Raw genomic sequence first — 57671 nt, 5'->3', positions numbered from 1 at the left:
CATGTGGAACGCTATTGTGAGTTAATTCGCAAGAGGTATGCGGAAATAGCCAGCGGAGACTTAGGGTATGTCCCGGACGCGCTGGGTTGCGTGTTGAACGTGCTGAATGAAGTGGCTGCGGATACAACCATTTCAGAGTCGGTCAAGGAAAAGGCGGCGTATGCTGCCGCGAACTTACTGGTGAGCGATTATGTCAATGAATGATACCTATCAACCCATCAACTGCGATGACTATGACAATCTCGAACTCGCCTGCCAGCATCATCTTCTGCTGACGCTGGAACTGAAAGACGGCGAAGTGCTTAAGGCTAAGGCCAGTGATTTACTGTCACGTAAAAACGTGGAGTACCTGGTGGTAGAAGCGCCCGACGGCGCGCGCGAACTCCGCCTTGATAAGATTGCGAGCTTTAGCCATCCTGAAATCGGCACCGTCGTGGTGAGCGAGTCCTGACAGATATACGGGCAGTTATCTCTTCTGCCCGTCCCTTTCCTGGCGTAGCGTCATTCCCGCCGAGTCCCCTGCCTGCCCTTCCCGCGTAACAAACTGCCCGACTGCGGCAATCAGCGTCTCGCCGTAAAACAGCATTGGCGTGGTATCGCGCAGCCAGGGCGCGACGCCCAGCTCCTGCCAGATTTTTTTCAGCTTGCGTCCGCCGTTGCGCCCGACAATATGCAGCATTCCCGGCGCCTTAAAACGAATCGACACCGCCTCATCGTCGCGGGGTGGCCGCAGTTCGCCACCGGGCGTCAGCCTGAGCTGACCCAGCCCGCCCGGCAAGACGAGCGGGGAAGCGATATCCTGCCAGTTCAGCACGGTTTCACTTTGCCCCGGAAGCGGATTAACCCACCACAGCTGCTGCTGATAGCGACGTACCTCCCACGTCCCCAGGCGCAGACAGGGCGTTGCGTCCTCGCGGGTCAGCGCCACCTCGTGCCAGAGTCGTTCCAGCATCTCCCGCGACGGCATCGCTGCGCCCAGGTTCGCCAGCCAGCGCCGCAACAGCGCAGCCCGGCGCGCGGCGCTTTTTTCCATCAGCGGTGCAATCGAAAGCGCTCCATGAGGAGAGATCAGCCCGGCCAGGTCTTCGGCCAGCAGCTCATCAAGCAGCTGTTCCTGCTCGGCGCAAAGCGACGCGCTGCGGGCAGCCGCCCGGGCGAAATGCGGCCAGCGCTGCAGCAGCAGCGGCAGCACCCGCAGACGCAGGAAATTACGATCGTAGCGATCGTCCTGATTGCTCTCGTCTTCGATCCAGTCAAGCGCATGCTGCTGTGCGTGTGCCAGCAGCTGCGCTCGCGGCGTATTCAGCAGAGGACGCAGCAGGCGCGTCCCGGCAAAGCGCGAGTCTTCCGCCATGGCCGACAGCCCTGCCGGACCGCTGCCGCGCTTTAACGCCAGCAGCAGGGTTTCACTTTGGTCGTCGAGATGCTGGGCGGTAACCAGCACTTCAGCGGGCCGCAACGCGTCGGTAAAAGCCTGATAGCGCGCCTGCCGGGCATGGGCTTCGATACCCAGTCCCTCGTCGCACAGAGTGACGTACTCCACCTGCAATGGTACCTGCCAGCGGGCACAGAGCTGCTGACAGTGAGTCACCCAGCTATCCGCATACGGGCTAAGCCCATGATGGATATGGATGGCCCGGACGCAAATGTCCGGCTGTTGCTCACGCCAGAGCACCAGCTGATGCAGCAGCACGGTCGAATCAAGACCGCCGCTGAAAGCCAGCAGAAAATGGCGGTGCGCGGTCAGAGTTTGAGCAAGGGATAGTGTTGTCATGGGGATGAAAGGTAACCGATCCTGCCCGGCACGTTACCGGGCATTCTCGGTGATGGCAAGCGTTACTGCTGGTAAAGCTCCAGCGGCAGGCCGTCAGGATCGGCAAAAAACGTGAAGCGCTTAGCGGTAAGGGGATCGACCCGGATATCTTCGCAGGCCACGCCCTGCTCCGTCAGATGCGCCACTGCCCGGTCAATATCGTCCACGCTGAAGGCCAGATGCCGCAGGCCGCAGGCTTCGGGATGGCTGGGACGCGCCGGCGGGAACGGAAATGAGAACAGCTCAATCACATACTGACCGTTAAGCGCGAGGTCGCCTTTCCACGAGTCACGCTCGGCGCGATACACTTCGGCCTGCAGCGTAAAACCGAGGGTATCGCAATAGAACGCCTTACTACGCGCATAGTCGGTGGCGATAATGGCGATATGGTGAACCTGTTTTAAACCCAGCATAGCCTCTCCTTTTCTGTTGTCTGCACGTTACCGGTGAAAACCCACAGTGTGCAAGGGGTCAGCCATCTTTTAGGACTCGTACCAGGTAAGCACCCTCTTCATTGCGCTTCGCACCGTGAATATCGGTGTCAAAGCCGGGATAATGACGACCGATCGAACAGAGCATCAGCAGGAAATCGAGTACGGCCCGACTTTCCTCGGTGATCATCTCTCCCGGCATCAACAACGGAACGCCCGGTGGATACGGCAGGATCATACTGGCCGAAACGCGGCCCACCAGCTGTTCGATCTCAATGGTTTCAACCTCACCTTTGATCTGCAGCTGCCAGGCCTGATGCGGCGTCATTTTCATTTCCGGCAGCACGTCGAAGGCCTGCAGCATCAGGCGCGGCAGCTGGTGCTGACGGATCAGGCGGTGGATCCCCTGCCCCAGATCCTGGATGCGCATATTACGGTAGAAATCGGGATCTTCGGCGTAGAGATCCGGCAGCATATTGCGCACCCGAAGATTAAGATCCCAGGCGCGCTTAAACTCCGTCAGGCCACGGAGCAGGCTCATCGCCCGGGTTTTATCAATACCGATACTGAAGAGGAACAGCAGGTTGTAAGGGCCGGTTTTCTCCACCACCACGCCGCGTTCATCCAGGAACTTAGCCACCAGCGCAGCGGGAATACCTTCATCGCTCATCACGCCCTGCTCATCCATGCCCGGCGTCAGGATGGTCACCTTGACCGGATCGAGGAACAGATGATCGGCATCCGCCTCCTGAAAACCGTGCCAGGCTTCACCCGGCGCTACCGGCCAGCACTCCGCCTCGTCGATATCTTCCGGCTGCCAGATATCGAAGAACCAGCCCTCAGACTCTTCCCGCAGGCGCTGGACCTCTTTGCGGAAATGCAGGGCGCGCTCGACCGAGCGATTAATCAGCCGCTTGCCCGGATTGCCGCGCAGCATCGCGGCGGCCGTCTCAATTGACGCCACCAGCGGATAGCTTGGAGAGGTGGTGGTGTGCATCATAAAGGCTTCATTAAAGGTCTCTTCGTCATACTCCCCTTTAATGTGGATCAGCGATGCCTGCGAAAATGCCGCCAGCATTTTGTGGGTCGACTGGGTTTCGAAGAAGACTTTGCCCGGCACCCGCTCGCCGCTCATGCCGCTTTTTCCCTGATAGATCGGGTGGAAATGGGTATAGGGCACCCAGGCGGAATCGAAATGGATCGACGGCACGTCGAGGGTGGCTTTGATCCAGTTAGTGTTATAGAGCAAACCATCGTAGGTGGAATTGGTGATCACCGCATGCACCGGCCAGCTGGCATCGGGCGTCTGCGCCACCTTCTGTTCGATGCTGATACGGGAAAATTCTCGCCGCGGGATCCCGCCGAGGATCCCAAGCGCGTTGCGTCCCGGCTTTAACCATAGCGGCACGACGTCACTCATCATCAGCAGGTGCGCCAGTGATTTATGGCAGTTACGATCGATAAGCAGCGTACTGCCGGCCGGCGCGGCATACATCCCGACGATCTTGTTCGATGTCGAGGTGCCGTTGGTCACCATATAGCTCTGCTCTGCACCAAAGGTGCGGGCGATATACTCCTCCGCCTCCAGATGCGGGCCGGTATGATCGAGGAGCGATCCCAGCTCGGTGACCGAGATCGACACGTCCGCCTTCAGCGTATTACCGCCGAAGAAATCATAGAACAGGCAGCCAACCGGGCTTTTCTGGTAGGCCGTACCCGCCATATGGCCCGGCGTACAGAAGGTATACTTCCCCTCTTTGACATAGGTAAAGAGCGCCCGCGTGAACGGCGGCATAATGTTGTCGATATACTCGGTCGTGTACTGACCAATCCGGGTGGCAATGTCCTGCGCCGCGCCCAGGGAGTATTCAAAGAACCACAGCGCCATACGCATGTCGTGCACACTGACGTCGAGGGTGGAGTGGGTATTGATAAAGGCGTAGAGCGGCAGGTACTCATTAAGCTGGTTGATATCGCTGCAGAGGTCAACGCTGTACTCATCCCAGTCGAAAATGACCCCGCAGATACGCGGATTGTGCTCGATAAACTTCAGCAGGTCGGCGCTGTTCTGCGGCCAGATGATTTTGAACCCCTGCTGTTCCAGCGCCGCTTCCAGCTCTTTGATGGGCTCGTCTTTGTAGTAGACCCCGTGCGGCCCCATGATGGCGATAATATTCACGCGTTCCTCCTGGAAAAAACCTTAGCTAATCATAGCCCAGGTAAACCGCAGCCATAAAAAAAGCCACACGGTCGTGTGGCTTTTTCAGAATGCGTGAGGCTATCAGGCGTAACCGTAGCTCATCAGACGCTGGTAACGACGGTTACGCAGGTCTTCTTTGCTCAGCACGTCGAGATCGGCCAGATCGGCTACCAGCTGCGCTTTCAGAGAAGCCGCAATGGCTTCCGGATTGCGATGCGCACCGCCCAGCGGTTCCGCGATCACGGTATCGATCAGCTTCAGCTCTTTCAGACGCGGAGCGATAATGCCCATTGCTTCTGCTGCCAGCGGAGCCTTGTCGGCGCTCTTCCACAGAATGGAGGCGCAGCCTTCCGGAGAGATAACGGAATAGGTGCTGTATTGCAGCATATTCACTTTATCGCCCACGCCAATGGCCAGCGCGCCGCCGGAGCCGCCTTCACCGATCACAGTACAGATTACCGGTACGTTGAGGCGCGACATTTCACGCAGGTTGCGGGCGATCGCTTCGGACTGACCGCGCTCTTCCGCACCCACACCCGGATAGGCACCAGGGGTATCGATAAAGGTGATAATCGGCATATTAAAGCGCTCGGCCATTTCCATCAGGCGCAGGGCCTTACGGTAACCTTCCGGCGCCGGCATACCGAAGTTGCGGCGGATTTTTTCTTTGGTTTCACGACCTTTCTGATGGCCAATCACCATCACAGGGCGACCATCAAGACGCGCAATACCACCCACGATAGCTTTGTCGTCAGCGTAAGCACGGTCACCGGCCAGTTCGTCAAATTCGTCGAACGCCAGGCGGAGATAATCCAGGGTGTAAGGACGCAGTGGATGGCGTGCCAGCTGGGCTATCTGCCATGCACCAAGATCGGCGAAGATTTTGCGCGTCAGCTCTACGCTTTTTTCGCGCAGACGATGCACTTCTTCGTCGATGTTAATATCCAGTTTTTCATCCTGACGGCTTACCGCTGTCAGAGAATCGATTTTCGCTTCCAGCTCAGCAATCGGCTGTTCGAAATCAAGGAAATTCAGACTCATAGTATTCCTGTATTAGTCAAACTCCAGTTCCACCTGCTCCGGGCCAATAAGGCCGCGCAGATCGTTGAGTAAACGATCGCTCGGAGAGACGCGCCAGCCTGCGCCAAAGCGCAACCGCGCGCGCGCATCCGTCCTCTGATAGTAGAGGTGTACTGGAATGGTTCCCGAACGGTGGGGTTCCAGAGACTGACGGAGTCGGTTTAAAAGCTGGTCATCAATTTGCCTGTCCGTCAGCGAGATAGCAAGCCCGCGAGCATATTTTTCGCGGGCTTCGTCAATGTCCATAACTTCACGGGCCATCATTTTAAGCCCACCGCTGAAGTCATCAAAGCTGACCTGTCCGCTGACGATAAGTATGCGGTCTTTTTCCAGCATATGCTGGTATTTATCCAGCGCGTCGGTGAATAACATCACCTCCAGACGCCCGGAACGGTCATCCAGCGTACAGATGCCGATTCGATTGCCGCGCTTGGTGACCATTACCCGCGCAGCAATAACGAGCCCCGCCGCCGTGGTCATTTTACCACGTTCGGTGGGATGCATGTCTTTCAGGCGATAGCCGCCGACATAACGCTCAATTTCTTTCAGGTACTGGGTGATCGGGTGCCCGGTCAGATAGAGACCCAGCGTTTCCCGTTCCCCATCCAGTACGATCTGTTCCGGCCACGGCTGACAGCTGGCGTAGGACTGCTCGACCACTTCCGGCTCATCGGCCAGGACGCCGAACATATCCGCCTGGCCAATGGCCTCGGCTTTCGCATGCTGATCCGCCGCTTTCAGCGCATCCGCCAGTGAGTTCATCAACGCGGCGCGGTGCGGCCCAAGACGGTCAAACGCCCCGGACATAATCAATTTTTCCAGCACCCGACGGTTCAGCTTTTTAGTATCGGTACGTGCGCACAGATCAAACAGTTCACGGAAATAGCCACCGCTGTTACGTGCTTCAAGAATCGCCTCAATCGGCCCTTCCCCGACGCCTTTAATGGCGCCAATACCGTAGACTATCTCGCCTTCGTCGTTGACGTGGAAATGGTACAGCCCGGAGTTAATGTCCGGCGGCAGGATTTTCAGCCCCATACGCCAGCACTCATCCACCAGGCCAACGACCTTCTCGGTGTTGTCCATATCCGCGGTCATTACCGCCGCCATAAACTCGGCCGGATAGTGCGCCTTCAGCCACAGCGTCTGGTATGACACCAAAGCATAGGCCGCGGAGTGGGATTTGTTAAATCCATACCCGGCGAACTTCTCCACCAGGTCAAAGATTTTCATCGCCAGTTCGCCATCGACGCCGTTTTGCTTCGCGCCTTCTTCGAAGGTGCCACGCTGCTTGGCCATCTCTTCCGGCTTTTTCTTACCCATCGCACGACGCAGCATATCCGCGCCGCCGAGGGTATAGCCGGAAAGCTCCTGGGCAATCTGCATAACCTGTTCCTGGTACAGGATAATGCCGTAGGTTGGCTCCAGCACCGGCTTGAGGCATTCATGCTGCCACTGAACGTCAGGATAGGAGATCTCTTCCCGACCGTGCTTACGGTCGATAAAGTTATCTACCATCCCCGACTGCAGCGGCCCCGGGCGGAACAGCGCCACCAGGGCGATCATATCTTCGAAGCAGTCGGGCTGCAGGCGCTTAATCAGATCTTTCATGCCGCGGGATTCAAGCTGGAAGACCGCGGTGGTCTCCGAGCGCTGCAGCATATCGAAACTTTTCTTATCGTCCAGCGGGATCGCCGCGATATCAATCGGCTCCAGGCCCTGTTTGGCCCGGCGCGGGTTGATCATCTTCAGCGCCCAGTCGATGATGGTGAGCGTACGCAGGCCCAGGAAGTCGAACTTCACCAGCCCGGCGTACTCAACGTCGTTCTTGTCAAACTGGGTGACCGGATGCTGCCCGGATTCATCGCAGTAGAGCGGCGCAAAGTCGGTAATTTTAGTCGGTGCGATCACCACCCCACCGGCGTGTTTCCCGGCGTTACGCGTGACGCCTTCGAGCTTACGCGCCATATCGATCAGCGCTTTAACTTCTTCGTCCGCCTCGTAAATTTCCGGTAGCTGCGGCTCGGCCTCAAAGGCTTTAGCCAGCGTCATCCCCGGATCGGGCGGCACCAGTTTTGAAATTCGGTCAACAAAGCCGTAGGGGTGGCCCAGGACACGGCCTACGTCGCGGATAACCGCCTTGGCCGCCATGGTACCGAAAGTAATGATCTGCGATACCGCATCGCGGCCGTACATCTCCGCCACGTGATCGATAACCTGGTCGCGTTTCTCCATACAGAAGTCAACGTCGAAGTCGGGCATCGACACACGTTCCGGGTTCAGGAAGCGTTCGAACAGCAGGTCGAATTCCAGCGGGTCAAGATCGGTAATTTTCAGCGCATAGGCCACAAGGGAGCCCGCACCGGAACCACGGCCCGGCCCTACCGGCACGCCGTTATCCTTCGACCACTGGATAAATTCCATCACGATAAGGAAGTAGCCAGGGAACCCCATCTGGTTGATAACCTTCAGCTCAATATCGAGGCGGTCATCATACGCCGGGCGCTGCTTCAACCGTTCTTCTTCATCCGGGAACAGGAACACCAGGCGCTCTTCCAGACCCTCTTTCGATTTGACGACCAGGAAATCTTCCGTCGACATCTCACCGGTCGGGAACTGGGGCAGGAAGTACTCACCCAGACGGACCGTAATATTGCAGCGTTTGGCGATCTCGACCGAGTTTTCCAGCGCTTCCGGGATATCGGAGAACAGCTCGCACATCTCCTCTTCGCTGCGCATGTACTGCTGCGGAGAGTAGTTTCGCGGCCGCTTGGGATCGTCGAGCGTAAAGCCGTCGTGGATGGCAACGCGGATTTCATGAGCGTCGAAATCGCCGGTTTCCAGGAAACGCACATCGTTGGTCGCCACTACTGGCAACCCTCGCGCTTCCGCCAGCTCGACGGCGGCATGCAAATAGCTCTCTTCATCCTGACGACCGGTACGGATCAGTTCGAGATAGAAGCGATCGGCAAAGTGCTGCTGATAAAAATCAACGCACTGATCCACCAGCGCGCTGTTGCCACGCATCAGGCTTTTACCCACGTCGCCCATGCGCGCACCGGAGAGCAGGATCAGCCCTTCGTTCAGCTCGACCAGCCACTCGCGGTCAATCCACGGCCCCTGCGGGCCATAGCCACGCTGATAGGCGCGGGAGATCAGTAACGTCAGGTTCTGATAGCCGGTATTATTGGCCGCCAGCACCGTCAGCTGGGTCATTTCGTCGCCGAACAGCTCGCTCTGGACGTGGAAATCCGCACCGACAATCGGCTTGATTCCTGCACCATGCGCCGCTCCGTAGAACTTCACCAGGCCGCAGAGATTGGTAAAATCGACGATCGCCAGCGCAGGCATGCCGAGGGCGGCCGCCTTTTTCACCAGCGGCCCGGTTTTTGCCAGCCCATCGATCATGGAGTAGTCGCTGTGCACCCGAAGGTGTACGAAACGTGGTTCAGCCATTTTCAGAATCCCGCGTTACTTAATATCGTCCGCTCAGGACACCAGACCCAGCGCACGTTTCACCGGACCGAAGCTGCGTCTGTGGTGTGCCGTCGCGCCGTGCTCGGCCAGTCTTTCAAGATGAAAGACGGTCGGATAGCCTTTGTGCTGTGCAAAGCCGTATTGGGGGAATGTGAGGTCCAGCGCAGCCATCTCCGCATCGCGGGTGACTTTAGCCAGAATCGACGCGGCGCTGATTTCAGCTACCCGGCTGTCGCCCTTAACCACCGCCATCGACGGCATCGGCAGGGCCGGACAGCGATTGCCGTCAATCAGCACGTATTCCGGGACGATGCGCAGCCCGGCAACCGCTCGCTGCATCGCCAGCATGGTGGCATGCAGAATATTGAGCTCGTCGATTTCATGCGGCTCTGCGCGGCCAAGGCTCCAGCAGAGGGCTTTTTCTGTGATCTCGTCGAATAGTGCCAGTCGGCGCTTTTCAGACAGTTTCTTGGAATCATTCAGGCCAACGATCGGCCGGGCAGGATCGAGGATCACCGCCGCGGTCACCACCGCGCCCACTAACGGCCCGCGGCCGACTTCATCGACGCCCGCAACCAGGTGGGTATGCGGATAAACAAATTCGATCATTGGGCTAACTCCAGTACGGCTTGTGCCGCCTGCTCGTCGGCATTGCAGCGGATCTGCTGATGCAGCTCGCGGAAAATGTCATGTACCGCATTGCTGGTGCTGCCGCGAGCGAGCAGCGGCTCTAACGCATCGGCAAGCGCCTGCGGCTGGCATTCGTCCTGCAGCAGCTCTTTGACCAGCTCGCGACCCGCCAGCAGATTCGGGAGTGAAACATAGTCGGTTTTCACCAGACGCTTCGCCAGCCAGAAGGTAAAAGGCTTCATGCGATAGCCGACGACCATCGGACATTTCGCCAGCATGCACTCCAGCGCCGCCGTGCCCGAGGCCAGCAGCGCCGCATCGCTGGCGATCATCGCCTCGCGGGCCATGCCGTCCAGCAGATGGACACGGAGATCCGGTGCCACCTCGGCTTTAATCTGCTCAAACTGTTCACGCCGTTTCGCGTTAACCAACGGCACCAGCACTTCCAGATCCGGATAGCGCTGGCGAAGGAGCATCGCGGTACGTAAGAAATCGGCGCTGAGCATTTCGACTTCCGCACCGCGGCTGCCCGGCAGCAGCGCCAGACAGTGGGCATTATGGTCGATTCCCAGCGTATCGCGCGCCGCGTTTTTATCGGGATCCAGCGGCATGGCATCGGCCATGGTGTGGCCGATAAAGCGGCAGGGTACGTTGAAACGATCGTAAAACGCTTTTTCGAAAGGCAGAAATGCGAGCACCAGGTCGGTGGCTCTGCCTATTTTGAAAACGCGTTTCTGTCGCCACGCCCAGACGGACGGACTGACATAGTGAATAGTACGAATGCCGCGTTTTTTCAGGTTCCCCTCAAGGGTAATATTGAAATCGGGGGCATCAATGCCGACGAAAACGTCCGGCTGGAGTTCGCTAAAGCGACGGGTCAAATCGGCGCGGATATGCAGCAGACGACGCAAACGGCCCAGCACCTCAACGATGCCCATAACCGCCAGCTCTTCCATCTCATACCAGGCTTCACAGCCTTCGGCCTGCATGCGCGGTCCGGCAACACCAACAAAACGGGCGTTGGGAACACGCTCCTTTAGCGCACGGATAAGACCGGCACCAAGAATATCGCCGGAGGTTTCTCCGGCGACCAGGGCTATCGTTAATGGACGTGAATCAACCATTAACGGATCAGACCACGCGTTGAGCGCCCAAAGAAGTCATAAAATGCCTGAACTTCAGGGTACTGCGCGGCCAGTTCGGCGATTTCCGGCTTCGCTTCTTCCAGCGTTTTGCCGCTACGGTACAGTTGCTTATACGCGTTGCGGATTGCCGTAATCGACTCGCGGCTAAAGCCACGACGTTTCAGCCCTTCGATGTTCACCCCAAACGGCGTCGCATGGTTACCCTGCGCAATCACGTAAGGAGGAACATCCTGCGCAACACCGGAGCAGCCGCCAACCATCACGTGTGCACCAATGATGCAGAACTGATGGACTGCGGTCATGCCGCCGATAATCACGAAGTCATCGAGAGAGACGTGCCCCGCCAGAGTTGCGTTATTGGCGAGGATACAGCGATTGCCGATCGTACAGTCATGCGCCACGTGCGCATTGATCATCAGCAGGTTATCGCTGCCCACCTTCGTTACCCCACCGCCCTGAGTCGTGCCACGGTGAATGGTGACGCTTTCGCGGATGCGATTGCGATCGCCAATCTCCACGCGAGTCGGTTCACCAGCATATTTCAGATCCTGGTTAACTTCCCCAATGGAGGCGAACTGATAGATCTCGTTATCACGACCAATTTTAGTATGGCCGTTTACGACAACGTGGGACTTCAGTACGGTACCTTCACCGATTTCAACGTCAGGTCCGACAATACAGAACGGGCCGATATGGACGTTAGCACCAATAATGGCGCCCTCTTCCACAATCGCGGCAGGATGAATAAAGGCGGTTTTATCAATCACGTATCAGGCCTCCCGGCTACGCGCACACATCATCGTAGCTTCACAAACAACTTTACCGTCAACCAGTGCCACGCCCTTAAAGCGGGTCAGGCCGCGGCGCGTTTTCTCAAAGGTGACTTCCATAATCATCTGATCGCCTGGCACCACCGGGCGCTTAAAGCGCGCTTCGTCGATACCTGCGAAATAGTAGAGTTCACCCGGCTCCAGTTTGCCGACGCTTTTAAACGCCAGAATACCGGTAGCCTGTGCCATCGCTTCCAGAATCAGTACGCCCGGGAAAATCGGTTTACCCGGGAAGTGCCCCTGGAAAAACGGCTCATTTACCGTAACGTTTTTTACTGCGCGCAGAAAACGACCTTCTTCAAAATCCAGCACGCGATCAACCAGTAAGAACGGAAAACGGTGCGGCAGAAGTTCAAGAATCTCTTCAATGTGCAGAGTATGAGTGTCAGTAGTCAAAATACTCTTCCTGTCAAAATATACTAAAAGACAATAATAACACGGCCCGCGGCAATCTCAGAGATGCCAGCAGGCCGGGGAATGCAAATGCAAGCGGGTAACTATTGGTCTTGTTGATTGATCTTGCGTTCTACTGCTTTGAGACGCTTGCTCATATCATCAATGTTCATTACCAGGGCTGCGGTTTTACGCCACGTCTTATTCGGCTGCAGCGGAATACCGGAGGAATAGACGCCAGGTTCTGTAATCGGACGCATCACCATGCCCATTCCGGTTACCGTCACCTTATCGCAAATTTCCATATGCCCGTTAATCACGCTGGCTCCGCCAATCATGCAGTAACGGCCAATTTTCAGGCTGCCTGCCATAATCACGCCGCCGGCGACTGCGGTATTGTCGCCAATCACAACGTTATGTGCAATCTGGCACTGGTTATCAATGATGACGCCACTACCGATAACGGTGTCATCCAGCGCACCGCGGTCAATGGTGGTACAGGCACCGATCTCGACACGATCGCCGACGATCACTCGTCCAAGCTGGGGTATTTTCACCCAGTTACCGCGATCGTTCGCATAGCCGAAGCCGTCAGAACCGATCACCGTGCCGGACTGGATCAGGCAATTTTCACCGATTTCTATCTCATGATAAACGGTAACGTTGGCCCACAGACGGCTACCAGCACCCACTTTGGTGTCTTTGCCGACGAAGCAGCCTGCGCCGATAATCACGTTATCGCCGAGGGTAACCCCGGATTCGATCACGGCATTCGCCCCGATCGCCACGTTATTACCCAACGTCGCCGTTGAATCAACCACTGCACTCGGGGCAATGTTCTGCGCCGGTTGAGGCGTGGTATCAAGAATTTGAGCCATGCGGGCGTAGGTCAGATACGGGTTTTTGACTACCAGTGCCGCACTTTGGGCGAAAGGCAGATCGTCTGCGGTCATGACGACAGCGGACGCCTGGCACGCGGCCAGGTGTTCACGGTACTTAGGGTTAACCATGAACGTAATTTGACCTGTTTTAGCAGACTGCATGGACGCAACGCCGGTGATGACGAGATCGCCATCACCGTGTAATTCTGCATCCAACTGCTGCGCTAAATCAGACAGTCGAATTGAAGGCATTACTTATTTAACCTGTTTCAGCACATCAGCAGTGATGTCTTTCACGTCGCTGCTGTTGAAGGCAACGGTGTTAGCATCAACAACCAGATCAATGTTCTGATCGTCAGCAACTTTCTTCACGGCAGCCTGGATACGGGTAACCAGTTTGCCACGCTCTTCGTTGGAACGACGTGCACGATCCTGCTCAAACGCCTGTGCTTTCTGACCAAACGTCTGACGCTTAGCCATCACGTCTTTCTCAAGGCTGCTGCGCTCGCTGGCTTTCATGGTAGAACCATCACGCTGCAGACGCTGCATTTTTGATTGCAGATCGGTTTCCATGCCCTGCAGTTCGCTGGCGCGGCCTTTGAACTCGTTTTCCAGGGTGCTGGAGACGCCCGTTTTCTGCGCGACCTGCTGGAACAGATTGCCCATGTTAACAATTGCAATTTTGTCTGCCGCCTGCGCGGAGGTTGCCATTGCTAAACCCAGACCTGCAGCTAATAACCACTTTTTCACAATAAACTCCTCACCATCCCATTTGTACCCGCAGGTACCGTTCTTTGCGGACTTTCGGGCCACTGTGGACCCGTAAAGTCGTCGCTACACTGCCTGGGCAATCCTTTGCTGAGAACAATTACCAGGTTTTACCAATGTTAAACTGGAATTGTTCTGCTTTGTCGCCATCATACTTTTTGTACGGCTGGGCATAGGAGAAGACCAGCGGCCCTAATGGGGACATCCATTGCAACGCGATACCAGCAGACATACGAATGTTGCTCGGATCGCTGTAGTCAGGAATACCTTGCGACTTCATCTGCGCGGTATTCTGCCAGTTTGTATCCCAGACGGTACCCATATCCCAGAAGAAGGAGGTACGGACTGAGTTAGCATACTTGTCGCTGATAAACGGCGTCGGCACAATCAGCTCACCGCTGACCACCGCCATGGCGTTACCGCCCACCGCGTCATCAGAGCTACAGATTGAGTTTGCCGTTGTCGTTTTACAGTTATCCTGGTTGTTACCGCCGTAGTACACCGCTTTCGGACCAATGTTATTGGACTGGAAACCACGTACAGAGCTGGAACCACCGGCATAGAAGTTCTCGTAGAACGGCATCTCTTTACCGCTCAGGCCGTCGCCGTAACCCCAACGGGTACGACCCAGCACGACCCACTTCTCATCTTCATCGATCGGGAAGTAGGAAGCTGAATCCAGCGTGACCTTATAGAACTCGTTGTCTGAACCCGGAATCGTCACCTTACCATTCAGGTTAACGCGCGAACCCTTCGTCGGGAAGTAACCACGGTTCAGGTTATTGTAGGTCCAACCGTAGTTAAAGGTGAAATCATCCGCGGTAAAACCATTATCGTCTGTCTGGGTGTTCATCGTCTGGCCGATCGAGTCCAGATAGCGTTTCATCGCAATCTGTGGCTCCATGTTGGACAGGTCGTTATGCACGTAACCCAGGCCCACACGCAGGGAGTTATACTCGTTGATCGGGAAGCCGAGGGTACCGTCTGCACCATAACTCTGGTTGGTGTAGGTCGACAGATCCGCGTCGTCAGCTTTAAAGTTGTTGTAGAAAATACGCCCGCCCAGGCTCACACCGTCAACCGTAAAGTACGGGTTGGTCACGGAGAGTTCTGAGTAGGTCTGGTAGTCGTTTTTGGTGCCGTTGATGCCGACAGAGTAACCGGTACCTAACCAGTTATCCTGCTGCACACCCACCTGGAAGCTTACGCCGCTTTCAGTACCGTAGCCGATACCAAAGTTGAAGCTACCGGTGTTACGCTCTTTCACCTTGTAAACCACGTCAACCTGGTCCGGGCTGCCGGAGATACGCTGGGTATCAACGTCTACGGTTTCAAAGTAGCCCAGACGGTTCAGACGCTCTTTACCCTGGTCGACCAGGTCGCTGCCCAGCCAGGCACCTTCCATCTGACGCATTTCGCGGCGCAGAACGGCATCTTTCGAGGTGTCATTACCTTCGAAGCGAATCTTACGCACGTAGTAGCGGTTACCGGCATCAACGTTGACATGCAGCTTAACCGTCTTGTCAGCGTCGTTGATTTCCGGCTGCGACTGAACGCGCGGATAGGCATAACCATAGCGACCCAGAAGCTTTTTAATGTCGTCTTCCATACGGGTAACTTTGGCGCCGTTATACAGCTCGCCCGGCTCGATTTTGGTCAGCCCTTCGATTTCCGCAGAGTGACCGGCCAGGTTGCCGCTAACCTGAACGCCGGACAGCTTGTACTGTTCGCCTTCAGTGATGTTAACGGTGATATAGATACCTTTTTTATCCGGCGTCAGGCTGACCTGCGTCGAATCGATATTGAAACGGGCATAGCCACGATCCAGATAGAAGCTGCGGAGGCTTTCGAGGTCACCCGCCAGTTTCTGTTTCTGATATTTACGATCGCCTACCACGTTCCACCACGGCACTTCGTCACGCAGCTGGAACGTTGAAATCAGTTCTTCGGTGCTGAAAGCATGGTTCCCGACGATGTTGATCTGCTGGATCTGCGCCGAGACGCCTTCCTGGAAGACCAGCTTAAGGTCAACGCGGTTACGCGGCAGTGGGGTAACCACGGCTTTCACGCTGGCGCTGTATTTACCGACGCTGTAGTAGAAGTCTTCCAGACCTTTCTCGATATCAGCAAGCGTGGTGCGGTCGAGGGATTCCCCTACGCGCACGCTGGAAGCTTCGAGATTCTGCTTAAGCATGTCATCCTTCACCGACTTGTTGCCGGAGAAAGTGATGCTGGCAATCGTCGGGCGTTCTTTCACCTGAACCAGCAGCGTCTCGCCGTCGCGCAGCACGCGAACATCTTCGAAGTTTCCGGTGGCGAACAGGGCACGAATGGTGTTACTGATGTCTTCATCATTCACCGTGTCACCAGGACGCACAGGCATACTGAGTAGAGCCGCACCAACGGCAACACGCTGCAAGCCTTCGAACTGAATGTCCTGGACTACGAAGCCATCAGCACCGTATACGGTGGCGCTGCTAAACAGCAGCGACGCTATGAGCAACTTTTTCATCGCCATCGTTATTATGCGTTCTTCCTAACACTCTCGCTTACAGCCGAGAGAAATCATTGAAAAGTGCAAGCCCCATTAACAGCACCAGCAGTATTGAGCCAATGCGATAACTAAAGTCTTGAACTCGCTCGGATACCGGCCCGCCTTTCAGCTTTTCAACCGCCAGAAAGAGCAGATGCCCCCCGTCGAGGACGGGTAACGGAAACAGGTTGATAATCCCCAGATTCACGCTGATTAAAGCGAGAAACATCAGATAGTAAATCAACCCAAACTCCGCCGACATTCCCGCTCCCTGGGCGATTGAAATCGGCCCACTGAGATTGTTCAGTTTTACGTCACCGGTGATTAATTTCCCCAGCATGGTCACCGTCAGCTTCATCAGTTGCCAGGTTTTATCCGTGGCTTCTGCAATCGCGCTAAACGGACCATACTGGCGTACTGTCTTGTACTCATCCGGCATCGGGATCACTTTCGGCACGACGCCTGCGAACCCTTCTGCCTTGCTGCTACCGGACTTAGTGTCAGGTATCAGCGTCAAAGACAAGGGACTCCCCTGCCTTTCGATTTCCAGCGCCAGCGGCGTTCCCGGATTGTCACGGACTAACGTCACAAAGGTCGCCCACTGAGTCAGTGGCTGACCATCGACTTTAACGATCCTGTCGCCAGCTTGCAAACCCGCTTTTTGTGCGGCTGAATTTGCCTGTATTTCTGTCAGCACCGGTTCAAGCTGCATACCACGCGGGCGAATCCCCAACGCAGACACCGGATCTTCCTTATCTGGCTCAAACGCCCAGTTATGTAAATCCAGGACTTTGTCCTGGCGCTGATTACTGCCGAAAGGCGCCAGCGTCACCGTTGTACGCTCGTCACCAATCTTCGCCACGAGCTGCAAACGCACAGCATCCCAGTCAGGCGTTTCGATACCGTCAATCGCTTTAAGTTCCGTGCCCGGCATAATTTGTGCGTTCGCGGCGATGGAATTGGGGGTTATTTCACCGACAACCGGACGCACGCCCGGCACGCCGATGATAAACACCAGCCAGTAGGCAAAAATTGCGAAGAGGAAGTTGGCAATCGGCCCGGCAGCGATAATCGCCGCACGCTGACCGACGGTTTTGTTGTTGAACGCGTAGTGACGCAGTTCCGGGGCAACGGGCTCCGCACGCTCATCGAGCATTTTCACGTAGCCGCCCAGCGGGATCAGAGCGATAACAAACTCGGTGCCGTGTTTATCCACACGGCGCCACAGGGATTTGCCAAAGCCGATAGAGAAACGCTCGACGCGCACGCCGCAGCGACGAGCAACCCAGAAGTGACCAAATTCATGCACGGTGATCAAGACACCCAGCGCAACGATGAACGCAGCCAGATTCCAGAGAATGCTCAGCATAAAACCTTCCGTCAAATCGTCCTGAAAACTAACAATAGCAGGCAGGCAAAGACCGGCACCGCAGCCGTCAGGCTGTCAATACGGTCAAGAATACCGCCGTGTCCTGGGATCAGATGCCCGCTGTCTTTAATACCGGCTTCACGCTTGAACATACTTTCCGTGAGATCGCCAAGTACCGAGGCCAGCGTCGCAACAATCGAGCAAATCAGCAACGTCAGCGGTGCGACCGCAAGATCGGCCCACAGGCCGTAAACCCACGAAATCACCGCTGCAGTAAGCAGCCCGCCGAGAAAGCCCTGCCAGGTTTTACCCGGCGACACTTTTGGTGCCAGCTTGTGCTTACCGAACAGCTTACCAAACATATAGGCACCGGAATCCGCGCCCCAAACCAGAATCATCACGTACAGCAGCCAGATGGCACCGCTATAGTGGTTGTCATCATAATGCCAGGCGCGCAGCGCCACCATCCCCCAGAAGAAGGGAACAATGGTCAGCAGGCCGAAAATCAGGCGTAACGTCTTTGAATGACGCCACGTCGTCGCTGAAGAGGGGTAGAACAGCACCATAAACAGCGCAACAACCCACCAGCCCAACGACGCCCATAGCGACCACTCCACCACCGGCTGATGCAGGTTATGGTGGTATTCCGGCAGCGAAAACAGCATCAGCGCCAATAACAGGCCACACAGTACCGCCAGCCATACCCGCTGGGTGCGTGAGCTAAAACCGCTCAGCTGTCCCCATTCCCACGCGGCCAGCATACAGACCACCAGCGTCAGGATAGCGAATCCCGCCGGCGGTAATAAAAACAGCGCGGCGATAACAACGGGTATTAACACAAAAGCAGAAATCAGGCGATACTTCAGCAAGAGCAACCCCCATCAGGCTTTTTCGCCACCAGGCTCGGTGCCGCCGAAACGACGCTCTCGATTAGCAAAGGCATTCAGCGCACCTTCAAAGTCTTGTTCATCAAAATCGGGCCAAAGAACATCCGTAAAGTAAAGCTCAGCATAGGCAATTTGCCACAGCAGAAAGTTACTGATTCGATGCTCTCCCCCTGTCCTAATTACTAAATCTACGGGAGCCAGCTCGTGCATACAGATTTGCTTGCCCAGCATCTCTTCATCGATGAGATCCGGACTCAGCACACCTTCCTGTACCTTCGCAGCCAGCTGCTGTACTCCCTGAATAATATCCCAACGTCCGCCATAATTCGCGGCAATATTGAGGGTCAAGCCCGTATTCTGCTGCGTTAAGCCTTCGGCTTTGCGGATCCGCTCCTGTAAACGCGCATTAAAACGGCTAACGTCGCCGATAATACGCAAACGGACGTTGTGGCGGTTCAGGCTTTTAACCTCGCTATCGAGTGCCCAAACAAACAGCTCCATCAACGCGCTGACTTCCTGCGGCGGACGATTCCAGTTTTCACTGCTAAAGGCATACAGCGTTAAGGCATCAATACCGTTGTTGGCGGCAAAGGAAACTGCGCGACGAACCGACTTCGCCCCTGCTTTGTGCCCAAAGGCGCGAATCTTCCCCTGTCGCTTTGCCCAGCGACCATTGCCATCCATGATTATCGCCACATGGCGACAGCCATGTGCAGGCAAACTTTCGCTTAATGGTTGGTTAGCAGACAACATAACGCGTTTTAGTCCATGAAAAGGATTTGGCGGTACTCTGGAATACCCGACTATGCCGCGCAACGACACACGATTACTCTGGTCGCTCGCGCAATACAATCTATAGCCTTTACGTAAAAAAGCCGTGTCAAACCACGGCTTACCCGATCCACCAACGGCCATCAGGTGGCGCAGACTATATCATTGAAGCCCAACGCTAACAAATATCACTGCCACGAGTGGTGGGATAATCATCAGCCTGCGATACGTATCACCTGTTTCTGCGCGAGGTCACGCGCCAGAGTATCGATAGCCATAACATCCTCCACGCTTTGTGGTTCAGGCACCGCGATCTGTTCCAGCACGGCGAGGTTCAGCGCGGCAATATCGGTAAAGCGAATGCCCGACGCGAGGAATGCTGCAACCGTCACTTCATTTGCCGCATTCAGCGCCGTCGTGGCCGCCTGTCCGTTATCAAACGCGTCCATTGCCAGCTTCAGGCAGGGATAACGCGCATAATCCGGCGCAGCGAAGCTCAGGTTGCTCAGCGCACAGAAATCCAGCGGCTTCACGCCGGAGGGTACCCGATGCGGCCAGGCCATAGTATGCGCGATAGGCGTGCGCATATCCGGCTCGCCCAGCTGCGCCAGAACGCTGCCGTCCTGATAACGCACCATAGAGTGGATAACCGACTGCGGGTGAATCAAAACTTCCATCTGCGCGGCTGAAGCATTAAACAGCCAGCGGGCTTCAATGTATTCCAGACCTTTATTCATCATGGTGGCGGAATCGACGGAGATTTTACGTCCCATCGACCAGTTCGGATGCCGACAGGCCTGATCCGGCGTCATTGCGGCCAGTTCAGAGAGTGCGGTTTCACGAAAAGGGCCACCAGACCCGGTAAGCAGAATCGATGTTACGCCGTTCTGCTCCAGATTAGCGTATCCCAGGTTCTGCTGAATTGTTTCCGGCAAACTCTGAAAAATCGCGTTATGTTCACTATCGACGGGAAGAAGACGGGCTCCACTGTGCTTAACCGCCTCCATAAACAGGCGTCCGCAGGTCACCAGCGACTCTTTATTCGCCAGCAGTACCGTTTTACCGGCGCGGATAGCCGCCAGCGTCGGCAGCAGCCCTGCCGCACCGACAATCGCCGCCATCACCTGGTCAACGTCGTCCAGCGCGGCCATCTCGCAGGCTGCCTGCTGACCGCTCAGCACCTCGGTACGGCTGCCGTGCTGCTGCAGTATTGCGCCCAGCTCGCGTGCGCAGAGCGCATCATCCATCACCGCATAGCGCGGCGTAAATTCCAGACACTGTTCTGCCATACGGCTGACGTTGCGGCCCGCGACCAGCGCGATAACCGAGAACCGATCCGGGTTATGCCGGACAACATCGAGAGTGCTGCAACCGATGGAGCCGGTTGAGCCAAGCACAGTTAATTGCTTCATGGTCTATCCCAAAGCGTATTCGCCGGATAAAAAGCAAAACGCCGTCAGCAAAAATCCGAAAGGATCTTTCTGTACGGCGTTTCAGATGATACAGGCGCCTGCATGACGCCGTATTGTGCGAAGACTCAGAACTGCATCAGTTCCGCTTCTTTGTCCGCCAGCGCCGCATCAACTTTCTTGATAGCCGCGTCGGTCATCTTCTGCACGTCATCCTGTGAACGACGATCGTCATCTTCGCTGATCTCTTTGTCTTTCAGCAGCGCTTTGACTTTGTCATTCGCGTCGCGACGAACGTTACGCACGGAAACGCGCGCCTGCTCGGCTTCACCGCGCACGACTTTGATCAGATCTTTACGACGTTCTTCGGTCAGAGCCGGCAGCGGAACGCGAATATCGGTACCCGCAGAGCTTGGGTTCAGGCCCAGGTCAGACGCCATGATCGCTTTCTCTACGGCCGGGCCGAGAGAACGATCGAAGACGTTGATTTTCAGGGTACGGGTATCTTCAACCGTTACGCTCGCCAGCTGACGCAGCGGGGTCGGGGTGCCGTAGTATTCCACAATGATGCCGTCGAGCAGGCTCGGTGAGGCACGACCGGTACGTATTTTGCTGATTTGGGTTTTGAACGCTTCAACGCATTTTTCCATGCGTACTTCAGCATCTTTTCTGATATCGCTAATCACGTTACGAATCCTTGAAAACTGGTCTCAGGCAGACCATAGGCTTACACACCGGCTAAAGGTGCGCTAAGTATAGTCCCGTTTACTCCACAGCACCCTAAAAGGTGCCAGGCAAGAGACACGAAAATTAAAGCGGAATCTTACCTGTATTTATCGCTGACGGAAATTATTCCGTAATCAAAGTGCCTTCTTTTTCACCCATGACCACGCGACGCAGGGCGCCAGGTTTGTTCATGTTGAAGACGCGAATCGGCAGTTTGTGATCGCGAGCAAGGGTAAAGGCGGCCAGATCCATCACTTTCAGTTCTTTATCCAGCACTTCGGTATAGGTGAGCTGTTCGTACAGGGTCGCCGTCGGATCTTTCATCGGGTCAGCGGAGAATACGCCGTCCACTTTGGTCGCCTTCAGAACCACGTCGGCTTCAATTTCGATACCGCGCAGGCAGGCAGCGGAGTCGGTGGTGAAGAACGGATTACCGGTACCAGCGGAGAGGATCACCACGCGGTTATTGCGCAGCAGGCTGATCGCCTCTGCCCAGCTGTAGTTGTCGCAAACGCCATTCAACGGAATGGCGGACATCAGGCGGGCGTTCACATAGGCGCGGTGCAGCGAATCACGCATCGCAAGACCGTTCATCACGGTTGCCAGCATGCCCATGTGGTCGCCCACAACGCGGTTCATCCCCGCTTTCGCCAGACCCGCTCCACGGAACAGGTTGCCCCCACCAATCACCACACCGACCTGAATGCCCAGCTCAACCAGTTCTTTGATTTCCTGCGCCATACGGTCAAGTATGCTTGCGTCAATACCGAAGCCTTCCGTTCCCTGCAGCGCTTCACCACTTAATTTAAGGAGGATGCGTTTGTAGACGGGTTTTGCATTGGTAGCCATGTTTCTTTCCTGAGACAGTCAACGAGTGAGAGGGGTTAATTCTGGCGACATGATACGTCGCACTTCAGCGCCAGCAATATAGCCTTTCGCTGAATTTTACACATGAGGGGTGCAAAAAGAAGCCGCCCTCAGGCGGCTCCTTTTCGACAATTAAGACTGCTTGGACATCGCAGCAACTTCTGCTGCGAAATCAGTCTCAACTTTCTCGATACCTTCGCCCACTTCGAAGCGGATGAAGTTAGTCACGTCAGCGTTGTGCTCTTTCAGCAGCTGGCCAACGGTTTTGCTCGGTTCCATAACAAAAGGCTGACCGGTCAGGGAGACTTCACCGGTGAATTTCTTCATGCGGCCTTCAACCATCTTCTCAGCGATTTCTTTCGGCTTACCGGACTGCATGGCGATGTCCAGCTGAACCTGGTACTCTTTCTCTACCACTTCAGCAGACACGTCTTCCGGCTTAACGAATTCCGGCTTGCTTGCAGCAACGTGCATTGCCAGCTGCTTAACCAGCTCATCGTCAGCGCCTTTAGCGGCAACCAGAACGCCGATGCGAGCACCGTGCTGGTAGCTACCCAGAACGTCGCCTTCCAGGGAAGCAACGCGACGGATGTTGATGTTCTCACCGATTTTAGCAACCAGGGCAACACGCTCTTCTTCGAACTGTGCTTTCAGAACTTCAACGTCAGTGATTTTGCCAGCAACGGCTGCATCCAGAACTTTGTTAGCGAATGCCTGGAAACCACCATCTTTAGCAACGAAGTCAGTCTGGCAGTTAACTTCCAGAATCACAGCGTAGTTGCCGTCGATTTTAGTGATGATTACGCCGTCAGCAGCAACGTTGCCTGCTTTTTTCGCCGCTTTGATAGCGCCGGACTTACGCATGTTCTCGATTGCCAGCTCGATGTCGCCGTTGGCTTCGGTCAGCGCTTTTTTACAGTCCATCATGCCTGCGCCGGTACGCTCGCGCAGCTCTTTTACCAGGGATGCGGTAATTTCAGCCATTCTTAAATCCTCGGAAGATTTGATCCGCCCGGCCCAATGAACCAGACGGACTAAAAAGTGAAAAAGGGGCCATAAAAAGGCCCCTAACCAAACGTGTTACTACCTGGTCATACCCACTGGGTATTTAAGGGGGCTCTTAAGAGCGTGCCTTATTATTCAGCTTCTACGAAGCTTTCTTCTGCCTGAGTAGCCAGGTCAGAAGAGCGACCTTCACGAACGGTTGCAGCAACTGCATTCAGGTACAGGCTAACAGCACGGATTGCATCGTCGTTACCTGGGATAACGAAGTCAACGCCGTCCGGGTTGGAGTTGGTATCAACGATAGCAAATACCGGGATACCCAGGTTGTTAGCTTCTTTGATAGCGATGTGCTCGTGGTCTGCATCGATAACGAACAGTGCGTCCGGCAGGCCGCCCATGTCCTTGATACCGCCCAGGCTGTTTTCCAGCTTGGCCAGCTCACGGGTGCGCATCAGCGCTTCTTTCTTGGTCAGCTTGTCGAAAGTACCGTCCTGAGACTGAGTTTCCAGATCTTTCAGACGTTTGATTGACTGACGAACGGTTTTCCAGTTAGTCAGCATGCCGCCCAGCCAGCGATGGTTCACGAAGAACTGGTCGCAGCTCAGAGCAGATTCTTTCACCGCTTCGCTTGCAGCGCGTTTGGTACCAACGATCAGGATCTTACCTTTACGGGAAGCGATCTTGTTCAGTTCAGCCAGGGCTTCGTTGAACATCGGTACGGTCTGCTCCAGGTTGATGATGTGAACCTTGTTACGTGCGCCGAAGATGAAAGGCTTCATTTTCGGGTTCCAGTAACGGGTCTGGTGACCAAAGTGAACACCAGCCTTGAGCATGTCGCGCATGGAAACAGTAGCCATGTTTAAAACCTCTATAGATTAAGTTGGGGTTATGCCTCCACGTATCCCATATTACCGACCCCTAAGGGCACCCCGGAATATGTGTCGATACGTGTGTGTAATTACACAAAGTGAGATTTGTGCCCCGGTATCCTGGAAGGATCCGGAGTCCGGCGCGCTTTATACCACAAATATGCGAGAGACTCCAACAGTTGTTGGCACGATGTGCGTTCAATGATTCTCAATTTGGCAGGCTGCCCGCCGGGCTGATACCATTGGCGGTACTTAACACAATTATTGTCGAAAAAATCGACTCTGATGGACTGAATCCATGGCAATCTCTATTAAGACCCCTGAAGAAATCGAAAAAATGCGCGTGGCGGGCCGCCTGGCCGCTGACGTGCTGGAAATGATCGAACCCTTCGTTAAACCCGGCGTCAGCACCGGCGAACTGGACCGTATCTGCAACGACTATATCGTTAACGAGCAGCAGGCCGTTTCCGCCTGCCTCGGCTACCACGGTTTCCCAAAATCCGTCTGCATCTCCATTAATGAAGTGGTGTGCCACGGGATCCCTGACGACGCTAAACTGCTGAAAGACGGCGATATCGTGAATATCGATGTGACCGTCATTAAAGACGAGTACCACGGCGACACCTCGAAGATGTTTATCGTCGGCAAACCGACCATCCTCGGCGAGCGCCTGTGCCGCGTGACGCAGGAGAGCCTCTACCTGGCGCTGAAAATGGTTAAGCCGGGTATTCGCCTGCGCACCATCGGCGCGGCAATCCAGAAATTCGCCGAAGGCGAAGGTTTCTCGGTCGTCCGTGAATACTGCGGACACGGCATTGGCCGCGTCTTCCACGAAGAACCACAGGTTCTGCATTACGATGCGGACGACGGCGGCGTGGTGCTGCAGGCAGGCATGACCTTTACCATCGAACCGATGCTCAACGCCGGTGACTACCGTATCCGCACCATGAAAGATGGCTGGACGGTGAAAACCAAAGACAGAAGCTTGTCTGCGCAGTATGAGCATACTATTGTGGTAACCGAAAACGGCTGCGAAATAATGACGTTGCGAAAGGATGACACCATCCCCGCGATACTCACGCACAACGAATGATAAGAAGCCGGCAAATGCCGGCTTTTTTATTGGTGATAGCTTTTTCTTATGGGCGGCGCCTGATGAGTCACACTTTACCCGAGCAGTATGCGAATACCGCACTCCCCTCTCTTCCCGGTCAGCCTGATAACCCGGGCGTCTGGCCACAGGAATCGCTGAACTGCGCGGGGATAAAAGCCCATCTTGAAACCTTCCAGCACTGGCTTGGCGAGGCTTTTGATAGCGGCATCACGGCGGAGCAGCTGATTGACGCCCGCACGGAATTTATCGATCAGCTGCTGCAGCGACTGTGGATCGATGCCGGTTTCGGCCAGCTCAGCGATGTGGCGCTGGTCGCGGTTGGCGGCTACGGGCGCGGCGAGCTGCACCCACTGTCCGATATCGACCTGCTGATTTTGAGCCGCGTCAGGCTGTCGGATGCCCAGGCGCAAAAAATCGGCGAGCTGCTGACGCTGCTGTGGGATATTAAGCTCGAAGTCGGCCACAGCGTCCGCACCCTCGACGAATGTCTGCTGGAAGGGCTGTCCGATTTAACCGTCGCCACCAACCTGATTGAGTCACGCCTGCTGATCGGCGACGTCGCCCTGTTTCTTGAGCTGCAAAAGCATATCTTCAGCGATGGCTTCTGGCCGTCGGCCACCTTCTTCGCCGCCAAAGTCGAAGAGCAAAACGTCCGCCACCAGCGCTATCACGGCACCAGCTACAACCTTGAACCGGATATTAAAAGCAGCCCGGGCGGCCTGCGCGATATCCACACCCTGCAGTGGGTTGCGCGGCGTCACTTCGGCGCCACCTCGATGGATGAGATGGTCGGTTTCGGCTTCCTGACCGAAGCCGAGCGCAACGAACTTAACGAATGCCAGCACGTGCTGTGGCGTATTCGCTTTGCGCTGCATCTGGTGGTTACCCGCTACGACAACCGCCTGCTGTTCGATCGACAGCTTAGCGTCGCCCAGCGTCTGAACTACAGCGGCGAGGGCAACGAGCCGGTTGAGCATATGATGAAAGACTTCTTCCGCGTCACCCGTCGAGTGGCGGAGCTGAATCATATGCTGCTGCAGCTGTTCGATGAGGCCATTCTGGCCCTCACCGCCGACGAGAAACCCCGTCCCATCGACGATGATTTTCAGCTGCGCGGCACGCTTATCGATCTCCGCGATGAAACCCTGTTTATTCGCCAGCCGCAGGCGATTTTACGCATGTTCCACATCATGGTGCGTAACAGCAGCATTACCGGAATTTACTCGACTACCCTGCGTCATCTGCGCCACGCCCGTCGCCATCTGACCCAGCCTCTGTGCTACATCCCGGAGGCGCGGGAGCTTTTCCTCAGCATGCTGCGCCATCAGGGTGCCGTCAGGCGCGGCCTACTGCCAATGCATCGCCACAGCGTCCTCTGGGCCTATATGCCGCAGTGGTCGCATATTGTCGGCCAGATGCAGTTTGACCTCTTCCACGCCTATACCGTCGATGAGCACACTATCCGCGTGCTGCTGAAGCTGGAAAGTTTCGCCAGTGAAGAGACCCGCTCACGTCATCCCCTGTGCGTGGATCTCTGGCCGCGTCTGACCCACCCGGAACTGATCCTGATCGCCGCCCTGTTCCACGATATCGCCAAAGGCCGCGGGGGCGATCACTCCGAGCTGGGTGCCGGTGACGTGCTGAAATTTGCCGAGCTGCACGGCCTGAACTCGCGGGAAACGCAGCTGGTCGCCTGGCTGGTACGTCATCATCTGCTGATGTCCGTGACCGCCCAGCGCCGGGATATTCAGGATCCGGAAGTGATCAAGCAGTTTGCCGAAGAAGTGCAGACAGAAAACCGCCTGCGCTTCCTCGTCTGCCTGACGGTGGCGGATATCTGCGCCACCAACGAAACCCTGTGGAATAGCTGGAAGCAGAGCCTGCTGCGCGAGCTCTATTTCGCGACCGAAAAACAGCTGCGGCGCGGTATGCAAAATACCCCGGATATGCGCGAACGCGTGCGTCATCATCAGGTCCAGGCGCTGGCGCTCCTGCGGATGGACAACATCGACGAAGAGGCGCTGCACCAGATCTGGACCCGCTGCCGTGCGAACTACTTTGTTCGCCACAGTCCAAATCAGCTGGCGTGGCATGCCCGTCATCTGCTTCAGCACGACCTGAGCAAGCCGCTTATTCTGCTTAGCCCTCAGGCCACGCGCGGCGGCACCGAGATCTTTATCTGGAGCCCTGACCGCCCCTATCTCTTCGCCGCCGTCTGCGCCGAGCTGGACAGGCGCAACCTCAGCGTCCACGACGCGCAGGTTTTCACGACCCGCGACGGTATGGCAATGGACACCTTTATCGTTCTCGAACCGGACGGCAGCCCGCTGTCGCCCGATCGTCACCTGGTCATTAGCCAGGGACTGGAGCAGGCGATCACCCAGCACAGCTGGCAGCCGCCAATTCCACGTCGCCAGCCGGCAAAACTGCGCCACTTTACCGTCGATACCGAGGTCAATTTCCTGCCAACCCATACGGACAGGCGCTCATTCCTTGAGCTGATTGCGCTCGACCAGCCCGGGCTGCTGGCGAGCGTCGGCCAGGTGTTCGCCGACCTCGGAATTTCCCTGCACGGGGCCAGAATTACGACAATTGGTGAGCGAGTAGAAGATTTATTTATAATCGCCACCGCCGACCGGCGTGCTCTTAATAATGCGCTGCAGCTGGAAGTGCAACAACGGTTGACAGAGGCCCTCAATCCAAACGATAAAGGACAGGCGTCGATGTCATGCCCTTAAAGGACGTGACGTAATGTTTATTAATATGGAAAGAGTTTAATAATGCAGCAGTTACAAAACGTGATTGAATCCGCTTTCGAGCGTCGCGCCGAGATTACTCCGGCAAATGTGGATACCGTAACCCGTGAAGCGGTAAACCAGGTGATTTCTCTGCTTGATTCCGGCGCGCTGCGTGTCGCTGAGAAGATCGACGGTCAGTGGGTAACACACCAGTGGCTCAAGAAGGCGGTGCTGCTCTCTTTCCGTATCAACGATAACCAGGTTATCGACGGTGCAGAAAGCCGCTACTTCGATAAAGTGCCGATGAAATTCGCCAACTACGACGAAGCGCGTTTCCAGAAAGAAGGTTTCCGCGTGGTGCCGCCGGCGGCCGTTCGCCAGGGCGCATTTATCGCCCGCAACACCGTGCTGATGCCCTCTTATGTGAACATCGGTGCTTACGTTGATGAAGGCACCATGGTCGACACCTGGGCCACCGTGGGCTCCTGTGCGCAGATCGGTAAAAACGTTCACCTGTCCGGCGGCGTCGGCATCGGTGGCGTACTGGAGCCGCTGCAGGCTAATCCGACCATCATCGAAGACAACTGCTTTATCGGTGCCCGTTCCGAAGTGGTTGAAGGCGTGATCGTGGAAGAAGGTTCGGTGATCTCCATGGGCGTTTACATCGGCCAGAGCACCCGTATTTACGATCGTGAAACCGGTGAAGTGCATTACGGTCGCGTACCGGCCGGTTCCGTCGTGGTTTCGGGTAACCTGCCGTCTAAAGACGGTAAATACAGCCTGTACTGTGCCGTTATCGTGAAAAAAGTGGATGCGAAAACCCGCGGTAAAGTGGGCATTAACGAACTGCTTCGCACCATCGATTAATTTTTTCGCACCGTCTCAAAACGGACGCTTTTTAGCGTCCGTTTTTTATTTCCCCTCTAATAAATTCATTCAAATAATTAATACTCCCGCCATTATTTAATGCGTGAATACAAATAAGAATATTCACAAGTCATTGATCACGAATACAAAAATATAATAGTCGTTGTATTGACAGGTTCTACTAACGCATGTTTACATCGATTCCGATATCACAGGAGAGTGATATTGTTTTTATTTTATGAACAAATTAACAGGAGTTAGAAAATGAAGAAGTTTGCAGGGTTTGCTCTTATTGCTGTTGTTTTGTCTACACTCACAGGCTGCACGGGTAGTGTCTACAACAAAGAAAAGAATTGCGACTATGATTATCTGTTGCATCCGGCTATCTCTATTTCTAAAGTCATCGGCGGCTGTGGCCCTGTTGCACCGCAGAAATAAGCTTTTCTTATACTCCCTGGTTCACGCCGGTCAATTCTGATCGGCGTTTTTTATTCTCAATTCCACTGCTGAAAAAATGCCCATCCCGGCATCTCCTGACGTATAATCGTGTTTCGGCACGCTTTTTTCAAAACGCACACTGGCAAAGCCGTGCGTTTCCGTTAACCATCTAAAGGCTGTAACTTTCTTCGATTAAGGGGAACACACAATGTACGATAATCTGAAAAGCCTTGGCATCACCAATCCAGAAGAGATAGACCGCTACAGCCTGCGTCAGGAAGCCAACAACGATATCCTGAAGATCTACTTTCATAAGGATAAAGGCGAGTTTTTCGCCAAAAGCGTTAAGTTTAAGTACCCCCGCCAGCGCAAAACGGTGGTGGCGGACGGCGTGGGCCAGGGTTACCGGGAAGTCCAGGAAATCAGCCCTAATCTGCGCTATGTGATCGACGAGCTCGATCAGATTTGCCAGCGTGACCGTACCGAAGTCGATCTGAAGCGTAAGATCCTCGACGATCTGCGCCATCTGGAAAGCGTGGTCGCCAACAAGATTAGCGAAATCGAATCAGACCTGGAAAAACTGACCCGTAATAAATAACCGCTGCGCGAATACAACAAGGCCGGGATATCCCCGGCCTTTTTTACGTCTGAACTCAGTGCTGCTCATCAAGCTGCAGCGCTACATACAGCAGCAGCCGGTCGTCAAAATTCCCCAGATCCAGCCCGGTCAGCTCCGAAATACGGTTCAGGCGATACTCCAGCGTATTACGGTGGATAAACAGCGCCTTAGAGGTCGCCAGAGGCTGCACGTTATGGCGGAACCAGGCGGAGAGCGTCCGCCGTAGCAGACCGTTATTGTCCATCGCCTTCAGGCGAGTCAGCGGACGCGCCAGCTCGTTGGCCTGCCAGCCGCCGCGCAGGCTGTCCAGCAGCACCGGCAGCATCAGATCCTGATAAAAATAACTCCGGCTCTCCGGCATACGCTGCTTACCGACCATCATGGTGGTCCGCGCCGTACGGTAGGAGCGGGCAATACTGCCCGGTCCGGTAAAGTAGTTGCCCAGCGAAACGCGAAAACGCAGCTGGCCGTTCTCTTTCATCCGGGCGATCAGCTGCTCGACGCGCTTACGGTGGTCTTCTGCATCCCAGCGACCAAACGGGTTCAGCGCCGGCTTGAGCACCACCATTTCGGTCAGGGACACAATAGCAATCAGGTTATTGCGTTCCGGGGTCGTCAGGGCGTTCTGTAGCTGCTGGAGTTCAGCCATCGCGCTGTCCACGCCCAGCTGGCCGCTGTCGACTTCCACCACCGCCACGACGCGCGGCTGATTTAAATCAATGCCGAGACGCTGGGCCCATTCGGTCAGCGCCGGGGTATTCTCTTCTGCCTGAATCAGGTTCATCACCAGCTCTTCACGCAGGCGGCTGTCCTGGGCCAGCAGGTGCATCAGGCGGGACTGTTCAAGCATCATCTCGGCGGTCATGCACACCAGTTCGCCGTACTTGCGCAGCGATTCCGGCTCGCCGGTCAGGCCGATAACGCCGACGATCTCACCTTCGAGCCGTAATGGGAGGTTGATCCCCTGACGTACGCCGTGCAGATGGCGGGCTACCGCATCATCAATATCAACCACGCGCCCCTGGGAGAGTACCAGCAGCGCGCCTTCGTGCAATTCCCCAATTCGTTCGCGATCGCCGCTGCCGATGATCCGCCCGCGAGCATCCATTACGTTGATATTGGTATCAATGATGCGCATGGTGCGCGCCACGATATCCTGCGCCATTTTGGTATCAAGATGCCAGCCAGCCATGTAACCCTCCCCTAAGCAGTGCTCCAGCATAGGGAAGATGATACACCGCCGCACTGTGCATATGCACAAAGCACCGAGAATAAGTGTGGAGTTGTGGAAAGCTTCACAAATTGAGGTTCCCCTCCTCAGAGCGAGGAGGGGAAAGGCAGATTACTGCATCAGCAGATAGAGGGAGGTATCGCCACGCTGAATATTCAGCGCCAGTATGGAAGGTTTGGTATCAAGGATTTTGCGCAGCTCAGCGATATTTTTCACCGGCTGCTGGTTAGCGCCGAGGATCACATCGCCTTTCTTCAGGCCAATCTGTGCGGCCTGGCTGTTAGCCTTAACGCTGTTCACCACCACGCCTTTGTCCTGACCCTTGTTGCTCATCTCTGCGCCTTCAATGCCGCTAAAGACCGCGCTGGAATCGACCTGAGTCTGACTGCTCTGCTGCAGCTCAATCTCAACGCTCACCGGCTTGCCGTCGCGCAGCAGGCCCAGGGCCACTTTGCTGCCGATTGGCATGGTGCCTACCTGCGCACGCAGCGCGGCAAAGCTGCTGATCGGCTTGCCGTTCAGGGTGGTGATCACATCACCCGCCTTAATCCCGGCTTTTGCCGCCGAAGAGTTCGGCATCACCTGGCTGACAAACGCGCCGCGCTGGGCGTCAACTTTCATCGCCTTCGCCAGCTCGGAGTTCAGCTCGGTGCCCATAATACCCAGCTCGCCGCGACGCACCTGGCCGTACTGCACCATCTGCGAGGTCAGGCTTTTCACCATATTGCTCGGGATAGCAAAGCCGATACCGATGTTGCCGCCGTCCGGGGCCAGAATCGCGGTGTTAATCCCGATCAGCTCACCGTTGAGGTTAACCAGTGCACCACCGGAGTTACCGCGGTTAATGGCGGCATCGGTCTGAATAAAGTTTTCATAGTTCTGCGCGTTCAGGCCGCTACGACCGAGGGCAGAAACGATACCGGAGGTCACGGTTTCACCCAGACCAAACGGGTTACCAATCGCCACCGTGTAGTCACCCACGCGCAGGGCGTCGGAGTCAGCCATCTTAATGGCGGTCAGGTTTTTCGGATCCTGAATCTGGATCAGGGCGATATCGGAGCGCGGATCTTTGCCCACCATTTTGGCTTCCAGCTTACGGCCATCGCTCAGCTGGACTTTAATCGAGGTGGCTTTATCAACCACGTGGTTGTTGGTGACCACATAGCCCTTCGCGGCATCGATAATCACCCCGGAACCGAGGGCCATAAACTTCTGCTGCTGGCCGCCGTCAGCGCCCGGCTGTCCACCGCCACCCTGACAGAATGGCGAACTCTGGAAAGGTGAACCTTCCTGGCAGAACGGCGAATCGTCGCCGAAGAACTGCTGGAAGTTACGCGGCATACGCGGCGTATTCACCGTGGTGCTGCCTTCCACGTTGATGCTCACCACGGAAGGCATAACGGTCTCAAGCATTGGTGCCAGGCTCGGCATCTGCTGTGCGGTTGCTGCCGAAGAGGCAGTTTCCGCCGCCATAGAAAGCGGAGAGATTGCCAGGCCTAAACTTAACGCCAGTGCGCTCATTGCTAATGTGGTTTTTCTCATGTGTCTCAATCTCAATAAACTGAATAGGGTAAAAACGCTGTGTACGTCACATTCAGAGTTGTTTTATACCCTTAAGTTCCGGGCGGACGTTTCGGCAAAAAGTAAAAATTTATTGTCCGTCTTTACAATTCTCAAAGTAATTACTCCACCGCCATTAATCGTCTGTATTCATCCCACGCATAGAGATCGGTCATCCCGCTGATATAGTCCTGCAGCAGCCGACAACGGTAATAATATTCCATCAACGGATAGTCTGCGGCATCGCGAGACAATTTCCCGACCGCTTCCACATAGGCCAGTCGATGGCGGGTGGATAATTTATGCAATAGCCGGGTTTCAATCGGTAAACGACGTACCCGCTCTTTTTCCACCAGCTCGCTGAAATCCTCCAGCGACAGGTTCAGCAGCGGGGAATAGATCTCCAGCAGACCGCTTATCACCCGATAACCCTGTAATTCCAGCTGTTCGACGTCGGGGTGGCTGAACACATGATGTATGGCGACATTTTTATAAAGTTCAAGGAGCTGGCTAAAATCGCTGTCATCTTCCAGCAGGGCGTGATTGAAATCACCGCGATAGATTTGCGCGATATTATCGATAAATCGCTGGGCCGCGTAAGGCACCAGTTTACTGAGCGTATTCACCCGCAAATACATAAAGAACTGATCTTCGGCGCTGCGCTGTAGTGAATTAGATCGCGACTTCTCCCAGGCATTTTCGACTACCTGAGAAAAGAGCGATCCTTTTTCATGGTGGCCCCAGGCGTCATACAAATGCTGATAGAGCTGATCGACACTGAAAATCCGTTTTTCAACGGCGTCTTCGAGGTCCGCGACGCAATACGAAATATCGTCCGCCGCCTCCATAATCCAGGTTAAGGGGAAACGACTGTAAGGCGCCAGATCGAGTTCTTTACGCAGACGCTCGATATAGGCCTCTTCCGCCAGGTAATAACCGGGCTTCTTCATTAAATAGTGATGGCTCTGCGGGATCTCATCGCGCCACCAGGCCGGACGGGTATATTTCAGAATGCACCCCACCTGCGCCCAGGTCAGATTCATGCGCATCAGGGAGTGAACCAGGCGGATCCCCTGGGCGTTACCTTCGAAATGGCAGAGATCCTGGCGCACTTTTAGCCGTAGCGCATTGAGGCTCTCTTCACCTTCCTGCAGGCGTAGCACCGCCACGCTGCAGCGGTCGTCCCTGGCAGGCTGCGGGCAGAGACGCTGGCTAAACCAGTCATTGATCGCCGCTTCGCCAAAATGGCCAAACGGCGGGTTGCCGATGTCGTGCATCAGGCAGGCCATCTCCACAATGCTTTCAAACGGCCCGGCCAGCTCATCCAGGCCGTAGGTTTCCAGCAGCTTCTGCTGCTTCAGGCGGCTAAGCACCTCTTTGGCGATATAGCGCCCGACCTGCTGGACTTCCATGGAGTGGGTGAGCCGGGTACGCACCGCGGCATTGCGTTCCAGAGGGAAAACCTGGGTTTTTTGCTGCAGGCGGCGAATGGCCGGTGAATTGATAATTCGCCCGCGATCGCTCTCAAAAATACGCAGGATCTCGTGTTCGGTCTTCTCCCCTGTCGGGGAACGGTAGCGACGACGCCAGTTAATTTTGTTGCGGAAATCAATCTGTGCCATATCTTCTCCCTCGGGAAATGCGCTGCACCCAGGCTGCATGATAGACTATGCCTTTAATCCTGCCACATCGCGAGTAAATCTATGAAAATTGGCATTATTGCGGCCATGGACGAAGAAGTAACGGTCCTGCGTGACAAAATTGAAAACCGTCAGACTATTCGCCTCGGCGGCAGCGAAATTTACACCGGCCTGCTGAACGGCGTTGAGGTTGCTCTGCTGAAATCCGGCATCGGTAAAGTGGCGGCGGCAATGGGCACCACCCTGCTGCTGGAACATTGCAAACCAGATGTGGTGATTAATACCGGTTCTGCAGGCGGCCTGGCCCCAACGCTGAAAGTCGGCGATATCGTGGTTTCCGACGAAGCCCGCTATCACGATGCGGACGTGACCGCCTTTGGCTACGAGTACGGCCAGCTTCCTGGCTGCCCGGCCGGGTTTAAAGCCGATGAGAAACTGGTTGCGGCAGCCGAAAGCTGCATCACCGAGCTGAAGCTTAATGCCGTTCGCGGTCTGATCGTCAGCGGTGATGCCTTTATCAACGGCGCTGAAGGACTGGCAAAAATTCGCCATAACTTCCCGCAGGCGGTTGCCGTTGAGATGGAAGCCACCGGGATTGCCCACGTGTGCCATAGCTTCAGCGTGCCTTTCGTGGTGGTTCGCGCCATCTCCGACGTGGCAGATAAAGAGTCCCACCTCAGCTTTGATGAGTTCCTGGTCGTGGCCGCGAAGCAGTCCAGCCTGATGGTTGAAACCCTGGTGCAGAAACTGGCGCGTGGGTAAGGTCCGATTCGGCGCGCTTGCTGCGCTGTTACTACTGACACCGGCGTGGCTGCTTGCCGCGCCGCGTGTTATCAGCCTCTCCCCTTCCAATACCGAACTGGCGTTTGCCGCCGGTATCACACCCGTTGCCGTCAGCAGCTACTCCGACTATCCGCCTCCGGCGGCAAAGATTGAGCAGGTGGCCAGTTGGCAGGGGATGAATGTTGAGCGTATCGTCGCCCTGAAGCCCGATCTGGTACTGGCCTGGCGCGGCGGCAACGCCGAGCGTCAGGTGAATCAGTTGGCTTCTCTCGGCATCAACGTCATGTGGCTCAATGTAGACAGCATCGAGCAGGTCGCCCGCTCCCTGGACCAGCTTGCCGACTGGAGCCCGACGCCGGACAAGGCGCATCAGGCTGCACGGCAGATCCGCGATGAATACAGTACGCTGCAACAACGTTACGCCAGCCAACCGCCAAAACGGGTGTTTATGCAGTTTGGCTCCACGCCGCTCTTTACCAGCGGCAAAGGCTCCATCCAGCATCAGGTCCTCTCTCTGTGCGGCGGAGATAACATCTTTGCCGACAGCCGCGTGCCCTGGCCTCAGGTCAGCCGCGAGCAGGTTTTGTCGCGCCATCCTCAGGCGATCGTGATCACCGGTGACAGTGATGAGATCGGCAAAATTGAGCGTTTCTGGCATTCTCAGCTAAAAATTCCCGTTATTCCCGTTACCAGCGACTGGTTTGAACGGGCCGGTCCGCGTATTATCCTCGCCGCAAAACAACTCTGTGGCGCACTGGCGCAGGTAGATTAATCGGGGACCCCATCATGCTCGTCTATTGGCTGGATATTGTCGGTACGGCCGTTTTCGCCATCTCTGGCGTTCTGCTTGCCGGTAAACTGCGGATGGATCCCTTTGGCGTGCTGGTACTCGGCGTGGTGACGGCGGTCGGCGGCGGCACCATTCGTGATATGGCCCTGGCCAACGGTCCGGTCTTCTGGGTGACCGATCCCACCGATCTGGTGGTGGCGATGGTCACCAGTATGCTGACCATTCTTGTGGTCAGGCAGCCGCGTCGCCTGCCGAAATGGGTGCTGCCAGTACTGGATGCGGTGGGACTGGCGGTATTTGTCGGTATCGGCGTAAACAAAGCCTTTCTGGCCGGCACCGGCCCGCTTGTCGCTATCTGTATGGGTGTGGTCACCGGCGTCGGCGGCGGGATTATCCGCGACGTGCTGGCGCGCGAAATTCCGATGATTCTGCGGACCGAAATCTACGCTACGGCCTGTATTGTCGGCGGTATTGTTCATGCCAGCGCCTGGTATGTCTTTGCCGTCCCGCTGGAAATCGCCAGTATGCTGGGTATGGTCGTCACGCTCTCCATCCGCCTGGCGGCGATACGCTGGCATCTAAAACTGCCGACCTTTGCGCTGGATGAAAACAGTAGATAGCAAAAAGCCGTGTCGCAGACACGGCTTTTTTGTCAGAACCTGAAAATCAGATGCTGAAGGACGAACCGCAGCCGCAGGTGCTGGTCGCGTTCGGGTTGGTCACGATAAAGCGGGAACCTTCCAGACCTTCGGTATAGTCAACGGCACCGCCGACCAGATACTGCAGGCTCATTGGGTCAACCACCAGGCCAACGCCCTGCTTCTCGATGGTCATATCGCCTTCATTGACCTGATCGTCAAAGGTGAAACCATACTGGAAGCCGCTACAGCCACCGCCGGTGATGTAAACCCGCAGCTTCATATTCGGGTTATCTTCATCTGCGATCAGGTTTTTTACTTTGCTGGCGGCTGCGTCGGTAAACTGCAGCGGCACTGCAATATCATCACTCATAATATGCTCCCATTGATACTGCGATCCGGGCAAAAAATGACCCGATCATTAGCGTCATTATCCAACACCAGGGTAATACGTTCAAGTATTCTCACGGATGGTCGCACTGACGGACACCTGCTGCTTCGCCAGGGTACGCGCAAGAATGCTCGAATAGAGTGGACTGCCGCCAAGAAACTGCGCGAGCAGTGTCGCACCGAGACAGGTAATAATCATTGGCAAAATAAGCTGGTAATTGTCTGTCATCTCCAGTACCAGCACAATGCCGGTCAGCGGCGCACGCACTGAGGCGGCAAACAGTGCCCCCATTCCAGCAATAGCAAAAGTCCCTGCCTGCAAGTGTAGATCGGGGAACCCGTGCGCGGCGGCTGTACCAAATGCCGTTCCAAGCAGCGTTCCCAGAGACAGCATAGGCGCAAAAATACCGCCCGGTGCGCCAGAGGAAAAACAGAGCAGGGTCGTGAGCGTTCTGGCGAGAAAAAGGAACAGCAGCATCCCGATACCGTAGCTGCCCGCCGCCGCAACGGGGATCAGATTAAATCCCCCGCCCGTCAACGCAGGTGCAATCAGGCCCAGAATACCGCACCCGCCGCCCAGCAGTCCGCCAATCAGCACCCAGCGCCCGGTTCTGCCACCGTGCAGCCGCTGAAACATATCCTGAGTACGTAACACGAGATAGTTGAATGCGGGTCCGACGCAGCCAAACACCATACCCAGTATAAAATAGAGCCACAGAGTATCCACCGGCGCATTACTCAGCTTACCCACTTCGATTACCGCCGCTTCGCCGTTAAACAGGCGAAAGACGATGCTGGACATAATGACGCCGATAAAGACCGCTTTAATTGAGATTAGGTTGTAACGGAACTGCGGCCGCATCTCTTCCAGAATAAAGAGAATGCCTGCCAGCGGTGCGTTAAACGCCGCAGACAACCCGGCAGCCGCACCGGTCGCCAGCAACGTATGGCGCGCTTCCGGGCTACGGAGGTGAAAAATATCCAGAACCATTCGTCCAATATTACCGCCCAACTGGACCGTCGGCCCTTCTCGGCCAAGCACCATTCCCGCACCCAGCGTCCCCATACCGCCGATAAACTTGACCGGAATAACCCGCCACCACCTGACTGGCCGCAGCTCTTCCAGCGCACCCTCAATTTCCGGGATCCCCGATCCTCCGGCCTCGGGTGCAAAACGGCGTACCAGCCAGTAACCCACCATCGCCAGAATGGCTGATAACACAAAGGCCAGCGGCCACAGCAGAAGGCTGCGATCAACGTGATGGGCAAGCGTTGCCAGCCGAAGCGCCAGCACGGCATTAACCGCTTTTTCAAAAGCCACCCCCAGCAGTCCGGCAAGCGTTCCAACCAGCGCGGCCATCACCAGAATAGCCAACGGCGTTTTATCCTGCCTAACAAGACGTTTTATTGTCTCGCTGCGTCGCTGTCGTACTCTTTGACGGGCAGAAAGGGAAGATTCCGCGTTCATCACCATACCTGTCTATTGGTCTGACCAAATTGAGACAGCATTGTACTCGCCTCGCTCTGCAACGTCGCGGGAAAACCCTCTCCTGTTGACGTTCCCGACGGGCAACGCTTTCATAACCCTTATCGAATCCCTTAGAATACCGGCAACCATTTTTCTCAGAACCAGGGATCTCTCAATGAGCCAGTCTGAAAACCTCTACCAGGCCGCACGTCAGCTTATTCCGGGCGGCGTTAACTCACCGGTCCGCGCATTTACCGGCGTGGGCGGTACGCCGCTGTTTATCGAACGTGCCGACGGCGCATATCTGTACGATGTCGACGGCAAGGCCTATATCGATTATGTCGGCTCCTGGGGACCGATGGTGCTGGGTCACAACCACCCGGCCATCCGCAATGCGGTGATTGAAGCGGCCCAGCGCGGCCTGAGCTTCGGCGCGCCGACCGAGATGGAAGTGAAGATGGCGGCGCTGGTGACCGAGCTGGTGCCGACGATGGATATGGTCCGCATGGTGAACTCCGGCACCGAAGCCACCATGAGCGCCATTCGCCTGGCCCGTGGCTTTACCGGCCGCGATAAAATTATCAAGTTCGAAGGCTGCTATCACGGCCACGCCGACTGCCTGCTGGTGAAAGCCGGTTCCGGCGCGCTGACCCTCGGCCAGCCGAACTCCCCGGGCGTTCCGGCAGACTTTGCGCGTCATACTCTGACCTGCACCTATAACGATCTCGACTCCGTCCGCCAGGCCTTTAGCGAATTCCCGCAGGAGATCGCCTGTATTATCGTTGAGCCGGTCGCCGGCAATATGAACTGCATTCCGCCGTCAGCCGAGTTCCTGCCGGGCCTGCGCGCCCTGTGCGACGAGTTCGGCGCGCTGCTGATTATCGATGAAGTAATGACCGGCTTCCGCGTAGCGCTGGCCGGGGCACAGGCTTACTACGACGTGGTGCCGGACCTGACCTGCCTGGGCAAGATTATCGGCGGCGGGATGCCGGTAGGCGCGTTCGGCGGACGCCGTGACGTGATGGAAGCGCTGGCGCCGACCGGGCCGGTCTATCAGGCGGGCACCCTGTCCGGTAACCCGATTGCAATGGCTGCGGGCTACGCCTGTCTGACCGAAGTGGCGCAGCCGGGTATCCATACCACTCTGACCGATCTCACCAATCGCCTGGCCGACGGCCTGCTGAATGCCGCGCAGGAAAACGGTATTGGTCTGGTGGTGAATAACGTTGGCGGGATGTTCGGGATCTTCTTTACCGATGCCGACACCGTGACCTGCTATCAGGACGTGGTGAAATGCGATGTGGAACGCTTTAAGCGTTTCTTCCATCTGATGCTGGAAGAGGGTGTGTACCTTGCGCCGTCGGCGTTTGAGGCGGGCTTTATGTCCGTGGCGCACAGCGAAGCGGATATCGATAAAACCATCGATGCAGCACGCAAGGCGTTTGCAAAACTGTAAGCCGTTTAATACCGGGCTGCGACGGCAGCCCGGTATCCCACCTGATTACCTGCTCTGCTTTCTCAGCAAATAAACAAAGTACGGCGCGCCGATAAAGGTCGACAGCAGCCCGGCCGGGATCTGGAACGGGAACATCAGCATGCGTCCGCACCAGTCAGCCAGCACCAGCAGCACGCCACCGATCAGCGCCGACATCACCATATGCGGCATCGCCCGGCGGAAGCCCATCATTCTGGCAATATGCGGTGCCATCAGGCCGATAAAGCTTAGCGGGCCGATAGTCATAGTGGCGGTCGCTGTCAGACAGGCGGCCAGCAGCAGCAGGCCAACGCGTGAAGGCGTCAGCGCCATTCCCACCGCACGAGCAGTCTCACCGCCCAGCGGCAGAATCGTCAGCCAGCGACGGCACAGCGGCGCAAGCGCCAGCAGCACAACCATGACCGCAAAGGTTTTCACCGCCTGCTCACCGGTCGCCCCGTAGGTTGAACCGGAAATCCAGGTCAGGATCTGGGCCATACGCGGATCGCCGCTGGCCTGCAGCATCATCAGGAGCATGGTAAAGGCGGTACTGAGCGCCATCCCGGCAAGCAGCATCCGGTGCGGCGAAAAGCCCCCGCGCCCGGCGGCAATCAGGATAATCAGCAGCGTTCCGGCAGCACCAAGACTGCCCGCAGGCAGCAGCCAGCCAAAGGCATTGCCGGGCACGAAGAACAGCATCAGCACCACGCCAAAGGCCGCGCCGGAGCTGATCCCCAGCACTTCGGGGCTGGCCATCGGGTTGCCGGTCAGGCGCTGGATAATACAGCCCGCGACCGCCAGCATCATCCCGGCGGTCAGGGCCGCCACAATGCGCGGCCAGCGCCACTCCAGCAGGACATTCAGCACGTCGCCGCTGGCCCAGGTCCAGCCTTGCGCGTCGCGGCCAAAGAATAGCGCCACGGTCGCCGCCAGCAGCAGGAACAGAACACCGCCGAGGGCAAACCACGGCAGATGCTGACGCTCGGCCGGTACGGTGTCTCCGGCATTCATTGCCGGAGCGCTCATACTGCGCAGACGCGGCAGCAGCCACAGCAGCAGCGGCGCGCCGATAAGCGCGGTGATGGCACCGGTGGAGACTTCCATCCATACCCGCGTCAGCCACAGCACTATCTGATCGGACAGCCAGAGGATCAGCGCCCCGATCAGCGGAGCCACCAGCAGGCGCGGCAGAAGTCGGCGCACGCCAACCATCTTCGCCAGCAGCGGCGAAAACAGGCCGATAAAGCCGATAATCCCGACCGCGTTAACCAGCAGTGCGCTTAGCACAATCGCCAGCGTCAGCGCCGCCAGACGAGCCAGAGACAGGGCCAGCCCAAGATTGCGGGCCACGCCGTCATCCAGCCCCATTAAGGTCAGGGGACGCAGCAGAAGCAGGGTCAGCATCGCACCGATCAGCAGCTGTGGCCACAGCCGCTGGACGATACTCCAGTCTGTCTGGGTCAGGCTGCCGGTGCTCCACAGGAACATGCCCTGAAGCTGATCGTGATGGAACAGTACCAGCAGCTGGTTAATCGCCCCGCAGTAGAGGCTGACCACCAGACCGGCCAGGATCAGCGTCACCGGCGATAAACGTTTCCCCCAGGCCACGCCAAACACCAGCGCACCCACCACGCAGGCACCGGCCAGCGCCGCAAACTGCGAGGCCATCACGCCCGGGATCGCCCACAGGGCGGTAATCGTCATCCCCAACTGTGCGCCGGTAGAGACACCCAGCGTGGTCGGCTCGGCCAGCGGGTTACGCAGCACCTGCTGGAACAGCACGCCCACCAGCCCCAGCCCGGCACCCACCAGGAGTGAAATCACCAGCCTCGGCAACAGGCTGTAGTGGAACAGCATCTGCTGGATACGATCCTGGTCAGGCTGCCAGAACGCTTCGCCCCACTGCGCACGCGGCAGGGTATGGGTTAAATTCGACCAGCTTAACAGGGCGGCCAGCACAAAGAGGACGGCCAGCAGCGCCGGGAAGACGAGATTGCGGCGCGTCATGCTTTGCCTCCCAGCGCGCCATCCAGCACACGGGCAAAGTGCATCGCGGAAAGCGTCGCCCCGTAGAACCAGACAGCAGGAACCCGCTGGAAGCGACCGGCACGCACAAAGGGCATCGCCTGCCACAGCGGCGTCGCCATCAGCGTCTGCATATCCGCCTCGTTACCGTGATCGAAGCAGAGCACGTCCACGTCGTCTTTAAAGCTGGCCAGACGGTCGATACCAACGGTCGTGCTACCCCAGAAGGTCTCTTCGCCATGCCAGGCATTCTCGATGCCGTAGCGATCGAGCACTTCCTGGAACAGGCAATTGGAACCAAATACCAGCATATGACGGGTATCGAGCAAGGTCAGCATCAGCAGCGGACGGCTGCCGCGCCCGGCAAAGCGGGGTTTAATTGACTCGATAAGCTGTTCAAATTCGTCGAGATGCTTATTCGCCGCCGCCTGCATATCCAGCAGCTGCGCCATCTCTCCCAGGGAGTTGCGCGCCATCGTCAGCGGCTTTTTGCCGTCGCTAAAGGTAAAGCCGCGGCCGGGCGCAATTTTCGCCAGCGTCGACGAAGAAGGACCGTAGCCTGCCGACCAGACCAGATACGAGGGCTTCATCTGGGTCAGCAGTTCAAGATTGGGTTCGGTACGCAGGCCCACGTCAATCACCGTCGAGGGCAGCGAGGGTTCATTCACCCACAGATTGTAATTATTCACGTCAGCCACGCCATAGGGCATCACGCCCAGCGCCAGCAGCAGCTCAACCGGCAGCCACTCCAGCGCCACGATGCGATGCGGATCGATGCTGGCCGCACGGGCATCGCGCATCTGCCAGAGCAGCGGCGACAGGGCCATAGCCGTCAGTAAGCGACGGCGGCTTATCAGATTCGAAACCATCAGTAGACGAAGCTCACGGGTGCCGCGCCGCCAGGGTGCGGCAGAATACCCATCGGGATCCCGTAGATTTTCTCCAGGGTTTCACCGCGCATCAGCTCATCCGGCGTGCCCTGGGCAATACACTCCCCGCCGCGCAGGGCAACAAGATAATCACAGTAGCGGGCGGCCATATTGATATCGTGCAGCACGGCGATCACCGTCAGGCCACGCTCCTGACTCAGGCGATGCACCAGCGCCAGGACGTCAACCTGGTGAGCGATATCCAGCGCCGAGGTGGGTTCATCCAGCAGCAGGCAGCGACTGTCCTGCGCCACCAGCATGGCGATCCACGCCCGCTGACGCTCCCCGCCGGAGAGGCTGTCTACCAGACGGTGAGCCAGCGGCTTCAGGCCGACCAGCGCAATCGCCTCTTCCACCTTTTCCCGGTCGGCCACGCCGAAACGCCCCAGCGCCCCGTGCCACGGATAGCGACCAATCGCCACCAGCTCGCGCACCGTCATCCCTTCCGCCTGCGGCAGCTGCTGCGGCAGATAGGCCACTTTGCGGGCAAAGGCCTTGCTGTTCCAGCTCTCCAGCGGCTGCGCGTCGAGCAAAATATTGCCGTCTGACGGTGGCTGGTGACGACCGAGCATCTTCAGCAGGGTAGATTTTCCGGAGCCGTTATGGCCAATCAGACCGGTCACTTTTCCCTGCGGAAAGGTCAGCGACAGCGGATGCAGCAGCGTGCGTCCGGGAACGCGGAAAGAGACCTGCGACAGGGCGAAGGTGGTATCAGGATGCGTTTGGTTTTCCTGCATAGCGTCCAACTTGTTGAGCGGGAACAGCACGCCGTGCCCGGATGGCGAAATGATAAGGTAAACGAGAATGATTATTATAGCTGCGAAATAATAGGCGAAACGACGCAGGTTTTTCAAGCGCTATGGGCACTGGCGGGGTTTGAAGGCCTAATTAATAGCCACAATAACACTATTGATTTACGCATAAAAAAAAGCCCCTTGATGATCAAGGGGCCCTGTCACCTAGTTACTGCCGAACATCTCTTTTATCCAGCCAGCGACGCCGTCGCTCTTCTCTTCCTGCTGCTGCGGCGGCTGTTGAGGCTGCTGCTGTTGCGGGTTCTCAGGCTGAGCAAACGGGTTATTGTTTTGCGCCGGCTGATTCTGGTTCAGCTGGCACAGCTGATCCGGTTGGGTGGTCCAGACCGGCAGAGTACGCGTACCGCCACCGCAGACAAAGTTGCCCATATCATCAACGCCCATGTCGACAATATCTTCCGGCGGAGTCAGGTTCAGCGGATTCGGTGGCTGATTCGCCAGATAGCGCTGATAAATAGACATTGCCCCGCTGGAGCCGTACAGCTTCGTCGGCTGGTTGTTATCGCGGCCCACCCAGGTAATCGCGACTTCACGACCGTCGATACCGGCAAACCAGGTATCGACGTTGTTGTTGGTGGTCCCGGTTTTACCCGCCAGATGCATGGACGGATACTTCGCGCCAAGCTGGCGACCGGTACCGCGCTCAATCACCTGCTGCATGGTCCACAGGGTCAGATATGCCGCCTGCGCCGGAACGGCACGTTCCGACTGCGGATAGCTCTGATAGAGCACGTTACCGTCTTCGGCAATGACCGAACGCAGCGAAGAGAGCTGCGCACGATTCCCGCCGCTGGCGATGGTCTGGAACGCCTGGGCCACTTCGACCGGCGTCAGGTTCAGCGCACCCAGCAGCATTGCCGGAACGGCGTGCAGCTGATCTTTCGGCGCGCCAAGCTTCTGCCAGGTATCGGTGACCGCTGGCAGACCCAGCGCCATCCCCAGATTGACCGTCGGGACGTTCATGGAGCGGGTTAAGGCATCCACCAGCATCACCTGCCCGCTAAAGCGACGGTCGTCGTTCTGCGGCGACCAGACCTGGCCATTCGGCTGGCGCAGAGAGATCGGCGCATCGGCAATCCAGGTATTCAGCCGGTACAGATTCGGCTGGCTCAGCGCGGTCAGGTAGGTGGCCGGTTTTGCCAGCGACCCGATAGAACGCCTTGCCTGCATGGCGCGGTTATAGCCCGCAAACTGCGGGTTAGCGCCGCCCACCATGGCGCGAACTTCCCCGCTGTAGCGATCGACAATCACCATCGCCGTTTCAAGATCGGTCAGCTTGCGCTGTTTGATCAGCGCCGGGATCCCTTCGACCACCGCTTTCTCCGCGGCGTCCTGCGCCATCGAGTCAAAGGTGGTAAAGATTTTCACGCCGGAGAGATCTTTCACTTTATCGCCCAGCTTCGCCTGCAGCTCCTGGCGAACCATCTGCATAAAGGCCGGCTGCGGTGAGATCACCCCGCCACGCGGCTGCACGCCCAGCGGACGGGCGCTCAGCATTTCATACAGCTCCTGGTCGATCACCTGCTGCTGCTGCAGCAAGCGCAGCACCAGATTACGGCGTTCGAGGGCCAGTTTCGGGTTGCGCCACGGGTTGTAGACCGACGCCCCTTTGACCATACCCACCAGCAGCGCCTGCTGGTCAAGGCTCAGCTCTTCCACCGGACGGCCAAAGTAGTAAAGGCTGGCCAGCGGGAAGCCGCGAATTTCGCTATCGCCGCTCTGACCGAGATAGACCTCGTTCATATACAGCTCAAGGATGCGATCCTTGCTGTAGCGGGCATCCATAATCAGCGCCATATAGGCTTCGTTGGCTTTACGCCAGTAGGAGCGCTCGCTGGAGAGGAACAGGTTTTTCACCAGCTGCTGGGTCAGCGTACTGGCCCCCTGGACGGTGCGACCGGCGGTCAGGTTTGCCAGCACCGCACGGCCAATGGAGTACACGCTGATCCCGTCATGCTCGTAGAAGTGACGGTCTTCCGTGGCCAGCAGGGTATCCACCAGCAGATCCGGGAAGCCGCTGCGCGGCACAAACAGGCGCTGCTCGCCGTTCGGCGACGAGAGCATGGTGATCAGACGCGGATCGAGACGGAAGAAACCGAACTGACGATTGCTGTCCAGATTCTCGATAGTCTCCAGGCGATCGCCATCAAAGGTCAGACGCGCACGCACCTGGCCCTCTTTGCTGTCCGGGAAATCAAACGGACGGCGGATCATCTCGACGCTGTTGGCCTGAACCGTAAACTCGCCGGGACGGGTCATCTTCGTCACCTGGCGGTACTGGGTGGCCGTCAGCAGCTTCACCATCTCATTTTTGCTGATGGGCATATCCGGTTCGAGGTTGACCATCCGGCCATACACCGCCGCCGGAAGCTGCCATACCTTACCGTCAATGCGGCTGCGGATTTTTTGATCCAGGTAGACGCCATAGATCGCCATCAATACGGCAAAGACAATACCGATTTTCAGCAGCAGCCAGAACCAGCCGCGTTTGCCGCGAGGCCCGCGACCTTTTCCCTTACCTTTACGCGGCATCGGCTCTTCATCCTCATCGTCATCTTCATAGTCGTCGTCATACTCCTCATCACGGAGCTGACGACGGCTCACTTTTTCTTTCGCCGGACGCGTGGTCCTTCCTTTACGTCCAATCGGCTCGCGGTCATTCCCCGCCATGCTCTCTCTCCGCAACATTCAGGCGCAAGGGCCCGATTCTCAATTTTTCTCCCGGCGGGAGAAAGAAGAAATCTCTCAATTTTTCCCGCAGCGGGACACCGCCCGCTACGAGTACTTTTTAGTGCGCCGCGTCGGCGCGGTGTTAGCCGGATCGTCCGGCCAGACATGCTTCGGGTAACGCCCTTTCATCTCTTTTTGCACTTCGCGATACGCGCCCTGCCAGAAGGCGCTGAGATCGCGGGTGATCTGCAGCGGACGCATCGCCGGCGACAGCAGCTCAACCACCAGCGCTACGCGTCCCCGGGCAATCGTCGGCGTTGTCGCCTCGCCAAACATCTCCTGCATTCTGACGGCCAGCACGGGCGGATTCTCCTCGTGATAGCGCAGGGCAACCCGGCTTCCGGTCGGCACAGTGTAATGCGACGGCAGCTCACTATCCAGCCGTTGACGTAATGACCACGGCAGCCACTGCTGTAAGGCCTGGCTGACATCCAGCGCTTTCAGCGCCCGCAGGGAGTGAACGCCCGCCATCTGCGGCAGCAGCCACGCCTCCAGCGACGCCAGCAGCGAGGCATCATCGACCGCCGGCCACGCCTCTTCCGGCAGCCACTGCGCGGCACAGTGTAAACGCAAACGCAGCTGCTCCGCCTCCGGCGTCCAGTTCAGCACCGTCAGGCCTTTTTCGCGGATGCCGTTGAGCATCGCCTGATGCAGCTCCGTCTCAGACGGCTTTGCCAGCGGCTGCACTTTGAGCGTGAGCTGGCCTATCTGGCTGCGGCGCAGCGCTTTTAGCGTTCCCTGGGCGTCATTCCACTCCACCACGTCCGACTGCGTGATCAGCTGCGGGCAGTCGGCAATCAGGGCGTCAATATCCAGCGGCAGCGCCAGCAGAATACGCGCATCCGGCGACGCATTGCCCTGTAAAAGCAGCGGTGCCACCAGCCATTCGTGGCGATTAAGCGGATCGTCACTGTCGAGCATCGCACCCATACCGTTTGCCAGCTGATAGCGCCCTTCTGCACCCCGACGACGGGCAATGCGGTCGGCAAAGGCACAGGCCAGCAGCGACGGCAACAGCGCACTGTCCACCGCGCCGCCGCGGCTATTAAGCCGTTTAAGGAGCTGACTGGCTCGCTGCTGCCAGTTGCTCTGCGAGCGGGAGAATACGGCCCCCAGGTCGCTGGTGCTGCCGCGAGGTGGCTCTTCGAGTAGCCCCGCCAGTCGGGCAGCGGTCGCCTGCGCATCCGCCCCCTCAGCGTTCACCAGCATGGCCGCCAGTCGGGGATCGCAGCCGAGCGCCGCCATTTTTTTGCCGCTGGCGGTGAGCCTGTCCTTCTCCAGCGCCTGTAGCTGGATGAGCAACCGCTGCGCGGCGGCAAGATTTGCCGCCGGAGGTCGATCCAGCCAGCTCAGGCCCGCCGGATCGGCACAGCCCCACTGATGAAGATCGAGCAGCAAACCGGCCAGATCGCTGTGCAGGATCTCCGCATCGCCCTGCGCCGCGGCGCGCTCCGCCAGCTCTTTCGGCAGCAGATGTAGGCAGATCCCCGGCTCCAGTCGCCCCGCACGCCCGGCGCGCTGGGTCATCGACGCCTGGCTGATACGCTGGGTAAAAAGCCGGGTCAGGCCCGTGCGCGGATCAAAATGGGCAACCCGCTCCTGGGCGCTGTCCACCACCAGGCGAATGCCTTCGATGGTCAGACTGGTTTCGGCAATATTGGTGGCCAGCACCACTTTGCGCTTGCCCTCCGGCGCGGGCAGGATCGCCCTGCGCTGCTCGCTCAGAGGCAGCGCGCCATAGAGAGGACAGAGCAGGACATCGTCGCCAACGCGCCCGCTGAGCTGCGTCTGAACCCGCAGGATCTCCCCGACGCCGGGCAAAAACAGCAGCAGCGAGCCGGGTTCATCCCGCAAAAGCGCCGCCGTGGCCTGCGCTATCGCTTCGTCACTGCGCAGCTGGGCCGGAAGGGACTGATAGCGGCGCTCCACCGGGAAGGCGCGCCCCTGAGAAACGATGGTCGGCGCATCGGGCAGAAGCTGCGACAGTCGGTCATTATCGAGGGTGGCGGACATAATCAGCAGTTTTAAGTCTTCCCGCAGACCCTGCTGGACATCGAGCAGCAGCGCCAGGGCCAGATCCGCCTGCAGGCTGCGCTCGTGGAATTCATCGAGGATCACCAGCCCAACGCCGTTCAGCTCGGGATCGTGCTGGATCATCCGGGTTAAGATCCCCTCAGTGACTACCTCCAGCCGGGTCGTCGGCCCGACGCAGGTTTCCGCCCGCATCCGGTAGCCGACGGTCTCGCCCGGCTTCTCATTGAGCAGCTCCGCCAGCCGCTGGGCCACGTTACGGGCCGCCAGTCGACGCGGCTCCAGCAGAATAATGCGACCGGCAATCGCGCCATGCTGCAAAATTTGCAGCGGTAGCCAGGTCGATTTTCCCGCACCGGTCGGGGCATTCAGCAGGACCTGCGGCGCATCAGAGAGGGCGGCAAGCAGTTCAGGCAACACGGCGGCAACCGGCAAAGAGGTCACAAATGGCTCCAGAGGGTTAACATTCAAGGGCGTGCATTGTAGCATCGCCACAAACCATTACCGAGTATCGACCATGTCCGACGCCAAAAGGCTGTTTTTCGCCATCGAACTGCCCGCTGAAGTGCAGCAAAGTCTGATTCACTGGCGCGCCGACAGCTTTGCGCCGGAGGCCGGACGTCCCGTACCTGCGGCTAACCTGCATATGACCCTGGCCTTTCTCGGTGAAATCAGCCCGGAGAAGCAGCGGGCGCTGGAAGCGCTTGCCGGACGTATTCACCAGCCGGGCTTTACTCTGAATCTGGACGATGCCGGCCACTGGCCGCGTTCGCGGGTGGTCTGGCTGGGTACGCGTCAGCCGCCACGCGGTCTGCTTCAGCTGGCGAATATGCTGCGCGCCCAGGCCGCCCGCAGCGGCTGCTATCAAAGCCCACAGCCTTTTCACCCCCATATCACGCTATTGCGCGATGCGCAGAGCGTTCAGGCGATTCCACCACCCGGCTTTCACTGGTCGTTTCCGGTCAAAGAGTTTGTGCTGTATGAATCCAGCTATACGCGGGGGCGCACGCGCTATACCCCGCTGAACCGCTGGACGCTGATGGAATCATAAAGGAACCCCTATGCAGTTTTCTCCCCCTTTACAGGCCGCCACCCTGATTAAACGTTACAAGCGGTTTCTGGCCGACGTGCTCACCCCGGACGGCGAAATTCTTACCCTGCACTGCCCGAATACCGGGGCAATGACCGGCTGCGCTACGCCTGGCGATACGGTCTGGTATTCGACCTCATCGAACCTGAAGCGTAAGTACCCGCACACCTGGGAACTGACCCAGACGCAGCAGGGCGCCTGGATCTGCGTCAATACCCAACAGGCTAACGCGCTGGTGAAAGAGGCGCTGCTGGCGGAAACCCTGCCGCCGTTCGTCGGCTACAGCACGCTGAAAAGCGAGGTGAAATATGGAGCAGAAGGAAGCCGTGTTGACGTGATGTTGCAGGCAGAGGATCGCCGCAACTGCTATATTGAAGTCAAATCGGTAACGCTCGCGGAAAGCGAGTCGGGGTATTTTCCCGATGCGGTTACCGTACGCGGTCAAAAGCATCTTCGGGAATTGATGAGCGTAGCGGCCAGCGGCGATCGGGCGGTTATCCTGTTCGCCGTTCTACACTCAGCGATTACACGTTTTTCCCCCGCGCGCCATATTGATGCGAAGTACGCGCAACTGTTGAGTGAGGCACAAATGAGCGGCGTAGAAATTTGGGCTTATAAAGCTGAACTTTCTGCCGATAATATGACTCTGAAGGAACCGTTACCCGTTTCGCTGTGATATTTTGCGATACGGCTTTTCGGGTTTTGGCCGCGTGCGCAAATACGCTTTTCTTCACAGGCTTGTCAAGAGTAACGTATAGATAATTGCCATGTGGAAAAGCATCTGCTATTTATAGCGGCCAGATTTTCCCCCACACGGGGATCGATAGTGCGTGTTAAGGAGAAGCAACATGCAAGAAGGGCAAAACCGTAAAACATCGTCCCTGAGTATTCTCGCCATTGCAGGGGTAGAGCCGTATCAAGTGAAGCCGGGCGAAGAGTATATGAACGAAGCCCAGCTGACGCACTTCAGACGTATTCTGGAAGCATGGCGTAATCAACTTAGGGATGAAGTCGATCGCACCGTTACCCACATGCAGGACGAAGCTGCTAACTTCCCGGACCCGGTTGACCGTGCGGCCCAGGAAGAAGAGTTCAGCCTCGAACTGCGTAACCGCGATCGCGAGCGTAAGCTGATCAAAAAGATCGAGAAGACGCTGAAAAAAGTTGAAGATGAAGATTTCGGCTACTGCGAATCCTGCGGCGTTGAAATTGGTATTCGTCGCCTGGAAGCGCGTCCGACGGCCGATCTGTGCATCGATTGCAAAACGCTGGCTGAAATCCGCGAAAAACAGATGGCGGGCTGATAGCCGGGTTATCCTGAAGCCAGTACGCTGCAGCTCGCGTCAAACAACGCGATGCCCTGACATCTGGCAACCTGAGGCGGGGTTTCCCCGCCTTTTTTAATCGTATCTTTCGGTATGTCTGAATCACACTATATCGGGCGCTTTGCGCCATCCCCATCCGGTGAGCTGCATTTTGGTTCGCTGATCGCTGCTCTCGGCAGCTACCTCCAGGCCCGCTCGCAGCAGGGTATCTGGTGGGTACGCATCGAAGATATCGACCCTCCCCGCGAAGTCCCCGGTGCCGCCGACGTTATTCTCCGTCAGCTGGAACACTATGGTCTGCACTGGGATGGCGAGGTGCTGTGGCAATCTCAGCGACATGATGCCTATCGTGCGGCGCTGACGTGGCTACAGCAGCAGGGACTGAGCTACTACTGCACCTGTACGCGGGCGCGCATCCAACAGGTCGGCGGGTTCTATGACGGCCACTGCCGTACGCAGCACAACGGCCCGCATAACGCGGCCATTCGCCTGCGCCAGCGACAGCCGGTCATCGGCTTCAACGATAGACTGCGCGGAGAAATCCACGTTGATGAGGCGCTCGCTCGCGAGGACTTTATTATTCACCGTCGCGACGGCCTGTTTGCCTACAATCTGGCGGTCGTGGTCGATGACCATTTTCAGGGCGTCACCGAAATTGTGCGCGGCGCGGATCTAATTGACCCAACGGTGCGGCAAATTTCGCTCTATCAGCACTTCGACTGGCCGGTGCCGGACTATATTCATTTACCGCTGGCGTTAACCCCACAGGGGAATAAACTGTCGAAGCAAAACCACGCCCCGGCCCTGCCAGAGGGCGACCCGAGACCGATTATTATCAGTGCATTACAATTTCTTGGTCAGCCTGTCACAAAAGGCTGGCAGGATCTGAGCCTGGAGGAATTACTGGCCCAGGCGGTGACCAGTTGGTCGCTTGCTGACGTACCGAAAACGGCGGATGTGAATCCGCGATTCTCAAATGCGTCTCGCTGAGCTATGATTAGCCGCTATTTTTTTGTCCTGATGCTGACTGACACTACAGAGGTGTACTATTTTTACCCGAGTCGCTAATTTTTGCCGTAAGGTGCTAAGCCGCGAGGAAAGCGAAATCGAACAGGCGATTGTTCGGCCCGCTATGACGGCGATCCCCCGCGAGCAGCACGCTATTTCCCGCAAAGATATCAGTGAAAACGCCCTGAAGGTGCTCTACCGACTGAATAAAGCCGGTTATGAGGCCTATCTTGTCGGCGGCGGGGTACGCGATCTCCTGCTGGGCACAAAGCCCAAAGACTTTGACGTGACCACCAGTGCCACGCCGGACCAGGTGCGCAAACTTTTCCGTAACTGTCGTCTGGTAGGCCGTCGTTTCCGTCTGGCCCACGTCATGTTCGGCCCGGAAATTATCGAAGTCGCCACTTTCCGTGGTCACCACGACGGTAGCCCGGACGATCGTGCCACTTCCCAGCGCGGCCAGAACGGCATGCTGCTGCGCGACAATATCTTCGGCTCCATCGAAGAAGATGCCCAGCGTCGCGACTTCACCATCAACAGCCTCTATTACAGCGTCGCCGACTTTACCGTTCGTGACTATGTGGGTGGTATGCAGGACCTGAGCGACGGCGTGATCCGTCTGATCGGCGTCCCGGAAACCCGCTACCGCGAAGATCCGGTGCGGATGCTGCGCGCGGTGCGCTTCGCCGCCAAGCTGAACATGACCATCAGCCCGGAAAGCGCCGAGCCGCTGCCGCGTCTGGCAACGCTTATCAACGATGTGCCACCGGCCCGTCTGTTCGAAGAATCGCTCAAGCTGCTGCAGGCCGGTCACGGCTTTGCCACCTATAAGCTGCTGCGCGAATACAGCCTTTTCCAGCCTCTGTTCCCGTCCATCACCCGCTACTTCACCGAACAAGGTGATAGCCCGATGGAACGCATTATTGCCCAGGTGCTGAAGAATACCGACAACCGTATCCAGAACGATATGCGCGTCAATCCGGCCTTCCTGTTCGCAGCGATGTTCTGGTATCCGCTGCTCGAAGCCGCGCAGAAAATCGCCCAGGAAAGCGGTCTGGCCTACTATGACGCCTTTGCGATGGCGATGAACGACGTGCTGGATGAAGCCTGTCGTTCACTGGCGATCCCGAAACGCATCACCACCCTGACCCGCGATATCTGGCAGCTTCAGCTGCGGATCTCCCGTCGCCAGGGCAAGCGTGCCTGGAAACTGATGGAGCATCCGAAGTTCCGCGCCGCCTACGATCTGCTGGCGCTGCGTGCGGAAGTCGAGCACAACGCCGAACTGCAGCGTCTGGTGCAGTGGTGGGGAGAATTCCAGGTTGCCGCACCGCCGGCGCAGAAAGATATGCTTAACGGCCTCGAAGAAGAACCGGCCGCACGCCGCCGTCATCGTCGTCCCCGTAAGCGCGCTCCTCGTCCGTGACCCGCGTCTGGCTGGCTATCGGCAGCAATCTCGCTTCGCCGCTACAGCAGGTTAACGCCGCGCTGGCGGCGCTGGCGCAGATCCCCGATACCCGGGTTGTGACGGTGTCGGCGTTCTACCGCACGCCGCCGCTCGGCCCGCAGGATCAGCCTGACTATCTCAACGCCGCCGTAGCGCTCGATACCGCTCTTGAACCCGAAGTTCTGCTGGATCATACCCAGCGTATAGAGCTGCAGCAGGGTCGCGTTCGCAAAGATGAACGCTGGGGACCGCGCACCCTGGATCTCGATATCATGCTGTTTGGCGACCGGGTGATGAATACCCCACGCCTGACCGTTCCCCACTACGATATGAAAAACCGCGGCTTTATGCTCTGGCCGCTGTTTGAGATCGCCCCCGAGCTGGCCTTCCCTGAGGGTGAAACGCTAGAAGCCGTGCTTCAGCGTCTGGGCGTGCCGTCACCGGCACGCTGGTCCTGATTCTTCATTGCAAGACCTCATACAGACGCAAACTATCTCAAAAAAGCGAAATTTTGAGATAGTTTGCATCCTGACCCGAAATCTATCTCAATTTCGTCAAATTTTGAGATAGTGCGAAGCCATAGAGATACCCCAATCCTCATAGGCATTAGCATGAGAGTAATCTCTCACCATCGCCTAAAAACATTGTCCCTCGCAAAAGCGCTGATTAGAATGCGTCGACATTGCCCGTTCTCAGGATAATTCATGAAGCCGACAACTATCACGGCGCTCTATAAGCGCAAGCAAGAGAAAAAACGTTTTGCCACCCTGACCGCCTACGACTACAGCTTTGCAAAGCTGTTTGCCGATGAAGGGATCGATGTTCTGCTGGTCGGCGATTCGCTGGGTATGACGGTTCAGGGCAACGACTCCACCCTGCCGGTGACGGTCGAAGAGATTGCTTACCATACCCGCGCCGTACGCCGTGGTGCGCCTGCCTGTCTGCTGCTCTCCGACCTGCCGTTTATGGCCTATGCGACGCCGGAGCAGGCGTTTGAAAACGCCGCTATCGTGATGCGCGCAGGGGCCAATATGGTCAAAATCGAAGGCGGAGCCTGGCTTGCACCGACGGTCAAAATGCTGACCGAGCGCGCCGTACCGGTCTGCGGTCATCTGGGCCTGACCCCGCAGTCGGTCAATATCTTCGGCGGCTATAAGGTGCAGGGACGCGGTGACGCGGCCCGGACTCTGCTTGACGATGCGCTGGCCCTTGAAGCGGCCGGTGCACAGCTGCTGGTGCTGGAGTGCGTCCCGGTTGAGCTGGCGAAACGCGTAACCGAGGCGCTTCAGATCCCGGTTATCGGTATTGGTGCCGGTAACGTCACCGACGGCCAGATCCTGGTGATGCATGACGCTTTTGGCATTACCGGCGGCCATATCCCTAAATTTGCGAAGAATTTCCTGATCGAAACGGGCGACATGCGTGCGGCCGTACGGCAGTATATTGCCGACGTTGAATCCGGATCTTATCCGGATGACGAACACAGTTTCCATTAATGCCTGACCTTCAGGACTGAGGAGTATTGTTGTGCTGATTATCGAAACGCTTCCGCTGCTGCGCCAGCATATCCGCCGCCTGCGTGAGCAGGGCCAGCGTATTGCGCTGGTTCCCACGATGGGCAACCTGCACGACGGGCATATGAAGCTGGTCGACGAAGCCCGCGCCCGTGCCGACGTGGTGGTGGTGAGTATTTTTGTCAATCCGATGCAGTTCGACCGGGCGGACGATCTGGCCCGCTACCCGCGCACCCTGCAGCAGGACTGCGAGAAGCTCAACAAGCGCAAAGTGGATCTGGTCTTCGCCCCCGCGCCCGCCGATATCTACCCGCAGGGTACCGACACCCAGACGTTTGTTGACGTTCCCGGCCTGTCGACCATGCTGGAAGGCGCCAGCCGTCCGGGCCATTTCCGCGGTGTCTCCACCATCGTCAGCAAGCTGTTTAACCTCGTCCAGCCGGACGTGGCCTGCTTCGGTGAGAAAGACTTCCAGCAGGTGGCGGTGATCCGCAAAATGGTCGCCGATATGGGCTACGACATCGATATTGTCGGGGTACCGACAGTACGCGCCAAAGATGGCCTGGCACTCAGCTCCCGCAACGGCTATCTGACCGCCGCCGAGCGTAAAATCGCGCCGGGACTGAGCAAAGTGATGAGTGAGATTGGCGACAAGCTGCAGGCAGGCGATCGCAACCTCGACGAAATTATCGCTCTCGCCACGCAGGCTCTGAATGAAAAAGGCTTCCGTACCGACGACATTCAGATCCGCGATGCGGACACCCTGCTTGAGCTGAGCGATGCCAGCCAGCGCGCGACGATCCTGATGGCCGCATGGCTGGGTCAGGCGCGACTGATCGACAATAAAACAGTTGAATTAACCCGCTAGACAGGGGTTATACTGCCCGGCACAGCCCGCCGGGCACACAGTTCAGGTAAGGTAAAGGTTATGATCCGTACAATGCTGCAAGGCAAGCTTCACCGCGTCAAAGTGACCCAGGCCGATCTTCACTATGAAGGCTCCTGCGCCATTGACCAGGATTTCCTTGAGGCGGCCGGTATTCTGGAATACGAAGCCATCGATATTTACAACGTCACCAACGGTAAGCGTTTCTCGACCTACGCCATCTCCGGCGAGCGCGGCTCGCGCATTATTTCCGTCAACGGTGCGGCGGCTCACTGTGCCGACGTCGGCGATATCCTGATTATCGCCAGCTACGTCACCATGCCGGACGAGCAGGCCCGCAGCTGGCAGCCGAAAGTCGCCTACTTTGACGGCGACAATGAGATGAAGCGTAAAGCGAAAGCCGTACCGGTTCAGGTTGCCTGAGTCGTGATTATCCCTGCGGCTGATTGCTGATCAGCCGCGACATCGTTTCCAGCGAGTCCGTTCTTAAGATATAGAGCCGTTTCAGCAGAAACGGATTATCCCCCGGTTTGACCTTCCCCTTCACCGTTGTCACCGCCAGATGGAAACCCGCCGCGCCGGCCGCTTTTACCGCTTTCAGGTCGTAGCCGCCAAATGGATACGAGAGATAGAGCACGTGCGGATTAAACTGCGCCAGCGCCCGACGGGAGCGCTGAAAATCAAACAACACATTGTGATAGCTACGGCTGAGCAGGATCGGATGGCGCAGATCGTCAACCCGGTGCAGAAAATGGGTATGGGACTGGATATCAAAGGTTCCCTGAATGCCTTTCAGCTCTGAAACGCTCATAAACTGCAGAGCTTTCGGGTCCCATTTCTGCGGGTGGCTTTTGATTCGCGACGAAATAATAAAGGCCGTCGCCTTGAAGTCATACTGACGCAATATCGGGTACGCGTAGCGGCTAACCGATTTCAGACCATCATCAAAGGTGATCACCACCGCCTTGGCCGGCAGATTAGCCCGGTTCCGCAGATAGTCCTCCAGCTGATACAGGGTCAGCGTGGTATAGCCCATATCGCGCAGCCAGGTCATCTGGTTGCCGAAGGCGCGTACCGAGGTGGTGGTTGAGGTATGGCGAAAACGGGTGTTCTCTTCATCACGCAGAATATGGTGATACGTCAGCACCGGAATACCGTTATCCTGCTGAGCATCGAGGCTGCTGACCCACGCCAGACGCTGCCCGAGACGGATCTGATACCAGGTCTGATTCAGCCTGTCTTTCAGTTTATTCAGCACCGGATAGCGCAGATTTTCCGCCAGCACGCCCACCTGCGGACTGGTCGCGTCCGCAGCGCTATACAGCGGCGTATCCTTCCAGGTCACCAGGTTCTGATTGCTGAGGGGCTTGTTCAGATCGCCCAGGCTATCCTCTACCCGCCGCGCACCCTGAACGGGCGCGAGATGGCCCTTGTCGATAAAGCCCACGCTGTAACCGAAGCGAAACTCCTCATAGTCACCGGCCCCCGGCGTCACGCTGAGAATTTGCCCGGCGCGCAGATAGCCTACCCGCACCACGTTATTGCCCACCCGGCCCCAGATAGCCGCATCCTGGTTGGTTTGCATATAGCGCCCGCTGTCGTTGCCCTCGCCGAGCAGCACGGCGGAAGCGCTCCCGGAAAGCAGCAACAACAGCGAAAGAACAAAACGCATCCGCATAGAGGATCAGCTACGCAGGCCGCGACCGCGCTGGATCAGATACCAGCACAGCAGGTAGAAGGCCAGGATAAAGACCACCAGCACGGCAACGGTAGTGAACAGCGGTACATCGCTGATCCCGAGGAAGCCGAAGCGGAAACCGCTGATCATATAGACGATAGGGTTAAGGTGCGACAGCGCCTGCCAGAACGGCGGCAGCAGCGTCAGGGAGTAGAACACCCCGCCCAGATAGGTCAGCGGCGTCAGCACGAAGGTCGGGATCAGGCTGATATCGTCAAAGGTGGTGGCAAAGACCGCGTTCAGCAGACCGGCCAGCGAGAAGAGCACCGCCGTCAGCAGCAGCGTCAGCCCTACAAACA

52 protein-coding genes (1 of these 52 cut by a window edge) are annotated in these 57671 nt (G+C 57.1%); 20 read left to right on the top strand and 32 right to left on the bottom strand.

Translation table 11 applies throughout. The features are described from left to right. Nucleotides 1-3: 3 nt before the first annotated feature. Both EDF81_RS18005 and rof read left to right on the top strand, forming a co-directional pair. Nucleotides 4-204, top strand: coding sequence for a YaeP family protein (locus EDF81_RS18005; protein ID WP_123349520.1), 201 nt, complete (start codon nt 4-6; stop codon nt 202-204). After that, nucleotides 191-451: a Rho-binding antiterminator gene (gene rof / locus EDF81_RS18000; protein ID WP_123349519.1), complete on the top strand. Its 261-nt coding sequence runs from the start codon at nt 191-193 to the stop codon at nt 449-451. The genes EDF81_RS18005 and rof overlap by 14 nt, the downstream gene beginning before the upstream one ends. A 15-nt stretch (nt 452-466) precedes the next feature. On the opposite strand, the gene tilS is transcribed toward rof, so the two are convergent. The 20 genes from tilS to rpsB all read right to left on the bottom strand — a co-directional run bounded on the left by tilS (nt 467) and on the right by rpsB (nt 24072). Then, a complete protein-coding gene (gene tilS, locus EDF81_RS17995) occupies nt 467-1774 on the bottom strand; it encodes a tRNA lysidine(34) synthetase TilS (protein WP_123349518.1) in 1308 nt (435 codons plus the stop codon). 62 nt (nt 1775-1836) lie between these two features. Next, nucleotides 1837-2226 carry a VOC family protein gene (locus tag EDF81_RS17990; protein WP_123349517.1) on the bottom strand — a complete coding sequence of 130 codons (390 nt, stop codon included), beginning with the start codon at nt 2224-2226 and terminating at the stop codon, nt 1837-1839. Nucleotides 2227-2284: 58 nt separating this feature from the next. Beyond that, entirely contained in the window at nt 2285-4423 is a 2139-nt protein-coding gene (locus tag EDF81_RS17985; protein ID WP_123349516.1) for a lysine decarboxylase LdcC, read from the bottom strand. A gap of 102 nt (nt 4424-4525) precedes the next feature. After that, nucleotides 4526-5485, bottom strand: coding sequence for an acetyl-CoA carboxylase carboxyl transferase subunit alpha (gene accA, locus EDF81_RS17980; RefSeq protein ID WP_123349515.1), 960 nt, complete (start codon nt 5483-5485; stop codon nt 4526-4528). Nucleotides 5486-5497: 12 nt separating this feature from the next. Continuing rightward, the gene (gene dnaE / locus EDF81_RS17975; RefSeq protein ID WP_123349514.1) at nt 5498-8980 is read right to left on the bottom strand and encodes a DNA polymerase III subunit alpha; all 3483 of its coding nucleotides are present in this window, start codon (nt 8978-8980) and stop codon (nt 5498-5500) included. Between the two features lie 33 nt (nt 8981-9013). Then, complete coding sequence (rnhB, locus tag EDF81_RS17970; RefSeq protein WP_123349513.1) at nt 9014-9610, bottom strand: ribonuclease HII; 597 nt, start codon at nt 9608-9610, stop codon at nt 9014-9016. After that, nucleotides 9607-10755, bottom strand: coding sequence for a lipid-A-disaccharide synthase (gene lpxB, locus EDF81_RS17965; protein ID WP_123349512.1), 1149 nt, complete (start codon nt 10753-10755; stop codon nt 9607-9609). The genes rnhB and lpxB overlap by 4 nt, the downstream gene beginning before the upstream one ends. Then, on the bottom strand, nt 10755-11543 hold the full coding sequence (gene lpxA / locus EDF81_RS17960; protein ID WP_123349511.1) for an acyl-ACP--UDP-N-acetylglucosamine O-acyltransferase: 789 nt from the start codon (nt 11541-11543) through the stop codon (nt 10755-10757). The genes lpxB and lpxA overlap by 1 nt, the downstream gene beginning before the upstream one ends. A gap of 3 nt (nt 11544-11546) precedes the next feature. Continuing rightward, nucleotides 11547-12002 (bottom strand): 3-hydroxyacyl-ACP dehydratase FabZ, encoded by a 456-nt coding sequence (fabZ, locus tag EDF81_RS17955; protein WP_123349510.1) that lies wholly within the window; start codon nt 12000-12002, stop codon nt 11547-11549. 101 nt (nt 12003-12103) lie between these two features. Beyond that, a complete protein-coding gene (lpxD, locus tag EDF81_RS17950) occupies nt 12104-13132 on the bottom strand; it encodes a UDP-3-O-(3-hydroxymyristoyl)glucosamine N-acyltransferase (protein ID WP_123349509.1) in 1029 nt (342 codons plus the stop codon). A gap of 3 nt (nt 13133-13135) precedes the next feature. Continuing rightward, entirely contained in the window at nt 13136-13630 is a 495-nt protein-coding gene (skp, locus tag EDF81_RS17945; protein WP_123349508.1) for a molecular chaperone Skp, read from the bottom strand. Nucleotides 13631-13748: 118 nt separating this feature from the next. Next, nucleotides 13749-16166 carry an outer membrane protein assembly factor BamA gene (bamA, locus tag EDF81_RS17940; RefSeq protein ID WP_123349507.1) on the bottom strand — a complete coding sequence of 806 codons (2418 nt, stop codon included), beginning with the start codon at nt 16164-16166 and terminating at the stop codon, nt 13749-13751. 31 nt (nt 16167-16197) lie between these two features. After that, entirely contained in the window at nt 16198-17550 is a 1353-nt protein-coding gene (gene rseP / locus EDF81_RS17935; protein ID WP_123349506.1) for a sigma E protease regulator RseP, read from the bottom strand. An 11-nt stretch (nt 17551-17561) separates the two neighbouring features. Next, on the bottom strand, nt 17562-18419 hold the full coding sequence (gene cdsA, locus EDF81_RS17930) for a phosphatidate cytidylyltransferase (RefSeq protein ID WP_123349505.1): 858 nt from the start codon (nt 18417-18419) through the stop codon (nt 17562-17564). Nucleotides 18420-18431: 12 nt separating this feature from the next. Further along, entirely contained in the window at nt 18432-19190 is a 759-nt protein-coding gene (gene ispU / locus EDF81_RS17925; protein WP_123349504.1) for a (2E,6E)-farnesyl-diphosphate-specific ditrans,polycis-undecaprenyl-diphosphate synthase, read from the bottom strand. 233 nt (nt 19191-19423) lie between these two features. Further along, nucleotides 19424-20620 carry a 1-deoxy-D-xylulose-5-phosphate reductoisomerase gene (gene ispC / locus EDF81_RS17920; protein WP_123349503.1) on the bottom strand — a complete coding sequence of 399 codons (1197 nt, stop codon included), beginning with the start codon at nt 20618-20620 and terminating at the stop codon, nt 19424-19426. 125 nt (nt 20621-20745) lie between these two features. After that, nucleotides 20746-21303 (bottom strand): ribosome recycling factor, encoded by a 558-nt coding sequence (frr, locus tag EDF81_RS17915; RefSeq protein WP_123349502.1) that lies wholly within the window; start codon nt 21301-21303, stop codon nt 20746-20748. Between the two features lie 163 nt (nt 21304-21466). After that, nucleotides 21467-22192, bottom strand: coding sequence for a UMP kinase (gene pyrH, locus EDF81_RS17910; protein WP_123349501.1), 726 nt, complete (start codon nt 22190-22192; stop codon nt 21467-21469). Between the two features lie 150 nt (nt 22193-22342). Further along, the gene (gene tsf, locus EDF81_RS17905) at nt 22343-23194 is read right to left on the bottom strand and encodes a translation elongation factor Ts (RefSeq protein ID WP_123349500.1); all 852 of its coding nucleotides are present in this window, start codon (nt 23192-23194) and stop codon (nt 22343-22345) included. Nucleotides 23195-23346: 152 nt separating this feature from the next. Then, a complete protein-coding gene (rpsB, locus tag EDF81_RS17900) occupies nt 23347-24072 on the bottom strand; it encodes a 30S ribosomal protein S2 (RefSeq protein WP_123349499.1) in 726 nt (241 codons plus the stop codon). Between the two features lie 310 nt (nt 24073-24382). Between rpsB and map the strand changes: the two genes are divergently transcribed. The 5 genes from map (at nt 24383) to EDF81_RS17875 (ending at nt 29839) form a co-directional block, all read left to right on the top strand. Beyond that, a complete protein-coding gene (gene map / locus EDF81_RS17895; protein ID WP_123349498.1) occupies nt 24383-25177 on the top strand; it encodes a type I methionyl aminopeptidase in 795 nt (264 codons plus the stop codon). 62 nt (nt 25178-25239) lie between these two features. Further along, nucleotides 25240-27936 (top strand): bifunctional uridylyltransferase/uridylyl-removing protein GlnD, encoded by a 2697-nt coding sequence (gene glnD, locus EDF81_RS17890; protein WP_123349557.1) that lies wholly within the window; start codon nt 25240-25242, stop codon nt 27934-27936. A gap of 42 nt (nt 27937-27978) precedes the next feature. Continuing rightward, the gene (dapD, locus tag EDF81_RS17885; RefSeq protein WP_042390607.1) at nt 27979-28803 is read left to right on the top strand and encodes a 2,3,4,5-tetrahydropyridine-2,6-dicarboxylate N-succinyltransferase; all 825 of its coding nucleotides are present in this window, start codon (nt 27979-27981) and stop codon (nt 28801-28803) included. A gap of 264 nt (nt 28804-29067) precedes the next feature. Then, on the top strand, nt 29068-29241 hold the full coding sequence (locus tag EDF81_RS17880; protein WP_123349497.1) for a YhfL family protein: 174 nt from the start codon (nt 29068-29070) through the stop codon (nt 29239-29241). A gap of 208 nt (nt 29242-29449) precedes the next feature. Further along, on the top strand, nt 29450-29839 hold the full coding sequence (locus EDF81_RS17875; protein WP_123349496.1) for a DUF3461 family protein: 390 nt from the start codon (nt 29450-29452) through the stop codon (nt 29837-29839). Between the two features lie 55 nt (nt 29840-29894). Here EDF81_RS17875 and cdaR read toward each other — a convergent pair whose 3' ends face one another. The 3 genes from cdaR to dgt form a co-directional block, all read right to left on the bottom strand. Further along, a complete protein-coding gene (gene cdaR, locus EDF81_RS17870; RefSeq protein ID WP_123349495.1) occupies nt 29895-31052 on the bottom strand; it encodes a DNA-binding transcriptional regulator CdaR in 1158 nt (385 codons plus the stop codon). 150 nt (nt 31053-31202) lie between these two features. After that, on the bottom strand, nt 31203-32633 hold the full coding sequence (gene degP / locus EDF81_RS17865; protein WP_123349494.1) for a serine endoprotease DegP: 1431 nt from the start codon (nt 32631-32633) through the stop codon (nt 31203-31205). Nucleotides 32634-32773: 140 nt separating this feature from the next. Continuing rightward, nucleotides 32774-34273, bottom strand: a complete 1500-nt coding sequence (dgt, locus tag EDF81_RS17860) for a dGTPase (RefSeq protein WP_123349493.1) — start codon at nt 34271-34273, stop codon at nt 32774-32776. An 81-nt stretch (nt 34274-34354) separates the two neighbouring features. On the opposite strand from dgt, the gene mtnN reads away from it, so the two are divergent. Genes mtnN through EDF81_RS17845 form a run of 3 tightly spaced genes read left to right on the top strand, consistent with a single transcriptional unit; the run spans nt 34355 to nt 36484 of the window. Continuing rightward, nucleotides 34355-35053: a 5'-methylthioadenosine/S-adenosylhomocysteine nucleosidase gene (gene mtnN, locus EDF81_RS17855; RefSeq protein ID WP_123349492.1), complete on the top strand. Its 699-nt coding sequence runs from the start codon at nt 34355-34357 to the stop codon at nt 35051-35053. Then, complete coding sequence (gene btuF / locus EDF81_RS17850; protein WP_123349491.1) at nt 35046-35846, top strand: vitamin B12 ABC transporter substrate-binding protein BtuF; 801 nt, start codon at nt 35046-35048, stop codon at nt 35844-35846. Before mtnN ends, btuF begins: the two co-directional genes overlap by 8 nt. A 14-nt stretch (nt 35847-35860) precedes the next feature. After that, nucleotides 35861-36484 carry a TRIC cation channel family protein gene (locus EDF81_RS17845; protein ID WP_123349490.1) on the top strand — a complete coding sequence of 208 codons (624 nt, stop codon included), beginning with the start codon at nt 35861-35863 and terminating at the stop codon, nt 36482-36484. A 46-nt stretch (nt 36485-36530) separates the two neighbouring features. On the opposite strand, the gene erpA is transcribed toward EDF81_RS17845, so the two are convergent. Together erpA and clcA are read right to left on the bottom strand one after the other, a co-directional pair. Continuing rightward, on the bottom strand, nt 36531-36875 hold the full coding sequence (gene erpA / locus EDF81_RS17840; protein ID WP_123349489.1) for an iron-sulfur cluster insertion protein ErpA: 345 nt from the start codon (nt 36873-36875) through the stop codon (nt 36531-36533). Between the two features lie 81 nt (nt 36876-36956). Further along, entirely contained in the window at nt 36957-38360 is a 1404-nt protein-coding gene (gene clcA / locus EDF81_RS17835) for a H(+)/Cl(-) exchange transporter ClcA (protein WP_123349488.1), read from the bottom strand. A 175-nt stretch (nt 38361-38535) separates the two neighbouring features. On the opposite strand from clcA, the gene hemL reads away from it, so the two are divergent. Then, a complete protein-coding gene (hemL, locus tag EDF81_RS17830; RefSeq protein ID WP_123349487.1) occupies nt 38536-39816 on the top strand; it encodes a glutamate-1-semialdehyde 2,1-aminomutase in 1281 nt (426 codons plus the stop codon). Nucleotides 39817-39861: 45 nt separating this feature from the next. On the opposite strand, the gene fhuB is transcribed toward hemL, so the two are convergent. The 5 genes from fhuB to hrpB form a co-directional block, all read right to left on the bottom strand. Then, the gene (fhuB, locus tag EDF81_RS17825) at nt 39862-41841 is read right to left on the bottom strand and encodes a Fe(3+)-hydroxamate ABC transporter permease FhuB (RefSeq protein ID WP_123349486.1); all 1980 of its coding nucleotides are present in this window, start codon (nt 41839-41841) and stop codon (nt 39862-39864) included. Further along, nucleotides 41838-42728 carry a Fe(3+)-hydroxamate ABC transporter substrate-binding protein FhuD gene (fhuD, locus tag EDF81_RS17820; RefSeq protein ID WP_123349485.1) on the bottom strand — a complete coding sequence of 297 codons (891 nt, stop codon included), beginning with the start codon at nt 42726-42728 and terminating at the stop codon, nt 41838-41840. The genes fhuB and fhuD overlap by 4 nt, the downstream gene beginning before the upstream one ends. Continuing rightward, entirely contained in the window at nt 42728-43525 is a 798-nt protein-coding gene (fhuC, locus tag EDF81_RS17815; RefSeq protein ID WP_123349484.1) for a Fe3+-hydroxamate ABC transporter ATP-binding protein FhuC, read from the bottom strand. Before fhuC ends, fhuD begins: the two co-directional genes overlap by 1 nt. A gap of 222 nt (nt 43526-43747) precedes the next feature. Then, on the bottom strand, nt 43748-46273 hold the full coding sequence (gene mrcB / locus EDF81_RS17810) for a bifunctional glycosyl transferase/transpeptidase (RefSeq protein WP_123349483.1): 2526 nt from the start codon (nt 46271-46273) through the stop codon (nt 43748-43750). 105 nt (nt 46274-46378) lie between these two features. Beyond that, entirely contained in the window at nt 46379-48808 is a 2430-nt protein-coding gene (gene hrpB, locus EDF81_RS17805; protein WP_184999536.1) for an ATP-dependent helicase HrpB, read from the bottom strand. 73 nt (nt 48809-48881) lie between these two features. On the opposite strand from hrpB, the gene thpR reads away from it, so the two are divergent. The 9 genes from thpR to panD all read left to right on the top strand — a co-directional run bounded on the left by thpR (nt 48882) and on the right by panD (nt 56057). Then, on the top strand, nt 48882-49415 hold the full coding sequence (gene thpR / locus EDF81_RS17800) for an RNA 2',3'-cyclic phosphodiesterase (protein WP_123349481.1): 534 nt from the start codon (nt 48882-48884) through the stop codon (nt 49413-49415). 10 nt (nt 49416-49425) lie between these two features. Beyond that, nucleotides 49426-50130 (top strand): DNA/RNA nuclease SfsA, encoded by a 705-nt coding sequence (gene sfsA, locus EDF81_RS17795; RefSeq protein ID WP_123349480.1) that lies wholly within the window; start codon nt 49426-49428, stop codon nt 50128-50130. A gap of 172 nt (nt 50131-50302) precedes the next feature. Then, on the top strand, nt 50303-50758 hold the full coding sequence (gene dksA / locus EDF81_RS17790) for an RNA polymerase-binding protein DksA (RefSeq protein ID WP_123349479.1): 456 nt from the start codon (nt 50303-50305) through the stop codon (nt 50756-50758). A gap of 114 nt (nt 50759-50872) precedes the next feature. Next, complete coding sequence (gene gluQRS, locus EDF81_RS17785; RefSeq protein WP_123349478.1) at nt 50873-51769, top strand: tRNA glutamyl-Q(34) synthetase GluQRS; 897 nt, start codon at nt 50873-50875, stop codon at nt 51767-51769. A 58-nt stretch (nt 51770-51827) separates the two neighbouring features. Continuing rightward, a complete protein-coding gene (gene pcnB, locus EDF81_RS17780; protein WP_221180830.1) occupies nt 51828-53213 on the top strand; it encodes a polynucleotide adenylyltransferase PcnB in 1386 nt (461 codons plus the stop codon). After that, nucleotides 53210-53692, top strand: a complete 483-nt coding sequence (folK, locus tag EDF81_RS17775; RefSeq protein ID WP_123349476.1) for a 2-amino-4-hydroxy-6-hydroxymethyldihydropteridine diphosphokinase — start codon at nt 53210-53212, stop codon at nt 53690-53692. Before pcnB ends, folK begins: the two co-directional genes overlap by 4 nt. 246 nt (nt 53693-53938) lie before the next feature. Continuing rightward, nucleotides 53939-54730 carry a 3-methyl-2-oxobutanoate hydroxymethyltransferase gene (gene panB / locus EDF81_RS17770; protein ID WP_123349475.1) on the top strand — a complete coding sequence of 264 codons (792 nt, stop codon included), beginning with the start codon at nt 53939-53941 and terminating at the stop codon, nt 54728-54730. Nucleotides 54731-54761: 31 nt separating this feature from the next. Beyond that, the gene (panC, locus tag EDF81_RS17765) at nt 54762-55616 is read left to right on the top strand and encodes a pantoate--beta-alanine ligase (protein WP_123349474.1); all 855 of its coding nucleotides are present in this window, start codon (nt 54762-54764) and stop codon (nt 55614-55616) included. A 60-nt stretch (nt 55617-55676) separates the two neighbouring features. Further along, nucleotides 55677-56057, top strand: coding sequence for an aspartate 1-decarboxylase (gene panD, locus EDF81_RS17760; protein WP_123349473.1), 381 nt, complete (start codon nt 55677-55679; stop codon nt 56055-56057). 7 nt (nt 56058-56064) lie between these two features. Here panD and EDF81_RS17755 read toward each other — a convergent pair whose 3' ends face one another. Further along, the gene (locus tag EDF81_RS17755) at nt 56065-57312 is read right to left on the bottom strand and encodes a polysaccharide deacetylase family protein (protein WP_123349472.1); all 1248 of its coding nucleotides are present in this window, start codon (nt 57310-57312) and stop codon (nt 56065-56067) included. Nucleotides 57313-57318: 6 nt separating this feature from the next. Next, nucleotides 57319-57671, bottom strand: partial view of an ABC transporter permease gene (locus EDF81_RS17750; RefSeq protein ID WP_123349471.1) — the end only. Its footprint extends 418 nt past the window's final position; 353 of the gene's 771 nt are visible here — the last part of the coding sequence; its start codon lies off the right edge, out of view — the gene reads right to left on this strand; it ends in the stop codon at nt 57319-57321.

The organism is Enterobacter sp. BIGb0383 (assembly GCF_003751845.1).
Taxonomy (GTDB): domain Bacteria; phylum Pseudomonadota; class Gammaproteobacteria; order Enterobacterales; family Enterobacteriaceae; genus BIGb0383.
Note: the sequence above shows the minus strand (reverse complement) of the source record. Positions and strands in the feature narration are given on the sequence as shown.

Bases quoted from the DNA above. Each gene is read 5' to 3' on its own strand.
- panB (WP_123349475.1), top strand. From the start codon at position 53,939: ATGAAGCCGACAACTATCACGGCGCTCTATAAGCGCAAGCAAGAGAAA.
- hemL (WP_123349487.1), top strand. From the start codon at position 38,536: ATGAGCCAGTCTGAAAACCTCTACCAGGCCGCACGTCAGCTTATTCCG.
- mrcB (WP_123349483.1), bottom strand. From the start codon at position 46,273: ATGGCGGGGAATGACCGCGAGCCGATTGGACGTAAAGGAAGGACCACG.
- rpsB (WP_123349499.1), bottom strand. From the start codon at position 24,072: ATGGCTACTGTTTCCATGCGCGACATGCTCAAGGCTGGTGTTCACTTT.
- EDF81_RS17845 (WP_123349490.1), top strand. From the start codon at position 35,861: ATGCTCGTCTATTGGCTGGATATTGTCGGTACGGCCGTTTTCGCCATC.
- erpA (WP_123349489.1), bottom strand. From the start codon at position 36,875: ATGAGTGATGATATTGCAGTGCCGCTGCAGTTTACCGACGCAGCCGCC.
- bamA (WP_123349507.1), bottom strand. From the start codon at position 16,166: ATGGCGATGAAAAAGTTGCTCATAGCGTCGCTGCTGTTTAGCAGCGCC.
- glnD (WP_123349557.1), top strand. From the start codon at position 25,240: ATGAGTCACACTTTACCCGAGCAGTATGCGAATACCGCACTCCCCTCT.
- dapD (WP_042390607.1), top strand. From the start codon at position 27,979: ATGCAGCAGTTACAAAACGTGATTGAATCCGCTTTCGAGCGTCGCGCC.
- EDF81_RS17880 (WP_123349497.1), top strand. From the start codon at position 29,068: ATGAAGAAGTTTGCAGGGTTTGCTCTTATTGCTGTTGTTTTGTCTACA.
- sfsA (WP_123349480.1), top strand. From the start codon at position 49,426: ATGCAGTTTTCTCCCCCTTTACAGGCCGCCACCCTGATTAAACGTTAC.
- clcA (WP_123349488.1), bottom strand. From the start codon at position 38,360: ATGAACGCGGAATCTTCCCTTTCTGCCCGTCAAAGAGTACGACAGCGA.
- map (WP_123349498.1), top strand. From the start codon at position 24,383: ATGGCAATCTCTATTAAGACCCCTGAAGAAATCGAAAAAATGCGCGTG.
- rof (WP_123349519.1), top strand. From the start codon at position 191: ATGTCAATGAATGATACCTATCAACCCATCAACTGCGATGACTATGAC.
- dnaE (WP_123349514.1), bottom strand. From the start codon at position 8,980: ATGGCTGAACCACGTTTCGTACACCTTCGGGTGCACAGCGACTACTCC.
- panD (WP_123349473.1), top strand. From the start codon at position 55,677: ATGATCCGTACAATGCTGCAAGGCAAGCTTCACCGCGTCAAAGTGACC.
- rnhB (WP_123349513.1), bottom strand. From the start codon at position 9,610: ATGATCGAATTTGTTTATCCGCATACCCACCTGGTTGCGGGCGTCGAT.
- rseP (WP_123349506.1), bottom strand. From the start codon at position 17,550: ATGCTGAGCATTCTCTGGAATCTGGCTGCGTTCATCGTTGCGCTGGGT.
- lpxD (WP_123349509.1), bottom strand. From the start codon at position 13,132: ATGCCTTCAATTCGACTGTCTGATTTAGCGCAGCAGTTGGATGCAGAA.
- lpxB (WP_123349512.1), bottom strand. From the start codon at position 10,755: ATGGTTGATTCACGTCCATTAACGATAGCCCTGGTCGCCGGAGAAACC.
- dksA (WP_123349479.1), top strand. From the start codon at position 50,303: ATGCAAGAAGGGCAAAACCGTAAAACATCGTCCCTGAGTATTCTCGCC.
- fhuB (WP_123349486.1), bottom strand. From the start codon at position 41,841: ATGACGCGCCGCAATCTCGTCTTCCCGGCGCTGCTGGCCGTCCTCTTT.
- pyrH (WP_123349501.1), bottom strand. From the start codon at position 22,192: ATGGCTACCAATGCAAAACCCGTCTACAAACGCATCCTCCTTAAATTA.
- tilS (WP_123349518.1), bottom strand. From the start codon at position 1,774: ATGACAACACTATCCCTTGCTCAAACTCTGACCGCGCACCGCCATTTT.
- accA (WP_123349515.1), bottom strand. From the start codon at position 5,485: ATGAGTCTGAATTTCCTTGATTTCGAACAGCCGATTGCTGAGCTGGAA.
- fhuC (WP_123349484.1), bottom strand. From the start codon at position 43,525: ATGCAGGAAAACCAAACGCATCCTGATACCACCTTCGCCCTGTCGCAG.
- fhuD (WP_123349485.1), bottom strand. From the start codon at position 42,728: ATGGTTTCGAATCTGATAAGCCGCCGTCGCTTACTGACGGCTATGGCC.
- ispU (WP_123349504.1), bottom strand. From the start codon at position 19,190: ATGTTGTCTGCTAACCAACCATTAAGCGAAAGTTTGCCTGCACATGGC.
- EDF81_RS17755 (WP_123349472.1), bottom strand. From the start codon at position 57,312: ATGCGGATGCGTTTTGTTCTTTCGCTGTTGTTGCTGCTTTCCGGGAGC.
- cdaR (WP_123349495.1), bottom strand. From the start codon at position 31,052: ATGGCTGGCTGGCATCTTGATACCAAAATGGCGCAGGATATCGTGGCG.
- EDF81_RS17990 (WP_123349517.1), bottom strand. From the start codon at position 2,226: ATGCTGGGTTTAAAACAGGTTCACCATATCGCCATTATCGCCACCGAC.
- gluQRS (WP_123349478.1), top strand. From the start codon at position 50,873: ATGTCTGAATCACACTATATCGGGCGCTTTGCGCCATCCCCATCCGGT.
- thpR (WP_123349481.1), top strand. From the start codon at position 48,882: ATGTCCGACGCCAAAAGGCTGTTTTTCGCCATCGAACTGCCCGCTGAA.
- dgt (WP_123349493.1), bottom strand. From the start codon at position 34,273: ATGGCACAGATTGATTTCCGCAACAAAATTAACTGGCGTCGTCGCTAC.
- ispC (WP_123349503.1), bottom strand. From the start codon at position 20,620: ATGAAGCAATTAACTGTGCTTGGCTCAACCGGCTCCATCGGTTGCAGC.
- mtnN (WP_123349492.1), top strand. From the start codon at position 34,355: ATGAAAATTGGCATTATTGCGGCCATGGACGAAGAAGTAACGGTCCTG.
- EDF81_RS17875 (WP_123349496.1), top strand. From the start codon at position 29,450: ATGTACGATAATCTGAAAAGCCTTGGCATCACCAATCCAGAAGAGATA.
- tsf (WP_123349500.1), bottom strand. From the start codon at position 23,194: ATGGCTGAAATTACCGCATCCCTGGTAAAAGAGCTGCGCGAGCGTACC.
- degP (WP_123349494.1), bottom strand. From the start codon at position 32,633: ATGAGAAAAACCACATTAGCAATGAGCGCACTGGCGTTAAGTTTAGGC.